At 54.6% G+C, this 57,671-nt stretch carries 46 protein-coding genes, 1 tRNA gene and 1 riboswitch (1 of these 48 running past the window's edge); of the genes, 26 read left to right on the top strand and 21 right to left on the bottom strand.

All coding sequences use genetic code 11. The annotated features are described in order from the left end of the window. The 15 genes from Q1Q75_RS10665 to Q1Q75_RS10595 all read left to right on the top strand — a co-directional run. Positions 1–896, top strand: the 3' portion of a protein-coding gene (locus Q1Q75_RS10665) for a hypothetical protein (protein ID WP_300670193.1). Its footprint begins 430 nt before the window's first position; the window shows 896 of its 1,326 coding nt (coding positions 431–1,326); its start codon lies off the left edge, out of view; the stop codon is at positions 894–896. 121 nt (positions 897–1,017) lie between these two features. Then, positions 1,018–2,307, top strand: a complete 1,290-nt coding sequence (locus Q1Q75_RS10660) for an ATP-binding protein (protein WP_300670192.1) — start codon at positions 1,018–1,020, stop codon at positions 2,305–2,307. After that, positions 2,304–2,900, top strand: coding sequence for a hypothetical protein (locus Q1Q75_RS10655; RefSeq protein WP_300670190.1), 597 nt, complete (start codon positions 2,304–2,306; stop codon positions 2,898–2,900). The genes Q1Q75_RS10660 and Q1Q75_RS10655 overlap by 4 nt, the downstream gene beginning before the upstream one ends. Next, positions 2,897–4,693 (top strand): DUF262 domain-containing protein, encoded by a 1,797-nt coding sequence (locus tag Q1Q75_RS10650; RefSeq protein ID WP_300670188.1) that lies wholly within the window; start codon positions 2,897–2,899, stop codon positions 4,691–4,693. Before Q1Q75_RS10655 ends, Q1Q75_RS10650 begins: the two co-directional genes overlap by 4 nt. Next, a complete protein-coding gene (pglZ, locus tag Q1Q75_RS10645; RefSeq protein ID WP_300670186.1) occupies positions 4,690–7,083 on the top strand; it encodes a BREX-1 system phosphatase PglZ type B in 2,394 nt (797 codons plus the stop codon). The genes Q1Q75_RS10650 and pglZ overlap by 4 nt, the downstream gene beginning before the upstream one ends. Further along, the gene (brxL, locus tag Q1Q75_RS10640; protein ID WP_300670184.1) at positions 7,083–9,128 is read left to right on the top strand and encodes a BREX system Lon protease-like protein BrxL; all 2,046 of its coding nucleotides are present in this window, start codon (positions 7,083–7,085) and stop codon (positions 9,126–9,128) included. Before pglZ ends, brxL begins: the two co-directional genes overlap by 1 nt. 164 nt (positions 9,129–9,292) lie before the next feature. After that, a complete protein-coding gene (gene rhuM / locus Q1Q75_RS10635) occupies positions 9,293–9,763 on the top strand; it encodes a RhuM family protein (protein WP_300670182.1) in 471 nt (156 codons plus the stop codon). A 170-nt stretch (positions 9,764–9,933) separates the two neighbouring features. After that, on the top strand, positions 9,934–10,542 hold the full coding sequence (gene rhuM / locus Q1Q75_RS10630) for a RhuM family protein (RefSeq protein WP_300670180.1): 609 nt from the start codon (positions 9,934–9,936) through the stop codon (positions 10,540–10,542). Positions 10,543–10,725: 183 nt separating this feature from the next. Continuing rightward, positions 10,726–11,895: a Fic family protein gene (locus Q1Q75_RS10625; protein ID WP_300670178.1), complete on the top strand. Its 1,170-nt coding sequence runs from the start codon at positions 10,726–10,728 to the stop codon at positions 11,893–11,895. A 1,477-nt stretch (positions 11,896–13,372) separates the two neighbouring features. Continuing rightward, entirely contained in the window at positions 13,373–13,978 is a 606-nt protein-coding gene (gene fic, locus Q1Q75_RS10620; protein ID WP_300670176.1) for a protein adenylyltransferase Fic, read from the top strand. 729 nt (positions 13,979–14,707) lie between these two features. Next, positions 14,708–14,878 carry a hypothetical protein gene (locus tag Q1Q75_RS10615; RefSeq protein ID WP_300670174.1) on the top strand — a complete coding sequence of 57 codons (171 nt, stop codon included), beginning with the start codon at positions 14,708–14,710 and terminating at the stop codon, positions 14,876–14,878. 602 nt (positions 14,879–15,480) lie between these two features. Further along, positions 15,481–15,747 (top strand): hypothetical protein, encoded by a 267-nt coding sequence (locus tag Q1Q75_RS10610; protein WP_300670172.1) that lies wholly within the window; start codon positions 15,481–15,483, stop codon positions 15,745–15,747. Next, entirely contained in the window at positions 15,722–16,051 is a 330-nt protein-coding gene (locus Q1Q75_RS10605) for a hypothetical protein (RefSeq protein WP_300670170.1), read from the top strand. Before Q1Q75_RS10610 ends, Q1Q75_RS10605 begins: the two co-directional genes overlap by 26 nt. A gap of 262 nt (positions 16,052–16,313) precedes the next feature. After that, a complete protein-coding gene (locus tag Q1Q75_RS10600) occupies positions 16,314–16,904 on the top strand; it encodes a plasmid pRiA4b ORF-3 family protein (protein ID WP_300670168.1) in 591 nt (196 codons plus the stop codon). Next, the gene (locus tag Q1Q75_RS10595) at positions 16,901–17,236 is read left to right on the top strand and encodes a hypothetical protein (RefSeq protein ID WP_300670166.1); all 336 of its coding nucleotides are present in this window, start codon (positions 16,901–16,903) and stop codon (positions 17,234–17,236) included. The genes Q1Q75_RS10600 and Q1Q75_RS10595 overlap by 4 nt, the downstream gene beginning before the upstream one ends. A 275-nt stretch (positions 17,237–17,511) precedes the next feature. Here Q1Q75_RS10595 and Q1Q75_RS10590 read toward each other — a convergent pair whose 3' ends face one another. Further along, complete coding sequence (locus Q1Q75_RS10590) at positions 17,512–18,267, bottom strand: class I SAM-dependent methyltransferase (RefSeq protein WP_300670164.1); 756 nt, start codon at positions 18,265–18,267, stop codon at positions 17,512–17,514. Positions 18,268–18,917: 650 nt separating this feature from the next. Between Q1Q75_RS10590 and Q1Q75_RS10585 the strand changes: the two genes are divergently transcribed. Beyond that, on the top strand, positions 18,918–19,748 hold the full coding sequence (locus Q1Q75_RS10585) for an alpha/beta hydrolase (RefSeq protein ID WP_300670162.1): 831 nt from the start codon (positions 18,918–18,920) through the stop codon (positions 19,746–19,748). A gap of 30 nt (positions 19,749–19,778) precedes the next feature. Here the strand turns inward: Q1Q75_RS10585 and rnhA are convergent, their stop codons facing one another. Further along, positions 19,779–20,492, bottom strand: coding sequence for a ribonuclease HI (gene rnhA / locus Q1Q75_RS10580; protein ID WP_300670160.1), 714 nt, complete (start codon positions 20,490–20,492; stop codon positions 19,779–19,781). A 313-nt stretch (positions 20,493–20,805) separates the two neighbouring features. Between rnhA and Q1Q75_RS10575 the strand changes: the two genes are divergently transcribed. Next, positions 20,806–20,881, top strand: a tRNA-Thr gene (locus Q1Q75_RS10575). 263 nt (positions 20,882–21,144) lie between these two features. Then, positions 21,145–22,620, top strand: coding sequence for a rhomboid family intramembrane serine protease (locus Q1Q75_RS10570; RefSeq protein ID WP_300670158.1), 1,476 nt, complete (start codon positions 21,145–21,147; stop codon positions 22,618–22,620). On the opposite strand, the gene Q1Q75_RS10565 is transcribed toward Q1Q75_RS10570, so the two are convergent. After that, entirely contained in the window at positions 22,613–24,049 is a 1,437-nt protein-coding gene (locus Q1Q75_RS10565; protein WP_300670157.1) for a tol-pal system YbgF family protein, read from the bottom strand. The genes Q1Q75_RS10570 and Q1Q75_RS10565 overlap by 8 nt on opposite strands. 278 nt (positions 24,050–24,327) lie before the next feature. Then, positions 24,328–24,984 carry a 3,4-dihydroxy-2-butanone-4-phosphate synthase gene (gene ribB / locus Q1Q75_RS10560; protein WP_300670155.1) on the bottom strand — a complete coding sequence of 219 codons (657 nt, stop codon included), beginning with the start codon at positions 24,982–24,984 and terminating at the stop codon, positions 24,328–24,330. A gap of 207 nt (positions 24,985–25,191) precedes the next feature. After that, positions 25,192–25,345: riboswitch (FMN riboswitch) on the bottom strand. A 143-nt stretch (positions 25,346–25,488) separates the two neighbouring features. Here ribB and Q1Q75_RS10555 point away from each other — a divergent pair. The 5 genes from Q1Q75_RS10555 (at position 25,489) to Q1Q75_RS10535 (ending at position 28,891) form a co-directional block, all read left to right on the top strand. Then, on the top strand, positions 25,489–26,001 hold the full coding sequence (locus Q1Q75_RS10555) for an RNA polymerase sigma factor (RefSeq protein ID WP_300670153.1): 513 nt from the start codon (positions 25,489–25,491) through the stop codon (positions 25,999–26,001). After that, complete coding sequence (locus Q1Q75_RS10550) at positions 25,964–26,512, top strand: glycogen-binding domain-containing protein (protein ID WP_300670151.1); 549 nt, start codon at positions 25,964–25,966, stop codon at positions 26,510–26,512. Before Q1Q75_RS10555 ends, Q1Q75_RS10550 begins: the two co-directional genes overlap by 38 nt. Then, complete coding sequence (locus Q1Q75_RS10545; protein ID WP_300670149.1) at positions 26,512–26,850, top strand: hypothetical protein; 339 nt, start codon at positions 26,512–26,514, stop codon at positions 26,848–26,850. The genes Q1Q75_RS10550 and Q1Q75_RS10545 overlap by 1 nt, the downstream gene beginning before the upstream one ends. Next, complete coding sequence (locus tag Q1Q75_RS10540; protein WP_300670147.1) at positions 26,847–27,722, top strand: hypothetical protein; 876 nt, start codon at positions 26,847–26,849, stop codon at positions 27,720–27,722. The genes Q1Q75_RS10545 and Q1Q75_RS10540 overlap by 4 nt, the downstream gene beginning before the upstream one ends. A gap of 497 nt (positions 27,723–28,219) precedes the next feature. Continuing rightward, on the top strand, positions 28,220–28,891 hold the full coding sequence (locus Q1Q75_RS10535) for a hypothetical protein (protein ID WP_300670145.1): 672 nt from the start codon (positions 28,220–28,222) through the stop codon (positions 28,889–28,891). A gap of 37 nt (positions 28,892–28,928) precedes the next feature. Here the strand turns inward: Q1Q75_RS10535 and Q1Q75_RS10530 are convergent, their stop codons facing one another. The 16 genes from Q1Q75_RS10530 to Q1Q75_RS10455 all read right to left on the bottom strand — a co-directional run bounded on the left by Q1Q75_RS10530 (position 28,929) and on the right by Q1Q75_RS10455 (position 51,911). Further along, on the bottom strand, positions 28,929–29,888 hold the full coding sequence (locus Q1Q75_RS10530) for a hypothetical protein (RefSeq protein ID WP_300670143.1): 960 nt from the start codon (positions 29,886–29,888) through the stop codon (positions 28,929–28,931). After that, positions 29,881–30,855: a PP2C family protein-serine/threonine phosphatase gene (locus Q1Q75_RS10525; protein ID WP_300670141.1), complete on the bottom strand. Its 975-nt coding sequence runs from the start codon at positions 30,853–30,855 to the stop codon at positions 29,881–29,883. Before Q1Q75_RS10525 ends, Q1Q75_RS10530 begins: the two co-directional genes overlap by 8 nt. Next, positions 30,855–31,688 carry an MBL fold metallo-hydrolase gene (locus Q1Q75_RS10520; RefSeq protein WP_300670139.1) on the bottom strand — a complete coding sequence of 278 codons (834 nt, stop codon included), beginning with the start codon at positions 31,686–31,688 and terminating at the stop codon, positions 30,855–30,857. Before Q1Q75_RS10520 ends, Q1Q75_RS10525 begins: the two co-directional genes overlap by 1 nt. 76 nt (positions 31,689–31,764) lie before the next feature. Further along, entirely contained in the window at positions 31,765–33,795 is a 2,031-nt protein-coding gene (locus Q1Q75_RS10515) for a DUF3131 domain-containing protein (RefSeq protein WP_300670137.1), read from the bottom strand. Next, positions 33,792–35,318, bottom strand: a complete 1,527-nt coding sequence (locus Q1Q75_RS10510) for a DUF3131 domain-containing protein (RefSeq protein WP_300670135.1) — start codon at positions 35,316–35,318, stop codon at positions 33,792–33,794. The genes Q1Q75_RS10515 and Q1Q75_RS10510 overlap by 4 nt, the downstream gene beginning before the upstream one ends. A 12-nt stretch (positions 35,319–35,330) precedes the next feature. Next, positions 35,331–36,824: a DUF3131 domain-containing protein gene (locus Q1Q75_RS10505; protein WP_300670134.1), complete on the bottom strand. Its 1,494-nt coding sequence runs from the start codon at positions 36,822–36,824 to the stop codon at positions 35,331–35,333. Then, positions 36,821–38,281, bottom strand: a complete 1,461-nt coding sequence (locus Q1Q75_RS10500) for a DUF3131 domain-containing protein (protein WP_300670133.1) — start codon at positions 38,279–38,281, stop codon at positions 36,821–36,823. Before Q1Q75_RS10500 ends, Q1Q75_RS10505 begins: the two co-directional genes overlap by 4 nt. Then, positions 38,278–40,092 (bottom strand): glycosyltransferase, encoded by a 1,815-nt coding sequence (locus Q1Q75_RS10495; protein ID WP_300670132.1) that lies wholly within the window; start codon positions 40,090–40,092, stop codon positions 38,278–38,280. The genes Q1Q75_RS10500 and Q1Q75_RS10495 overlap by 4 nt, the downstream gene beginning before the upstream one ends. Continuing rightward, on the bottom strand, positions 40,089–41,834 hold the full coding sequence (locus tag Q1Q75_RS10490) for a glycoside hydrolase family 9 protein (protein WP_300670131.1): 1,746 nt from the start codon (positions 41,832–41,834) through the stop codon (positions 40,089–40,091). The genes Q1Q75_RS10495 and Q1Q75_RS10490 overlap by 4 nt, the downstream gene beginning before the upstream one ends. A 2-nt stretch (positions 41,835–41,836) precedes the next feature. Next, positions 41,837–44,116 carry a glycoside hydrolase family 2 TIM barrel-domain containing protein gene (locus Q1Q75_RS10485; protein WP_300670130.1) on the bottom strand — a complete coding sequence of 760 codons (2,280 nt, stop codon included), beginning with the start codon at positions 44,114–44,116 and terminating at the stop codon, positions 41,837–41,839. Further along, entirely contained in the window at positions 44,113–45,798 is a 1,686-nt protein-coding gene (locus tag Q1Q75_RS10480; protein ID WP_300670129.1) for a DUF4301 family protein, read from the bottom strand. Before Q1Q75_RS10480 ends, Q1Q75_RS10485 begins: the two co-directional genes overlap by 4 nt. Before the next feature lie 18 nt (positions 45,799–45,816). Then, positions 45,817–46,248 (bottom strand): ATP-binding protein, encoded by a 432-nt coding sequence (locus Q1Q75_RS10475; protein ID WP_300670128.1) that lies wholly within the window; start codon positions 46,246–46,248, stop codon positions 45,817–45,819. A gap of 21 nt (positions 46,249–46,269) precedes the next feature. Continuing rightward, entirely contained in the window at positions 46,270–46,608 is a 339-nt protein-coding gene (locus tag Q1Q75_RS10470; protein WP_300670127.1) for an STAS domain-containing protein, read from the bottom strand. 42 nt (positions 46,609–46,650) lie between these two features. Then, positions 46,651–49,200 carry a glycogen/starch/alpha-glucan phosphorylase gene (locus tag Q1Q75_RS10465; protein ID WP_300670126.1) on the bottom strand — a complete coding sequence of 850 codons (2,550 nt, stop codon included), beginning with the start codon at positions 49,198–49,200 and terminating at the stop codon, positions 46,651–46,653. 698 nt (positions 49,201–49,898) lie between these two features. Next, the gene (gene arsB / locus Q1Q75_RS10460; protein ID WP_366945195.1) at positions 49,899–51,074 is read right to left on the bottom strand and encodes an ACR3 family arsenite efflux transporter; all 1,176 of its coding nucleotides are present in this window, start codon (positions 51,072–51,074) and stop codon (positions 49,899–49,901) included. Between the two features lie 393 nt (positions 51,075–51,467). Beyond that, positions 51,468–51,911 carry an arsenate reductase ArsC gene (locus tag Q1Q75_RS10455; RefSeq protein WP_300670122.1) on the bottom strand — a complete coding sequence of 148 codons (444 nt, stop codon included), beginning with the start codon at positions 51,909–51,911 and terminating at the stop codon, positions 51,468–51,470. Between the two features lie 491 nt (positions 51,912–52,402). Between Q1Q75_RS10455 and Q1Q75_RS10450 the strand changes: the two genes are divergently transcribed. Next, positions 52,403–54,409, top strand: a complete 2,007-nt coding sequence (locus Q1Q75_RS10450) for a methyl-accepting chemotaxis protein (RefSeq protein ID WP_300670120.1) — start codon at positions 52,403–52,405, stop codon at positions 54,407–54,409. A gap of 163 nt (positions 54,410–54,572) precedes the next feature. Next, complete coding sequence (locus Q1Q75_RS10445) at positions 54,573–55,418, top strand: DMT family transporter (RefSeq protein WP_300670118.1); 846 nt, start codon at positions 54,573–54,575, stop codon at positions 55,416–55,418. A gap of 20 nt (positions 55,419–55,438) precedes the next feature. Here the strand turns inward: Q1Q75_RS10445 and Q1Q75_RS10440 are convergent, their stop codons facing one another. Beyond that, a complete protein-coding gene (locus Q1Q75_RS10440; RefSeq protein ID WP_300670116.1) occupies positions 55,439–56,368 on the bottom strand; it encodes a sigma-54 dependent transcriptional regulator in 930 nt (309 codons plus the stop codon). A gap of 481 nt (positions 56,369–56,849) precedes the next feature. On the opposite strand from Q1Q75_RS10440, the gene Q1Q75_RS10435 reads away from it, so the two are divergent. After that, positions 56,850–57,671, top strand: an 822-nt coding sequence (locus tag Q1Q75_RS10435; protein WP_300670115.1) for an MCP four helix bundle domain-containing protein, incomplete at its 3' end; no start/stop codon positions are given.

Here is a 57,671-nt window from a genome sequence, read left to right as displayed (position 1 = left end):
TAAGTGTCGTGACTTCTCAGTATTATCTGCAGGAGATTTCGTCGTCCCTTGAGAGCATCGAAAGCAAGATCGATGACCTCGTGGTGAAGCTGGAGAGCAGGCAGATTGGAGAGATCAAGGGCGCCATTGAAACCATTGATGAAATTTACCACGCGAATGTTCGCCATATCGAAGAAACAGGCGGTGTCTCTTGGCAATCACCTGAAAAAACAGAATTCTGGACTCGTATGGGTCATGCAGAGTCTAACCTGAGATCCAACATTCACGCCCTTGAACATGAAATATATCCGGACTTGAGGACGATATCAGACAAGGTGCGTAGCGGTGAAAAGCGAACCAAAGAGTCCTTTAATGAACACCTCCAACTACTTGACGAGGTAAAGGAATTTCAGGGTTCGAGCACTGTTCGGTATTATCTCCTTGCTCTCCGGGGCATGATGCGGTGGTATCAGGTTGTCCTCTCCTTTGATGCCCAAAAACATGTGGTTGCCCAAAATGGTCGATATGAGCAGATGGTGAAGTTTGTCAAGGAACGAAGCCACTATATGGATCAGATCCTATGGGAATATCATTTCATTTTAGAACGCCCCCAGGGGAGCTCCTGGAAAGATAATATGAAGACGGGTGCGGCTGTTCTTGGTGCGACACTTATCCCTGGTGGGATATTCACCACGGCGGGCGTTGGGGCAGGCGTTCATTACAAGCGCTTGAAGAGTTTTGAAAAGGGTAAGGAGAAGGCTCAAGAAGGACTGCAGGCGGAGGAGTCTCCCTTGTTTGAAACTGTTCACTGTTTTGGGGAAATGACGTCATCATTCTCTTCGCCCCAGGAGTTTTATTTGACCATTGATGATGATCAGAAGATGTCATTGATGATTGAAGAAGCTGAGGCCGCTTGATGATGTTCGTTTTATGTAAAAATAAGGTTTCTCATATTATCGATTTGGAAGCAGGGGGGAGGTACATCCTTCCTGTTTCTCGCCGTGTGTCCATTTGGACAGGACCCAAAGGAGAATAACGATGCTCAAACGGTTGGAAATGACCAATGTCGGCCCGGCCCCTTCCATGGAGCTGGAGTTGGCTCCACGCCTCAATCTCCTGACCGGAGACAACGGCTTGGGCAAGAGTTTTCTTTTCGATATTACGTGGTGGGCGTTGACGCGAAAATGGCCGGTGGAAGTGAACGCCAACCTGACGGCTGGGAAAAAAGGCCTTCCCAGCGCGCCCGGTGAGGCCACCATTCGATTCAGCTTCACCGGCAAGGTGAAAGAGGAGCAGTACGAAAGCTCATACACCCGCAAGGATCAGGCATGGACTGGCAGACCCGGCAGACCGGTAAACCCGGAGCTAGTCCTATACGCCATGGCTGACGGGAGTTTTGCCGTTTGGGACCCGGCCCGCAACTACTGGAGAACGCAAAATGGCGTGGATGTCCAGGAGCGCCGCCCGGCCTATGTGTTTAACCCCTCCGAGATCTGGGATGGGCTGAAAGGCGAGGATGGGAAACCTCTTTGCAACGGCCTGGTTCAGGATTGGGCTGGCTGGCAGAAAGAGAATGGAGAGGCATTTCATAGTTTGAAATCTGTCCTTGAAACACTTTCGCCCTCAGAGGCTGAACCCATTACCCCAGGAAAGCTCACACGCATCAGCCTTGATGATGCCCGTGATATTCCCACCCTTGCCATGCCTTACGGCCAGGATGTCCCTGTGCTGCATGCTTCATCCGGCATGCGGCGCATCATTGCTTTGGCCTATGTGTTGGTGTGGGCCTGGGAAGAGCATCGGAAAGCCAGCGAGCTTTTGACCGATTTCACGACGCATCAGGTGATCTTTTTGGTCGATGAAATCGAATCGCATCTTCACCCCAAATGGCAGCTTAAGATCATTCGATCTTTGCTTGAAGTGATGAAAAGCCTTGCTCCTACGGCAGAGGTACAGCTTCTCGTCTCGACGCATTCGCCCTTGGTTCTTGCCTCGGTGGAGTCCTATTTTGATGAGAACAAAGACGCCTGGTTTGATTTGGATTATGACCCGAAAGCAGAAACCGGGGTCACATTAAACAGGCGTCCTTTTGAGCCCCAAGGCGATGCGTCCAACTGGCTGACCGGTGATGCCTTCGATTTGCCCAGCGCCCGTAACCCGGAATATGCACAATTGATGGAGGAGGCCGCAGAACTTCTTGACGATTCGAACGCGACCGAAGAGCGTGTGGTAGAGATGCATCAACGGCTCAGTGCCGCGCTGAATCCCAAAGACAGTTTTCTGTTTCGCTGGCGGGGTATCTGTTCGAAGAGGGGGTTGCTTTCATGATTCCTGTCGCCGCTCAATTGGAACCGGCACTATTTGACGACGAGGTTCGCAAGCCTGGTAGAGCATGGCTTAAAAAAAATGGGATCCCCTTGGATAAAGCTCCTCCAGAGCCCTCGAAGTTGCCCACATATTGGCGGAATACACAGAAAGAGCTTTGGACGTCCTACGAAGGTGTGTGCGCCTATATATGTGTCTATTTTTATTGGTCCCTTGGAGCTCACTCCACAGATCATTTTATTGCCAAGTCAAGCCATGCGGGCCAGGCGTATGAGTGGCCCAATTTCAGGCTGAGCTGCATGGGCGCCAATCGGAAAAAAAACAAGTTCGATGATATACTTGATCCCTTTGAAATAGATCCCGATACTTTTGTATTGAATTTCGCTTCTGGAAAGATCAAACCGAACCCAACCTTTTCTCAAGAGGTTCAGGCAAAAGCTCAGGCGACCATCGATAGGTTGAAGTTAAACGATCCCGATATGAGACGAATGCGATCTGAACATTATGACGAATACCTGCGTGGTGTCCCAGAGTGGAAGTTGCAAAAGGATTCACCGTTTGTTTGGTATGAGGCTAAAAGGCAGGGCCTGCTATGATAAAATCCGTGAACAATTACCCGGTTTCTCAGCTGTTTGATACCGATTCAAGTGTGGTCTATGCCATTCCTCGCTATCAGCGTGAGTACACGTGGACAAAGCATCAATGGGAAAATCTGTTTGACGATATTATGGAGAATAACCTCGGATATTTTCTGGGCTCCATCATCTGTATCAATCAGACTACGGATGCATTATCTGTCCAAAAACTGGAGCTTGTGGACGGTCAGCAGAGATTGACCACCCTATCTTTGCTTTTCGCCGCAGTCTATCATGCTCTCAAAACTCGTGAAGTCCATCTGGACGACGACCAGCGGGTTGAATTGATTAACCTTAAACGCAAAATGGTCCTTAAAAAGGTGGACGATCAGATTCGGGTGGTTCCTCAAATTCAGAACCATAATCTTGATGATTACAGGGCGGTACTCTCGGAAATGGATGTCCTCAAAGGTTGCGATGTTCCTGCCTATGCCGGAAATCGAAAGATTTTTCGAGCCTATCGTTATTTCCAGGGAAGAATAGAAGAGCTTGTTAACACTGATGACAATCCGCTTGGGCGCATCATGGACTTTTTGGAGCAGGTCAGTCATGCATGCCTTGTCAAAATTGAGGTGGCGAGTCACGCAGATGCTTATACTTTATTTGAGTCTTTGAATGACCGCGGTATGCCGCTAACAGCAATTGACCTAATTAAGAATAAATTGCTGGCTCGTTTAGAAACCACAGAGCCGGGAAAAGTGGATTATTACTTTGATCGCTGGAATCGACTTCTTGGGCATTTAGGGGATGACTATGCCATTCAAGAGCGCTTTTTTCGTCAGTACTATAACGCCTTTAGGGATGAGCTAAAGAGCGTTCATAAGGTACCTGTAGCAACACGTTCCAACCTGATCCAGATTTATGAAAAACTGATAAATCATGATGCAAAAGAGTGCCTTGACAAAATTAGTGCTGCGGGGTGCTTGTATGCGCTTATTCTTTCTCGCAATCAGGATGAGGCCCTGAACGGCCTTGAGAAACCACTCAAGGACCTGGAGAGGATTCAAGGCGCTCCATCGTATTTGCTGCTTCTGAATTTGTTGGTCCGTAGAGATGTCCTTGCGTTAGAAAACAATCACCTTGCGGAAATTGTATCGCTTTTGGTTCGTTTTTTTGTTCGTCGTAATCTGACGGATACCCCTCCGACACGAGATTTGACGCGTCTATTTATGGCTATGATTGAAACATTGTCGGGGTTGTCCGGTGGTGATCTCGTGAATACCATTCGTGAACAATTAAGTGCCATTTCAGCATCTGATACTATTTTTGCGGATAAGTTGAGTGGCCCTATTTATGATGAAAGTTCGGGTGTTACACGATTTGTGCTCTGTTCTTTGGCGGAGCAATCAATGACAAAAGAGAGCTGGGTTGATCTTTGGAAATTTGATAACAAGAAGTTTGTCTGGACAATTGAACACATTTTCCCCCAGGGCGCTAATATTCCTTTGCCCTGGGTGGATATGATTGCGTCTGGAGACGAGGCAAAAGCCAGGGAGGTTCAGCAGACCCATGTTCACAAATTGGGAAACCTTACCATCTCCGGTTTTAACAGTTCATTGGGCAACAAAAGTTTTAAAGAAAAGAAGAATCGGACCGACCGAGAAGGCAGGCCCGTGGGTTACCAGAATGGACTAAAACTAAATGAAGACCTCGTGTCTGCAGAATCGTGGAGTGTGGACCATATTGATTCGCGAACGACAAAGATGGTTGAACAGGCGATGGCATTATTTGACTTAAATGGAGGCGATGCATGAATGTGATGGAACACCTTCATAAATCTTTACGCGATGCCGCCTTGTACAACCCAGAGGTCCAGGTGGCTCCCTTCTGTATTCTCTGGCCGGATCCGGATCGCCAATGGGAAAGGGTGATTTCCCGCCTTCAGATAGAGATCCCAGAACTCTACGTTCTTGGTGACTATGCCCCGGATAATAACAGAGGCCCCGCCATTTGGCTGCGATGCGTGTTGGCGAAAACCTTTTTGCTGGAAAAGGGTGCGTTTGACCCCGCAGGGGTGAAAGAATCCAAAGCCACTTATGCACGTGCGGATGGCATCCCGATTTTTTATCTCCCCGGGGTTGGGCGACAGGATTTAAGGGCCGTGGAGAGTTGCCCATATGAGCTGAAACCCCTGGCTGAACTTCAGTATCGCGGGGTGATCTGGTCCCAGCATAACGCCAAGGACTGGACCCTGTTTGCTTATCTAAAATCGAATCAGGGGGGGCTGGGACTGGATGTGGCCCAGGACCAGGGATCCAAAGAGGCCATTGGCATGGCCTTTTCCCATGTGTTGAACGAAGAGACGGAAAGGCTCAAGGGCAAGCGTCTCGATAAAAAATATTTTTTGACCCTTCTTACCGGTGGTGACCCGGTGCGTGACATCCTTCAGTGGCTGGATCAGGGAGAAGCCTTTCAAGCCGGACTTGACGAAGTGCAGTGGCATGCCTTTGTGGAGGTGTGCCGCTCCGAGTTTCAATTCAACCCAGCGAAGGATGGATTGCTTGCCGGTGGGGAAAAATTGGCCAGGGGTCAAGGCCCTTGGCAGCTCGCCTGGAAGCGGTTTTGTGAGGCGCCCAAGGGTTACCCGGCTATTCCCCAGCTCATAAGACGATGTGAGATGCCTCCTTTGGAGCTCTTCTCCGATGAGAGCACCCACGGCAGTTGGCCCCAGTGGAATGAGGAGAGGGAGCAGAACCTCACGAAAGACCTCTTGGGCCTTGCAAAATATCCCGATCATGAAGCGCGCAAAAAGATCCGGGAATTTGAGAAGGCTCACAGTGCAAGACGTCACCTGGTATGGGCCGGGCTCGGAGAGGCGGGGCTTGCCTGCGCCTTGGAGCATCTGGCGGTATTGGCGCATGTGACGGAGATCTCCCTTGCTGCGGGGGGGCTTGACGATATCGCTCGAGGCTATGAAACCACAGGGTGGCAGGCCGATGATGCCGTGATGCAGGCCCTCTCCTGTGTGGGGAGTGAGTCACAGGGCGAGGCTATTTTTGCTGCCATTGAGGCGGTCTACAAACCATGGTTGGAGGCGTCAGCCTCTTGTCTTCAGAAAATGGTTGCGGACAGTGTCTATCCGGGAGGCGATTGCTTCGCGGCATTCCAAGGCGTTTATGAAGAAGGGGAATGTCTCCTTTTTGTGGATGGTCTTCGCTTTGATACGGCCAAAAGGCTCGGGGAACAGCTTGAGGTGAGGGGGCTCGGCGTTACAGAACGCTCAAAATGGGTGCCTCTTCCCAGCGTGACGGCCACAGGAAAGCCCGCTGCCTTCCCGGTGCGTGATAAAATTAAGGGGCTGGCCGGAAATTCCGAATTTGAACCGTCGGTTGCTGAGACCGGACAGTCCCTTAAGGGCGGGTACCATCTGAAGAAACTGATGAGCGAAAACGGGTGGCGTATTTTAGAGCGAATGGAGACGGGGGATGGCCATGGGAACGCCTGGTGTGAGGTGGGGGACATCGATCACGAAGGCCACCACCGAGGATGGAAGCTTGCCATGCATCTGGACACTCTTTTGGGTGAGATACGTGATCGGATTCAAGCACTTCTTGGCGCGGGCTGGAAACGTGTGAGGGTGGTGACCGATCACGGATGGTTGCTTCTTCCCGGCGGTCTTCCCAAAATTGACTTGCCCGCACCCTTGGCCGACCATAAATGGGGCCGGTGTGCTGTGCTGAAGCCCGGTGCCGTTTCCGATGAGAGGCTTTTCCCCTGGTACTGGAACCCGGAGCAAGATGTGGCGCTGGCCAGGGGTATCTGCTGCTATAAAAAAGGCGAAGAGTACACCCATGGGGGGCTGAGCCTTCAGGAGTGTCTTACCCTTGAATTGACCGTCACAAAGGGGAAAAACCAATTACCTTCGGCGCATGTGGAGGTGACCGATGTGGTATGGAAGGGCTTGCGTTGTACGGTTGCCGTTGAAGGGGATTTTTCTGGGGGTCGTTTGGATATCCGGCGATCGGCAGGTGATGAGAAGACCACCCTGGTGATGAGTGTGAAGCCCCTCAAAGAGAGCGGCAAAGCGTCTGTGGTGGTGGAAAATGAAGATTTGGAAGGAGAGGCTGTCATGATCGTTTTGATTGATGAAAACGGCTCACCCATGGCCCAGCTTTCCACGATCATCGGTGGAGGAGAGGCATAATGCAACTGGATCATCTGGATAAAAAAGCGGCGTTGGCCCTTGACGGATATCTGGTTCGAAAGGATCTGGTTCGGACGTTTAGCAGGCAGTTTCCTGTTCCCACGTATGTGGTGGAGTTTCTGCTTGGCAGGTATTGTGCCAGCATCGATCAGGAGGAAATTGACGAAGGCATTGAGATTGTGGAACGCCAACTCAAGTCCCGGACCGTCAAGGCAGGAGATGAAGAGCTTTTCAAACACAGGGCTAAAAATGACGGAAACGTCAAGATTATCGACCTCATCTCGGCACGGCTGGATGCTAAGAGTGACTCCTACCTTGCAACGCTTCCTAGCCTTCGCCTAAACGACGTGCGTATCACCTCGAGTATGGTGAACGAGCATGATCGGATGCTGACAGGCGGATTTTATGCAGAGATAACCTTGAACTATGACGCGGCTATTTCCCAGGAAAATAAAGGCAGACCCTTCGGGGTGGAGGGCCTTCGGGAGATTCAGCTTTCCAAGCGCGACGTACTGGGCACCCTTGCCGATGCCCGAAGTCATTTTTCAACCCAGGAGTGGGTTGCCTTTCTTCTGCGTTCTATTGGTATTGAGCCGGAAGGCTTGTCAGAACGTCAGAAAAATGCCCTTCTGCTTCGCTTGGTTCCTTTTGTGGAACGCAATTACAACTTGGTGGAACTTGGGCCCCGAGGCACGGGGAAGAGTCACCTTTTTCAACAGGTCTCTCCTTACGCCCATCTCATCTCTGGCGGTAAGGCCACGGTGGCGAAAATGTTCGTCAACAACGCCAACGGCCAGCGAGGTCTTGTCTGTCAGTACGATGTGGTTTGTTTTGATGAGGTCTCTGGTATCTCCTTCGACAATAAAGATGGCGTAAACATCATGAAGGGCTACATGGAGTCAGGTGAGTTCAGCCGTGGCAAGGAGAGTATCCGGGCTGACGGGAGCATTGTTCTTGTGGGGAACTTTGACGTGGATGTGGAGCATCAGCAGCGCATCGGTCATCTTCTTGGTCCCATGCCGCCTGAGATGAGGGATGATACCGCGTTCATGGACCGGCTTCACGGTTTCCTACCTGGCTGGGATATTCCAAAAATCAGCAAGGAGGTACTGACCAATCATTTCGGCCTGGTCAGTGATTTTCTCTCTGAATGCTGGAGCCAGCTTCGCAACCAGACTCGGGTGGGTGCTTTACAGCACAAGGTGTTTTTTGGCGGAGCATTGTCGGGGCGTGATACCAACGCGGTGAACAAAACGGTGAGTGGGCTTTTAAAGCTCCTTTATCCCCAAGGCGGTGACACCATCCCGGAAGAGGACCTTGAATGGGCCGTTCGAATTGCTCTGGAGGCGAGAAGACGCGTCAAGGAACAACAGAAACGTATCGGTGCGGCCGAGTTTCGCAACACCCACTTCAGTTATGTCATGGGTACCGAAGGGGTCGAAAAATTTGTCTCCACCCCGGAACTTCAAAGCGACAACGCCATTGGGGCCGATCCCCTTGAGCCGGGGCAGGTCTGGACCATCACCCCTGGAAATGGAGAAGAGCATCCCGGGCTCTATCGAATCGAAATCAACGAAGGCCCTGGCTCCGGTGTCAAAATACTCAACAAACCCGTACCTCCCGCCTTCAGAGAGAGCATGGGATGTGCTGAGCAGAATCTTTATGCCCGGGCCTTACAATTGGTGGGCGACAGAGACCCCAGGCAGCATGAGTTTACCGTTCAACTGCGGGGGTTCGATGCATCCAAGTCCGGGGCCAAGCTCGGAGTCGCATCTTTGGTGGCCCTTTGTACGGCACTTTTGAAGAAAAACGTTCGTGGCGGGCTGATTATCGTTGGTGAAATCAATCTGGGAGGCTCCATTGAGTCGATTCATAATCCGGTGACTATGGCAGAAATCGCCGTTGAAAAAGGGGCTTCAGCTTTGTTGATGCCGGTGTCGTGCCGACGGCAGCTTTTTGATCTGTCAGATGAGATGGCAACAAAAATTGATGTTCAGTTTTATTCTGATGCCAGGGATGCCCTGTTAAAGTCGATTGTGGATTAGGGGGCGGGATTGGACAAATCCAATAGCGTTTGCAGATAAGCATCAAAAGCGTTTGTCGATCATATTTTGGAAAAAACGGGCCACAAAATGTTCTGATAGAACATGCTATATCGGTACGTTGTTTTGATTTCGATGGGAAATGGTAAATTGGGAGCATGGCGCAGATGGGTGACACCAAGAAACCGTTGATCCGCAACAGCACGGCGGAGTTTCTGATTTTTACCGGGCAAGCGGGTGAGCAGAGCATCGAAGCCAGGTACGAGGATGAGACCATCTGGCTGACGCAGAAGTTGATGGCTGAACTTTTTGGTGTGGATGTCCGAACGGTGAGTGAACACCTGAAGAACATCTTTAACAGCTTTGAGTTGCAAGAGGATTCAGTTGTCCGGAAATTCCGGAATACTGCCTCCGATGGAAAAAGCTACCTGACGCAATTCTACAACCTCGATGCCATTATTTCCCTGGGCTACCGGGTCAATTCCGTTCGAGCTACTCAATTCCGCCAGTGGGCCACCCAGGCGTTGCGTGAGTTTGCCATCAAGGGCTATGTGCTGGATCGAGAGCGCATGGAACCTAAAAGTTGCACTCACCGCTTTGTGTCATGGCCAAAATGCCACTATTACGAGTGTTTATGATGCGTTCTGCCGGTCATCAAAATTACGGCAGTCGAAAATGCGGAATTGGCTCACCCTTCGGGAACGCCCTTTGGCCGGATCTGCTGCGTTACCAGACAATTGCGGTAAAATACTACAGCGGCATGTCCGGCGCCTTGCATATCCGGCCAAAGGACGCTTGCAACTTTTAGGTGGAAAATGGAACCTTCCTTGGTGAGGATTATTTTGAACGCCTTCTGGAAGAGATTCGTGAAATCCGGCTCAGCGAGCGCCGCTTTTACCAGAAGATCACCGATATTTATGCCACGAGCCTGGATTACAACAAGGACGCCCCAACCACCCAAGCCTTTTTTTCAAAGGTCCAGAACAAGCTGCACTTTGCCATTCATGGACACACGGCCGCTGAACTTATCATGCACCGAGCCGACAGCACCCAAACCAATATGGGGCTGACATCCTGGGATAAAGCGCCTGATGGGAAAATTGTGAAAACCGATGTGTCCATTGCCAGGAATTATCTGGGTAAAGATGAGATTGAGTCACTGGGCCGTATCGTCAACGCCTATCTGGATTTGGCTGAAGACCGTGCAAAAAGAAAAATTCCCATGACCATGGAGGATTGGGCGAAGCGGCTGGACATGTTTTTGGAGTTTGATGACCTTGAGGTGCTCAAAGACCATGGGAAGGTGAGTGCCGCGCTGGCAAAGGCCCATGCAGAAAGCGAATTTGAAACGTATCGTATTATTCAGGATAGACTCTTTGAGAGCGATTTTGATAAGATCATGAAAGAGATAGAGTAGAAAGGCGACGCCCTTGATGGGTAAGCTTGTGGGGCATCGGGGGATCCGGGGCTAAACCTGTACTCTTGACACGTATGATAAACTGGCCTTGACAGTTCGCTCGGGGCGCGGCCATCCTGCAATGCATCACCGGAATCGGTTGGCAGGCTGAGTGATGCCTTGTCCCAGTATCTGGCTTAAGGCATGAGCTTCGCGAATGCATTGAACGAAGAACAAAGAAGCAGTAACCGAGGGCACATGGCAGTTCATTATCATTTAGGAAAATTTCCACCTGACAATATTGATTGGTCCCAGCTGATACCCTTGCTGGGGCCAACAGCTGCTGCTGTAGCCCGATATGACGGGTTGCTTTCGGCGATTCCCAATGCGTCCGTGTTGCTTAGCCCCTTGACGACTCAGGAGGCTGTTCTCTCATCACGCATCGAGGGGACACAGGCCACCATGGGAGAAGTGCTGGAGTTTGAGGCTGAGGGAGAAAAAAAGTTTTCCCCTGAGAAGAGAGACGATATTCAGGAGGTCCTGAATTATCGAAAGGCCATGCGTCATGCCATGGAACTCCTTCAAAAATATCCACTTTCCCAGAGAGTTATTCTGGAAACCCATAAGGTTCTTATGGATAGTGTGCGTGGCCATGGGAAGTCTCCGGGGGCTTACAGACGTGTTCCCAACTGGATCGGCACCCCAGGGTGTACGCAGGAGACAGCCCGTTATGTTCCTATCTCTGCGGATAAACTGCCCGATGCCATGGGGCAGTTTGAGAAGTATATCCATGATGAAGGTGCAGCCGATAAGCTGATACAGCTGGCGATCCTTCACGCTGAGTTTGAAGCGCTTCATCCCTTTCTGGATGGAAATGGCCGACTGGGCCGGATGTTGATCCCTCTGTTTTTGTGGCAGGCCGGGTTGATTCAACAACCCATGTTTTATATGAGCGCTTATCTGGAGGCCAACCGAGATTATTATTATGACACCTTGCTTGCCATTTCAAAGGAGGGGGCCTGGACAGAGTGGTGTTTCTTCTTTTTGAAAGGGCTTCAAGCTCAAGCAACTGAAAACGGGCAAAAGGCAACTCAAATCCTGGAACTCTACAACCGGATGAAGATTGAGTTGGTCGAGTTGACCCATTCTCAGTATGGTATTCATGCTTTGGATTGGATTTTTGAGCGGCCGATCTTCAAAAGTTCAGACTTCATCTCATCAGCGGGGATACCAAAGGCAACGGCTAAGCGAATATTGCCGACACTGCGTGACGCAGGTGTGATTCAAATTGTTGAAGGGGCAAGGGGGCAAAGGTCTGCTGTAATGAGCTTTCCTTCGCTACTCAACATCGCTGAAGGGCGTGAGGTCTTTTGAGGCTCATGAAATAACCACAAGTGATTTTGTGGCTCATGGAATAGGGTTTTGTGCGCCACAAATAGTTTTATGGCTTATTGATGAGCTACAAACAGAGGATGGACAATAAAAGAATATGACGGTACTTTTGACGGTATCTGCCAAAAATTGAATTGTTTAAACCCTTTATTGACAGGCCTTTTGGACTGCAATTCAATGGACGCCGCCTGATTCTAAGTTGTTGCGGTTAACGCCAAGAGTATGTGCATTACGACGTAGAATGCTTGTCTGAGGAAATCGAAGCGGTCCCTTTTGAAATCTGTTTGATTTTTGCTTTCCGAATCCTTATTTCAGGATACAAGGCTAAGATAAAATAAAGCCGAATCTTATTTTAGCTTGGAGAGTTCATGAGAAACCGTAATTCAAAAGAATATACGATTTTTATTATAGAGTGTTGTGACGAAAAAATTAGGTGCTCGAAAGACATAAAATGTCATTTTCGGTTTTCTGTTCGATTTTCTCCCCCATCTACAACAGCGAGTTACAGGAAGATTCAGTTATTCGAAATTTTCGAATAACTGCCGCTGACGGCAAAAATTACAATACCAAGCCCTGTGCCAGGGGTATCCGTTTATGAGTTTTCCTGGCCGTTGCGGTTGATCCATGGTGCGCAAGCACACCCTACCTCACATCCCCCACGCCGTCATCTGCGGTGGCAGTGCCGATAATGACGTCAGAGATGGTCAAGTGGCTCAACTCAGATCTTGAAATCCATCCGATTTCTGGTAAGCGCATTTTGCCTGTCTCCTGATTTTCTCTGAAGAAAGAAAAACAAGGTGGGCCACAGATGTCACAGATAGCCCGGATATTTCATGAGAAAACAATCAGAACCAAGGAACAATTCATAATTACAGTTCTTTGCAGTCATATTTTTAGTCGTTTCAAAAATGCAAAATGTAATCCACGGTATTCTGTCTAATTTTTTCACCCTTCGGGCGAGCCGGGTGCACTCATCTGCCGCGTTATCAGAGCTTTGAGGTAAACCACTACATCTGCAGCTCTGATGCCTTGCATATGAGCACACCCAACTCGTGAAATATCCGGGATAGGCACAGATGGGGGGAGCAAAAGCGGGGGGCATGGAGGTCAGGAAGTATGGTTATATACTTTGTCCAATGTCAAGACGCGACCCCTTCCCTATAATTATGATTCTCTTGAGCCATTGGAAACCAAAGAAAAATTTTGGTACCATGCTCCAAGTTACCGCTGATTCCATCTGTGGGGGCGTTGAAGGTAGACATGCATTATTCAGAAAGGTTAAAAGACAAAATGATCCGTAGAATGACCGGAGTGAATGCCGTTTCGGCCACCGAACTATCGCGTGACATCGATGTTGCCCAAAGTACACGTCCAGAATAGCTCAGAACTGTTTGAATTAATAAAATAAGTAGAGAGAATATATTGATGCCATCGTGGCGGACATTGAAGGAGGTGCTGAATGATCCTTGAAAACAAATTAAACATTACCGATCAGATTGAACTGGCCAAAGTCGAAGAAAAAATCAGCAAGCAAAAAGCCAAGCAATTGTTTGACTCCGGTGATATTGCCAAGGTCGACGTTGGAACATTCACGGGGCTTTCGTTTATTCATGCCTACCTGTTTGAAGATATTTATCACTTTGCCGGCAAAATCCGCGAGGTCAATATATCCAAAGGTGATTTCCGTTTCGCGCCAATGATGTACCTCGCCCCCTCCATAAAGCATATCGACGCCATGCCCCAGGGCAACTTTGATGAAATCATCGAAAAATATGTGGAGATGAACATCGCCCACCCCTTCCGAGAGGGCAACGGCCGCGCCACCCGGATCTGGCTCGACCTCATCCTTAAAGAAGAACTCAAGCAGGTGATCGATTGGAACCTGGTCGATAAAGAGGAATACCTCTCGGCCATGCAGCGCAGCGTCGTGAAAGACGTTGAAATTAAAGTGCTGCTTAAACAAGCCCTGACAGATCAAATCCACGACCGCACCCTGTTTATGAAAGGCATTGATGTCAGCTATTTCTACGAAGGCTATAGCGAATTCAAAACAGAGGATCTGTAGTCATGGGGATCGGGGTCGCTCTTGACATGGGCGCAGGTGGATTCCTCGGGTCAAATTACATCCGCAAAGGAATGCTGGATAAAGAAATTATTTTAAGTGAAGGGGCAACTCATCATCAAGAGTATGGACTCCTTTAAATGTTTGCGACCATTTCACGACAAAGTTTGCGACAGGTTTATGACAATTTTTAGCGACAAGACTATTTCTGATATGGTTTTCAAGAGGCACCCCCAGCCCGGATATTTCACGGGTCGAGTGCACCCATATTCAAGGCATCAGAGCTGCAGATGTAGTGGTTTACCTCAAAGCTCTGATAACGCAGAAGATGGGTGCACTCGGATCGCCCGAAGGGTGAGAAAAGCGAGTCGAGAATGGTGAATTACATTTTGCATTTTTGAAATGTCTATATCTTTCTCGGCAACCAGCTGTAATAACATATTATCTTCTTGCCCCGGTCGTTTTCTCATGAAATATTCGGGCCAGGTGTTCAAGCAGGAATCGAACCCCCGCCCCATTTTACGTGTCGGGAAAACATAGAGGGTTCGAATTCTGGGATTCAGAGGGTTGAATGAATGGTTGAATGACACATGACCTCAAACAAAAAATTGATCGACCTTGGGGCGGATGATATCGCCGATACCCTGCTGGAGCTTGCTGTTCATTAAAAGAACAGACCCGGAAGGCACATGGTCGCAAGCGAAGCTTCGGGTCAAAATATGAGGTGAAGACATGAACGAACGATTGTATCTCTCGAAAATACAAATGCTTGATATCGAACCGGTGATCTGGCGGCGTTTTGTGGTACCCGCCAGCATTACACTGGACCGGTTGCACGACGTCATTCAGGGACCGGGGTCGCGTCTTGACATTGGACAAATCCCATACACTCTTCTGTCGTGAGTATAATCAATCTGGAATCACTCTTAGCATCCGGCATAAACCGTTTTAGAATCACCTTTTCCCGCTTTTTAGAATTCATCAAAATGCCTCTGGCATGTGCATCGAGTGCCGTTCAAAGACGTTGCTGTAAATAGTGGGTGTCTATATTCAAATCAGGGGAACCCCGTTTTTAGACGCTTATAAATGAGCATCAAAAGAGCTTGTCGCTCATATTTTGGGAAATGTGCGCGACAAAAAAAATTGTTGCTAAAAAATGAGCCACAAAATGTTCCGCGATAGCGTGATGTGTCGGTAAGCCCTCTTTCTCTATGGGAAACCTTGAATTGGGGACGTGGTACTGATGGGGGATAACAAGACGTCCTTGATTCGGCGATTCCATTAAATAATCCATTGATATCCATAGTTTTATCCTGTATTCAAGTTGCTTTAACCCCGTTTCCTTCGCGCAGCAGTCTCTGCCCACATTTCGTGCCGACCGGAATCGAATCCCTCGTAAGGTGTTTCTGACCAGGTGATACTCCCCGGCGGATGCGCCCAAGATTGACCCCGGAAATCAAAGCGATTCTGGTGGATGCAAGCGTAACATTCGAGGGAGAGCCCACATGATTGTATTTAATCCTAAATTCACCATTACAAACCGTATGACATCGGCCATCACGCAGATTGAACGGGCACGTGGTTTTCTGGAAGCTGCTCGATTATCGGATGACTGGGTGCGGGATATGGGAAACAAAGCCCTGATCAAAGAAGCACACCATACAACCCATATTGAAGGCACCCGGTTGACCTTTGATCAGGCCGAACGCTTGTGGAATGGTGAGGCTGTCCCAGAAGCAGACCCAGATGATGCCAGGGAACTGTTCAATTGACATGACCGGCTGGCTTGGCTACTTCATGACCGGCCTTGAAACCCAGATGATAGAGGTCAAGGAACGCGGTGAGCAGGTTATTCGCCGGGATGTTCTGGTACAGAAATACAGCTTAAATGAACGTCAAGGGAAAGCACTTGGCTTTTTGATGGAGAATAAGAAATTGACCATTCAGGATTTTGAGGGGCTTTGCCTTGATGTGAATCGCCGCAGTCTGCAGCGTGACCTCAAAGGTATGCTGGACAAGGAACTTGTAAAATCTGAAGGAGCTACGAATCAGCTTGTCTATGTTCTTAGGGCTTGAGCTTGTGACAAAACTTACGACAAACTCACGACAATACTTGTGACATTGGATAAAAAAAAGGTAACTATTCAGCTCAAAAAAAAACCTCCGGCGGCAAGGTGTGCCACCTTAATACCTGTTTGTTAAACTTTCTTGTCGCGCCGTATCCCTTGGGCGAAGGTGGATCAAAAGTTTAGCCCGCGGCAGGGCCGCCGGAGATATAAGCTGAATGGTTACCTCGATTCCCGTTAACGAAGCTTCGGGTCGAACTATGAGGTGAAACATGATGGATAGATTGTATCTCCTGAAAATACAAATGCTTGATATAGAACCGGCAATCTGGCGGCGTTTTGTGGTACCCGCCAGCATCACACTGGACCGATTGCACGATGTTATTCAGATTGTCATGGGCTGGACAGACAGCCATCTTCATGGATTCAGGATCGGTAAAAAACACTACACCGAGTATCCCGAATGTAAAGACGATGGGCTGGAGTGTGGGAAATACCGACTTGTCGATCTGATCAAGCAGAAGGGGCGGACCTTTGTGTATGATTACGATTTCGGGGACAACTGGGAACATGAACTTGTGATCGAAGACAGTCGTTATGTTGATCCTGAACTGAGGACGGAGCTGGCCTGTCTTGAGGGCGAACGAGCCTGTCCGCCTGAAGATGTGGGTGGCGTCCCCGGTTACGTTGAATTCTGCAACGCCCTGAAGGACCCGGCCCATGAAGAGCATGAATGCTTTATGGAGTGGTCCGGTGGCGATTACGACAGTGAATGTTTTGATGCCGATGCCGTTAACTGGGAGCTTATGAAATACCTTCGCTGGTCCCGGAACAGGTATCAAAATTGGGGAGAAGGTGAATGAATATGGCTAAAAACAAGGGCCAACAGAAGGCCGGGAAAAAAGAGAGGTCTATGGTTCGATCTTCGGCGGCTGAATATCTGATTTTTGTTGCGGCTGGTGGCAACTCAGAAACCAGCGTTGAGATGCGATATGAAGACGAAAATATCTGGCTGACTCAGAAGATGATGGCAGCCCTTTATGATGTATCTGTACCCGCTATCAATCAGCATCTGAAACGCATTTTTGGCGATAATGAGCTACTGGAAGATTCAGTTGTTAAGAAATACTTAATAACTGCCGTTGACGGTAAAACCTACAATACCAAGCCCTGTGTCAGGGGTATCCGTTTATGAGTTTTCTTGGCCGTTGCGGTTGATCCATGGTGCGCAAGCACACCCTACCTCACATTCCCCACGCCGTCGGCAACGCGTCACATAAGGGTGCCCTTCGCCTATCGGTAGGTGCCATGTCCCCATGACCTGTTTTTCTTATCTGTGCCCATCTGCGTTAATCTGTGGCCAAATTTTTTATGTCTTCTCTCCCCCCCCCAGTTGGCGGGCTGCTTTTGGTGATCCGGGGAGACATGAGCCGTGAGGCCCTGCCGTCTGCCTTTGACCTTCTCTTCCTACTATCCTCCAACTTCCGTCTTTGTCCAGGCGGCGAGGGTGTTGCTGTAAAACATCCGGATCACCTCGGGTTCGCCTCCCAGTACGCCACGTATTTCCTCTAAAAAAACTTTGGGATCATAGCCCTTGCGGAAGGTGGTGTTGTGGCCGGTTTTGATCAGGTAGCCGTCGGCGTGTCTGCCGATAATCTGATACTTGTTCTCCACGGGCCAGACGCCCTGAACGGTGAGGTAGGCCCTTCCTCCTGATTTGAGACAGCGCTCGATGTCGCGGTAAACCTCATGACGTTCCTCAGGGGGCAGGATATTGAGGACATAGCTGGCGATGACGACGTCATATGTCTGTTCCAGCACCTGTTTATCGGGGTAAAAATTGGGATCATAGTCGGCCACCTCCCGGGCTCCTGCGGCCAGGAGATCCCTTCGGGCCACGTGTTCTCGCCCCGCTCCCAGGTGCAAGACCGTGCGGCCCTTCACCCGGCCCTCGCTGCAGAGCAGGCGAAGGGATTGGGAGGATTGTCGGGTGTGGTCGAGGGCCGTCAGCTTGGAGGCGGTGATCATGGGGGAGAGCGTGTGCGCTGCAATCTCTTCCATGTCTGACGCCAGGGCCTGCTCCAGCCGTGCCAGGGGCACAGACCAGCGGCCTGTGGCTGGGGAAAATATGCATTTTCGGGCCTTGGATGCATGGACAGTGTAAGAGCCATCCCGTTCGGGGACAATATTCCATCCCGCCTTGATCATTCGCGCTGAAAGTTTCATGGCCTGTCGCTGATCCTCACCGTGTCATTTTGAAAAATTGTCACTTTTTTGGCCTGGTTCAAAACAGGGTTACATTTTTGAAGGTGGAGTGAAGGCACCACGGGACCCTCCTGGGCGCGCCGTGCTCCGTCGCGGCTTTTTTTGCCGGGGGTTTGCCCCGGCCAGAGTTACCCTGAAATGCTTATTATTAAACCAGGCCCTTTTTTTCATACCACAGCAACTCATTAAAGGCCAAAAAACAACAGGGAATATCAGGGTCGGAGGAGAACTGTAAACGGTGAATGATGGCTTTTGGGGAACGATTCAGCTCAAAGAACATGTCGACGGCACAGACAACTCAAGCATATTTTGCCTGTCTCCTGATTTTCTTTGAAAAAAGAAAATCAAGGCGGGCCACAGATGTCACAGATAGGCACAGATGGGGTAGGGAAAAAGCAAAAGCGGGGGTTCACGAAATTTACATAGAGGGTCATCGGGGAGTATGCAGGCTATGAAGGATGGTTTTGTGCAATGTCAAGACGAGCCACCCTCGTACGGGCGAGTGTTGCTGGCAGGAGCCGTTTGACATTTTGAACAAAAGGCGTAGGTAAGGATGAGGCCCGAGGGCTTCAGGCCTGTGAATGCCATTCTTAACTCAAGGAGTTCATCTTATGCCGTCTGATTCAGTGGAAACAATGATACCGTCCAGCACCCCGAAAGTGGATATATTTGTGGTGAGTAACCCGGTGAAAGCCCCGCGGGCCGTCGTGGTTATCGTTCATGGGCTGGCCGAACACCTCGGTCGGTATGATGGGGTGGCCCAGGAGCTGAATGCGTCAGGCTTCAGTGTCTATCGCTTTGACAACCAGGGGCATGGGCGATCAGGCGGGGAACGGGGTTATCTGGATGATTTTCACGCATTCATCGATGACGCAGATCGCCTTGTGGAAAAGGCGAGGGCGGAAAATCCCGGCCTCCCCGTGTTTATGCTGGGGCACAGCATGGGCGGATTTATTACAGGGGCTTATGGGGTGAAATACCCGGGTAAGCTGGCCGGGCAGATCCTCTCCGGCGCTGCCGTTACGGTTTTGCCTCTCTTTGAAGCGTTTAAGGACATCGATTTTCAAAATGAGCCCCGCGTTAAGGTTCCCAATGCCCTTTCTGCCGTCATCTGTCGGGATAAGGCCGTGGTGGATGCCTATGACAACGATCCCCTGGTTCTCAAAGAGACCTGCCAGAAGCTTCTGGGTGAGGTTTTTATCAACGGGGCGACCTGGCTGATGGAAAAATTACCGGCGTATGCCTACCCCTGCCTGATTTTGCATGGGGGGGATGATCAGATCGTGACCCCCGAGGCGTCCCGGTTCATGCATGCCACCATCGCTTCAGAGGACAAGACCCTGAAGGTCTACCCGGCGTTTTACCATGAAATTCTCAATGAGTTCGGTCGGGAAGAGGTCGTGGCCGATATCACCCAATGGATCGAAGCTCGAATCGGCTAGCTCCGTGTTATCGGCCATGCTCAAGGGGGCTTACAGGGACCTGACATACCCCACATCAAGATCGAGGTTTTTGCCGCTTCGGGCGGTGGTATTGGCGAGGGTGTCGCAGCGTTCGTTTTCCGGGTGGCCGGCATGGCCTTTCACCCATTGAAAGCGGACGGAGAGGGTGGCGCAGAGGTCGAGGAGTTTGGCCCAGAGGTCGGTATTGACGGCGGGCTTGCCATCCGATTTGATCCATCCTTTTTTGCGCCAGCCTTCGGCCCAGCCTTTGGAGATGCCGTTGACCACGTAAGAGGAGTCGGTGGTGACGACCAGGGGCCGTTTGGTGGGACCAATGTGTTCCAAGGCTTTTATGCAGCCCATCAGCTCCATGCGGTTGTTGGTGGTGTAGCCATAGCCTCCCTGGAGTTCGGTCCGCTCTTTGCCGTCTACGATGACCACGCCGTATCCGCCGGGTCCAGGGTTGCCTATGGCACCGCCGTCACTGAAGATCTGGAGTAATTTTCCGTCGGGTTTGGGGCGGGGGGCAGGCTTTGTCGTGGGGGCTTCTTTGACTTTGCATCGCTTTCGGACCACCTGATTGTAAGTGGGATTTTTGCGCCAGGTTTCGGCCTCTTCCCGGGTGGTGAAGCTTTTGTATTTGGCCCCTTCAAATCCCGAGACCTGGGATTGAGCGTCGGGCCAGTTGGTGTAAATGCCGGGCACACGGCCTATTGCGACGGCATAAAATTTCGATGATGCCACGTGTTCGTCCTTTCGTCGCAATGATTCGAGCGACGGTGGGTTTTTTTAGAATTCAATGACCGGTGTGGCCTTTGTGTGTGGCAGGGATATCTGCCGAGGAAGAAGGTTGCTCCGAAAAGAGCGCACCTTCTTTATTATCCCCCTTGCGCTCAGAAGTCCAGACATATGCTGCGTGTTTTTCGGAAGGGGTCGGTGAATCAAGGGAGGACGTTCCCATGGGGGTGAACCCGGGGCTGCTGTTCACAGGTTTTTTTTACGGGGATGGAATTTTCTTGACGTCTTCCCTGGTTTTCGCCTATTTTGTCCACGTCGAGCCAATGTAGCTCAGTTGGCAGAGCAGCTCACTCGTAATGAGCAGGCCCGCAGTTCGAATCTGCGCATTGGCTCCACAATCTGCATATCCCAAGCCCGGTGTTTCCTTTAAATGGATCATCGGGCTTTTTTTGTGGTGAAAAGGCCGGGTTGGATGGCTTCGGTTGACAGGCCAGACACGGAACGATATCACATTGTAAGCTTTTCCATCTGATTTTGGAAAATAATTCGCCCCGGACGGTCCAAGGGGGCGATGCCGTGCCGGCTGAAAATTTTACGCGCCCTGCGGCCTCATTGTTTGGGTACCTGTACCCACTTGCGTTGTTTCTGGAGGCGTTTCATGCTGATTGTCCCTCTCACCGGAAAGCTGCATCTCAAGAACTTGCCTGTGATTACCCTCGCCTTGATTCTTCTGAATTGCGCTATTTTTTTTTCAACCAACGATGCCGAAAATGAAGCCTTTTCCCAGGCGATGGATTATTATGAAGAATCAGGCCTTTATATAACGGAAGTGGCCGCATATCGAGACTACCTGGGGGCCTTTGACGGGGCCGGGGCCGTGTGTGAAGACGCCGTAGACCCTGAAACCCGGGCTTTCTCCGAGTGCTATCGCCTGATGGTCGCTGATGAGGGATTTCAGCGGGAGTTGAAGGCCGATCGGGTTCTCTCCCCCGGCATGGATGCCTATACGCAGTGGCGTCTGGATCGCGATATCTTTGAATCGGACCTGAACAAGATGATGTCCCGGCGGTGGGGGCTGATCCCTGCCAGGCCGAAAGCCGTCTCTTTTCTGAGTTATATGTTTCTTCACGGCAGTCTTTCTCACCTGGTGGGCAATATGATTTTTCTCTGGCTGGTGGGGTGTGCCCTCGAGCTGGGGATTGGCAGGTTGGCCTATGGTATCGGCTATGGGCTTACCGGCATCTGCGCTGCTTTGCTTTACATTGGGGTTTACTCTACCAGTGGTTCGCCGCTGGTGGGGGCCTCTGGCGCTATTGCCGGTCTGATGGGGGCTTTTTCGCTTCTCTTTGGGCGTCGAAAGATTCGGGTGTTCTATTCGCTGGGGTTTTATTTTAACACGGTGTGGGTGCATGCCTGGCTTCTTCTGCCCGTGTGGGTGGCCAGTGAGGTGGCCCAGCTGGTGTGGGGTGAGGCCGCGCATGTGGCATATATGGCTCATATCGGGGGGCTTCTCTCCGGCGGACTCGGCGCTCTTTTTTTGACGCGGGTGCTCGGGCAGGGGGTTCGGGAGGTTCTTCAAACGCCCCCGGAGGAGGATCGGATTACGCCCTTGATGGATGAGGCCCTGGAGTGCATGACCCGGTTGGATGTGGGGGGGGCGAAAAAGGCGTGGGAGGCGGTGCTCCGTGAAGAGCCCGGCCACGCGAGCGCCTTGAAGCAGCTTTATGCCCTTGCCCGCAATACCCCCCAGGATCCCGCCTACCATCAGGTCACGGTTCAGGTGCTCACCGGTTTGATTCACCATGGCGGAGACCCGGAGACGGCGCTCACCACCTATGACGATTATGTGAGCCGTGCCCAGCAGGTGAAGCTGCCCCCTTCCCTTTACCTTGATCTTGCCGGGGTTTTCAGGACGCGAGGCCGTGAGTCCGAGTCCGAGCGCTTTCTTCTGATGCTTACGCAAAAGGCACCCCACCTGAAAGGGCTGCCGGATGCCCTGATCCGCCACGCGTCCCATTGCCGCCGAAAAGGGCGGGAGGCCGACTGGCGACGGATTTTAGGGGTTGTCCAGGCGTCTTTCCCGGATTCTCCCGAAGCGGATCTCGTGCAGCGGACCCTTCGGGACGCTAGATGACGGAGAGGTAATTTTTGACCTGGGGGATGATCTCATGCTCAGGAAATTGCTTCAGCAGACCCTGGAGGAGTTTTGTCGCCTTTTCATGCTGATGGAGCCGGTCGTTTAAGATGCGCGCCGCACGAAACCAGATGGTAGGGATCATGGGATCCTGGGGGTGATGTTTTACTGCCCTTTGGAGGATGGCGATGGCTTTTTCAGGTGAGCGCTTATCGCTGGTCCACAAGCCAACATGGTAGAGCGTGTGGGCCGAGGGGATAAATTCAGGGTCTGCCTCAACACAGGCGGTATAGGCAGACAGCGCCTCCTCTTTTTTGTCTCGGGTGATGAGTCCCTTCAGGTGGGCATGCCCGTGTGCCACCATCTCTTCTGCAGGACCCAGCATCTGAAGAAGGGCAAAGTATTTGTCCGAGAGTGCGGGTGTCGGCAGATTCTTTTCCCCTTTTTTCATGTCCCTGAGATATGTGAGCGCCTCTTCGAGTTGGCCTTCCTTCAAGAGAAAGGTGACCTGCTTGAGATGTGGGTCCTCGGGCTGGGGAGGCTGTGCTGGGCCTGTGGCTGGCCGAGCTGCCGAGAAGTGCTCTATTTCCACATCATAGCCAATTTTTTCATGGTACTGGAGGGTGACATAGCCCATGAGATGATACGAGACCAGGGTATAGTACCCGCTGATGACGCAGGTCAGAAAGCCCAGGACATGGGGGGAAAAAAGGGGGACCATGCGGTTCACGACAAGGGTGGGTGCGCCCCAGAGGATGATCAGAAGCCCAAACATGCCCAGGTAGCCTTTTCCGATGCGAAAGGCGAGGCGGATAAAGGCGTTGGGATTGAGGGCACGGAACACCCGGTTGGAGGTGACCAGAAGAATGACCATGGCCGGCAGGCAGAGGATGAGCAGAAAGAGGACGCCATAGGCGAGGGTTTGTCCCAGGTATTTCAGGGCAAGGCTGTAGGGCAGGGCCAGGAGAAACACCAGCAGGGTTTGTTTCATGACGATGATGACGCTGCTGCCTAAGGGCATGCCTCCCATGGGGGGCGGAGAGAGGTCTCCCCGGGTTGTGGTCACCAGGCTGAGATAGGCGTATCGAAGGATCAGGGCGTAACTGAGGAGCTCTATGATAATTCCGGGGATGCCTCGGGGATCGACGAAAAAATTCAGGCTGCCAAGGAGACCGAGAAAGCCAAGGATGGGCCAGGTCAGCGGGTAGAGGAAAAATTGGGGCAGCCGTTCCCAGTAAGGCACAATGGCATTTTTAGCTCCGACCCAGGTCATCGGTCGGTTGCATCTCGGGCAGAATTGGGTTTGGCGATCGACGGTGTTGCGGCGCTGGGTGCTTGTCTTGACGCAGGCGTTGCAGAAGTCTCCGCCGCAGGAGGGGCAGGCCCAGTGGGCCGGCTCATGGGGGTGATGGATGCAGTAGGTGGTCATGGCCTCTGGTGGTCCGGTTGGAGGCTCGGGGGCGGCCTCGAAAAAACAGTGCGGCCGTGGGAGAGGGCGTCACGGCGATTTCTGTCGATGCCTCTTTATTCGCCATACTAACTCGGGTATTTCAAGGAAACAGCCTGCAATGACATCTTATTGCTATGGCAAGATCGTTTTCTCATGAAATATCCGGGCTAAGATAAAGGGCCCTGCGGTGAGTGACAGCAGGACCCTTTTTATCTTACCCTGAGGCTATAACGTGATGCCCCGGCTTGTCAACGGGTTCAGGCGACCTGCTTGCCTTCAGTGGTTTGGCGATAATGGACGATGTCGGCCACCGTCAGAACCGTCATATCATGTTTTTTTCCGAAGGCCACGAGATCGGGAAGACGAGCCATGGTGCCGTCTTCTTTGGTCAGCTCACAAAGAACGCCGGTGGGCTTGAGCCCGGAGAGGCGGCAGAGGTCCACGGTGGCTTCGGTGTGACCGCCCCGTTCGAGGACCCCCCCCTTTTTTGCTTTCAAAGGAAAGACGTGACCCGGCCTGCAGAGATCGTCGGGGACGGCACCCTCGGCGATGGCGGTCTTGATGGTGGTGACGCGGTCTTTGGCAGAGACTCCGGTGGTGACACCTTTGGTGGCTTCAATGCTGATGGTGAAGGAGGTGCCGTACTGGCAGCTGTTGTTCGGAACCATCTGGGGAAGGTCCAGGGTGTACGTCATTTCGGGCGTGAGGCAGAGGCATACAATGCCGGAACACTCGCGGATCATGAGCGCCATCTGGGCGTCGGTGAGGGTTTCCGCAGCAAAGATGAGGTCACCTTCGTTTTCGCGGTCTTCGTCATCTGCGACCAGGACTCCCTGGCCATTTCGAAGGGCGGTCAAGGCTTTTTCTACGCGCTCAATAGGGGTACCGAACTGTTCAAGAAGATTCTGATTCATGGAAAGACCTCCAAGTCTTATTAACCCGACTCATGAGACAAGGATTCTGCGCATGCGCAAAAAGCAATGAAACGAGCCGAGGGTTTCCAGAATCAGGGCTAACGGAAGGGTGTGGGCGAAAGGACCATCCTTTGCCGACGCATTGAAAGGCATCACGAAGCGGTGACGTATGAGCGGTAAACGCACATGCGTGGTCCGCATGGGACAACCTATCCTCTTCCATCCGGACTGTAACCGTCGGCTCCAGAATTACACTGGATCTGCTGACCCCTGACCAGTGTGACACTGGACAGAGCGCTCGCGGGCTTGCCGTTGAAGGCTTACCGCCGGTGGGGAATCTCACCCCGCCCTGAGAATAAGGTGAGGCCATTACACTCTGGATTTTTCTCTTTGTCAATGGGTTTTGTGAGGCGTCTTGCGCTGTGTTTGCTGCTTTGATGACTTGTCAGCAGACCGGTAGAAAAAAAGTGTAACCATTCCAGGCCAAGGGCGTTTAAGAGACAGATGAAAACATTTACCCCCTTATATGAACGTTACCGTACCGGACTGTATCACTACCTGCTGAAGAGTTCGGGCAATCGAGAGTTGGCGGCCGACCTCGCCCAGGAGACCTTTGTCCGTTGCATGGGGGCTTACGCGGCAGCCGACGTCACGCCGACCCTCCTCTACCGGATTGCCCGCAATCTTTTTCTCGATGTGGTGAAAAAAGAGGCCCGGGTGCGATGGGAAGAGGAGGCGGAAGGGGTGACCCGGGCGGAACAGGAGAGCCGTCTGCTGATGGATGAGAAGATCCGTGGGGTCTTTAAGGCCTTGGCTGGGCTTGTGCCTGAGGAACGGGAGACCTTGCTTCTGGTGATTTCAGGCGACCTCTCCTATCGGGAGGTGGCGGCCATTACCGAAACGAGCGAGGCCAATGTGAAGGTTCGGGTTCACCGCGCCCGGCGTCATTTGCGGGAGATACTGGAAAAGGAGGCAGACGATGGGGTCGACGTTAATCAGCCAGTTCATCGACGATGAGTTGAAACTTGATGAAAAAGAGCGCTTTGTCAAAGGGGTTCGGCAGGACGGTGGGTTCTATGATGAGACCCTGGAACTCCTCGCCCAGGAGAGCCTTCTGCGTCAGATGGAGGGGGTGACCCCGGAGGTTGAACCTCTCCTGCCGCGTCGTCGGCGTGTCGCCTGGAGGCCTGTCGTAGCCCTGGCCGCCTCCCTGGTGATTCTGTTGCTCTCGGTGCTGGCCCTGGTTCCTGAGAATCCGCCTTCGGTGACGCATCGATTTTTGATTCATGCCCCGGAGGTGGACACGGTGGCCGTAATGGGTGATTTCACCTCCTGGTCTCCCCTGGCGCTGACGCGGGTCGGGGTTGCGGGATACTGGGAATTGACCCTGCATCTCTCCCCTGGGGTGCATCGCTACGCTTTTCTTATGAACGGTGACCTTCTCGCTCCCGATCCCACCGTGGTGGCTCGGGAGGGGGATGATTTCGGGGGGATGAATTCTATTTTGCGGATTAAGGAGGAAGCCTGATGCGAGCCATGATCCTTCTACTGGCTGTATTTATTGCGGGGTGCTCCAGCCATTGGGTGAAACAGGAGGAGAGCGGTGCCACCCTTTATCTTAAGGCGCGTGATGCCACCTCGGTGATGTTTTATTGCTCGCTGGATGGCTATACGCCACGGAGGGTGGATGAAAGCCGTAAAGGGGTCTGGCGGGTGGTGGTACCTGTGGACAGGGAATGCCGGTATTTTTACCGTGTGGATGGCCAGGTGGTGATCCCGCCAAGCCCTCGGAGAGAGTTTGACGATTTTGGTGGAGAAACCTGTGTATATTCCCCTGACAGGTGGGGACTGGGAGGTGAGAAATGAAACGAATGAACGTGTGTCTGGTTGCCGTGCTGCTCCTGCTGGGGGTGGCTTCGATGGGAATGGCCGAAGCTGAAAAGGAGACGGTGGGTGAACGGTCTCAGCATGAATATCAGTGGATGAGTCAACATGGTATGGACGAGACGCGGATTCAGGCCGTTGTCTCCGGGATGGAGGCTCAAGGGATCCAGGAGCCCGAGATGGACGCTTTTATCGGCACCCTGCGTGGCGCCCTCGAGGAAGGCTTACCCCCCGAACCTTTTATGCGGAAAGCCGAAGAAGGTCTGGCAAAGCGGGTTCAGGGCGAGGTGATGGTCAAGGCCATGGAACGCGTCCGTGAGCGATACCGGTATGCCCATGCCTGGTCGGATGAGCTTGTCCCGGATGAAGGGGCCACGGCTTCGGTGACGGAGATTGTGGCGGACGCCATGGCGGCCGGGATGGAAATCGGTGATCTGGACACCTTAAAGACGAGGCTGAGGGATCGAGACCGGGTCAAAGATCCGGCCCTTTGTGAAGAGTCCGCCTTGATGCTCAAGGAGATGGTTCAATTGCGGCTTCGGTCCCATACGGCTGCCGAGGCGGTGGGGGCGGCCCTTGACCAGGGGTATGACACCGCTGACATGGCTCGGTTTCGTCATATGGTGACCTCCCAGATGGGGCAAGGGGATGGCGAAGGGATGATGCATCGTTACACCTATTCCATCCGAAACGGGGCGACGGCCTCTGAACTGGGCTCCTCTGGAGGCCACGGCAACAGTTCCTCCGGGGGCCACAGTGGGAGCGGTAGCGACGGCGGAAGCAGTGGGAACAGCGGAAGTAGCGGAAGCAGTGGCGGAAACGGGAATGGTGGAAGCGGCAATGGGCGTCATTGACATGCGCACTCGATAAGGGCACGAAGCCATCAAGACAGGGGAAACCTTTAACCAGGTTTCCCCTGAGTTTTTGAAGGAGACCTGGTCACAGCACCTCGCCCTGGGGGAAGGGTGTGTCCTGTGTGCAAGGTTTTTGCTTTTGGGGCGGCTCTTTTTATCCCTGATAACTTGCCAACAAATTGAAATAAAGATACAATACGTAAATATATGACCTGTTGAATGGCTTGGGATTTGTTCGATTTTTTCAACGGGGCGTCACCTCACTTCAAGCGGCCACCTATTTTGATGCCTTGCATATGAGCGCACCCAACTCGTGAAATGTCCGGGCTATCGCGTTTCTCTCCTTTTCGGCCGATGTCTCCATTGATCGATTATTTTGATGATTTTCGCCGTCTGACGCAAGGTGTGACGGCCAGGGCTCGGTGTCGGGCCATGGCTTCATATGATCGGGATTCAGCAGACCTATCCCCTTGGAGGGGATGAATGGGAGGGCAGCGATGAATGATGAAATGCAGGAGACCTTAACGAAACTCATCGGTGGGAAGGCCGAAAGCCTGGTGCATCATGCCGATGCCTTTGTGGCTTTCTGGTCCGCCCTGGAAAAAGAGGATCAACCGGTGGCCCTGAAGGAACTCATGACCCACTACCGGCTTCCCGAGTTCAGAACGGGGGAGTCTATCTACGGGGGGGGGCTCTCCCAGCAGCGAATCCGTGAATTGACCGGGAAGGTGGGGGAGACGATTGATGCCGCCCTGGATTACATTATCTCCAACCGCATGGAACCGGACATGGCTGCGGGCGAGGTGCAACGACTTTTGGAAGAACGTGACGATAAGGACGAGCAGGTCTTTTGCCTGGCAGGGGTCCTGTCGTCCAATGTGGTCCCCTATGCTGTGGTCCCGGAATTTAAACTCCGGATGTCCAATGAGATGTACCAGGAGATGTTGAAGGGGGTTTCGGAAGGGATGTCCAAGATTCGAATTGCCTCCGGGGTGTCCAAAAATGCGGCTGATATGGCGGATCTGGTTCTCTCGGTGCTGGACCTGGAGATGGACAGGGAGAGAAAGGTGGCCCTGCTGGCCTATTTTATTGTGCTGCGGGAACGGACGGTGATGTCGGGCCGGGTGACTCGGGAGAATCGGGCCGCTGAAAAAGTGGAAACAGAGTAACGGGTGCTTCCATCCTGTGGCTTTCGGATGGAAGGGGTTACAGCACCCATGACCAGACCGCGGAGATGCTGCCGTCTTTGAACGTCCCGGTATCCGGGGAGGATGGATTCCAGGGGTAACGATTGCCTGAGTAATTGTTGTACTGAATGGACAGGGTCCCCGGATGCCAGTCGAAGAATCCGAATCCGTAGGTATAATCCGGGTCCCAGGGCTGTTGTTGATCGGGCTCGGGATAGTAGTTGCAGGTGAGGTTGACATACCACCAGGTGTGGATGGTGTATTTAAGGGAGAGAGAGAGGGTTTGTTTCCATTTTTTTTCCGTAAGAGAGGCCAGATCTGAGTAGTTGGGGGTGAGGGAGTAGTTCAGGCCTCCGGCCAGCCCTCCGGTGGAGTGGACGATGAAGAGCTCTTCAATGCTGCGGGGAATGGGAAATTTCCAACCCAGGGAGAAGGCACCGCCAGAAAAGTCGGTGACCTTCTCTTTTTTTTCGCGGTCCGGGTTGAGGCGGTTGCCTCCATAGTTGGCATACGTGAGGCTGAAGGTATAGGGGTGCCAGTCGTCATAGCCGAAGGTGTAGGAAAAATCCGGGTCCCAGGGGGCCTGGCAGTCCGGGCACCAGGGGTTGCTTTGATCAAAGTCCAGATAGCCGTTGAAAGTGACAGAGGCAAACCAGTAGCTCAAGGGGTTGTATTTGAAGGTGGCCCCCAGGGTAGATTTTCGAAAGCCCTCCCCACTCTGATCGCCGTCAATGCCTCTGGATTCCCGGATCGTGTCTTTCAAGGGGAAGGTGACGCCTATGTTGCCGCTCAGGCCTGAGAAGAGATTGCGCCACTCCGAGGGGTGTTCTTTTTCCATGAGGTCACGCAGGGGCATGGAAAATGAGGTGAGGGCCGCTTGATAGATCTCTTCCAGGGTCTCTGCCCGGCAGAGATTGGTTTTTAGAAGGGAAAGACAGAGCAGGAGACTCAGGGCGATAGAGAGGGGCGGTTTAAACAAATTCAACCCCCAGCATGGTGATGTCATCGGTTAAGGGCATGTGTTTTCCAAAGGCCATCATGTGCTCGTGGGCCGTGGTGAGGAGTTCTGCAATGGGAAGGTTTTTATTGGCTTCCAGAAAGTTTTGCAGGCGCACGTCCCCGTAAAATTCTCCCTCTTCATTTTTTGATTCGGTCATGCCGTCTGTGTAGAGGATGAGTTTGTCTCCAGATTGCAGTTCAAGCGTTTCTTCATCGAAGGGGAGCACCCCTCCCATGCCCACGATGGTGCCTCCTTCCCGCAGGAGAGTATAGTCTCTGTCGGGGTGAAGCAGGACCGGGGCTGGATGAGCGGCGTTGCTGTAGGTGAGATGTCCTGTTTTGAAATTGATGACGAGGTACACCGCCGTAAAATATTTATCAAAACGTTCCATCGGGTACTCTTCATCGAGGATTTGAAGGACCTCGGAAGGGGGGGTGATGCGATAACGGGGAGGGTCCTCCTGCTTTCGTTTCACCAGCATGCCGTTCTGGGCATTGAGCCGCTGGGAGACGGAGACGGTCACCAGGGCGGAGGGCACGCCATGGCCGCTGACATCGAGAATGTAAAGCCCCATATGGTCCTCATCGAGACGGAAGACGTTGAAGATGTCACCCCCAATGCTCTGGCAGGGAAAAAATTTCCAGGCAAATTTGAGCTGCTCCACATCGGGGGCCGCCTGCGGCAGAAGGCTGGCCTGGATACCCGCCGCGACCTTCAGATCACTCTCCAGCTCCTGCTGGGTGTCGTACATCTGCTGGTTTAAGGTGGCGAGTTCCCGTTGGGATTGGGAGAAATGGGCGAGGATGGTTTTCAGGACCCGGTTGTTTAAGTCATGGTCTTTTTTTTCGGTGCGGTAGCGCACCGCCGCCTTGAAGACATTGAAAGCCATGTCCCGTTTAAGTTTGAAACCTTTGAGCTCGGGCATTCCCAGTTCTTCGATATCCATCAGCTGTCTCCCTCTTCAGTGACAATACGGTCGATGCCTACTTTGTTTAACTCCAAGAGGCGGGCCCCGATGATACGCAGGTCTTTTCCCATGGGAATCACGCTCCCGTGCTGGGGCGCGGCCATGCCAGCCGGGGTCTCTAGAATTTTTTTAACCGCGTGGCGCAGGGCTTTTCCCGAGGGCATGATCATTTGGTGAAACTTCTGGATGTCCTTGATGGGACAGTACTCTTGTCCATGGGGGCACACGGCATGACCGATGCACTCTTTGCAGATCTCTTTTAACAGGATGAACAGATCCCATTGGGTGCCGTAGCTTCCGAACAGATCGCTGGTAAAGACGACTCCGCTCTGATCGTCGAAGGTGATGAAACTTCCGGCGCTGTGGGCATAAGGCGTCCGGACGAATTGCAGGGTCCGGCCCGATGAAAAAGTGAACCGGTCGTTGTATTTAGCGATGTCCACCAGGGTGGACGACGGGCCGTAGTGATGGATGAAAAAATTGTTTTCAAGGGTGGACATAATGCGCAGGTCATCGCGTTCGATGATGTCCTCATAATCGGAGACACTGCCGCAGAGGTCCGGGTCGTAGTGGTGGTAAATCAGCGCCCGGATATCCGAGGGGTTGGTGCCGGTTTTAAGAATTTTGGTCATCACCGTGGGAAAATCAGGCCGGCTTCCCCCGTCAATGACCACGGCCTCATCCCCATCCACAATGAGATAGGGGTTGCAGTGGAGACCGCTCTTTTTATCGTAGAAGCCCACCCAGTAGATATTTTCGGCAATTTTGATGGGGTTGTCGTAGTCGAGGTTCAAGTTGATTGTGTGGGGCATGGGTGACTCCTTAATGTAGATAATCCTTTTTCGTAAAAAAGGGGCGACGGAGACGAACAGCCCCGTCACCGGTCCATCAATCCGGTGAGAGAAGGAAGGGCACTCGGTTTCGCTTCAGGTACAGCATCGCTTCGAGAATGACGGCGTTGGTGTTGATATTTTTTGCAGGATTGACCTCGCCGTCCGGATAGACCCCTGCATAGAAGCCATCCTTTGGATGTCTCAGGCCGATGACGTGATGTCGCAGTGCCGTGGCGTAGGCATCATCATAGAGGACGCTCCAGGCCATCGCCGCCTTGGTGGAGACCGTCGCCAGCTCCGGCACCGGTTTTTCATCATGGGCGAGGCAGACCCAGGGAATTCCATTGTAAAAAAGGGAGTTGTAAACAAACCAGGGCTCTTTGTCGAAGGCGTCTTCGTTGACGGCGGTGATCTCTCCGCTTGTGAGCCAGTGTTGTTTTTGAATGCCGTAGAACGCCTCGGTGAGAGAGGAGAAGGTGTTGTTGATGGCGCCTATCTCCATTTTGGCCATGACGAAGGGATCGCTGGTCAGAAAGGCCCGGTCCCGGGTGTCAAAGAGCATGTCCAGGCCCAGGAGGGTCATTTTTTGAGTCTCGGCATAGTCCAGGGCCTGGCGGACATCGTGATCAAGAAGTGTAAACCCCATGGCCGCATATTGCTCGTAGCCCAGGCGTCCCTCCTGCCGGATGACCTCGGTTTGGCCGTTGTACAGGGCGTTGTTGAGCTCCCGGTACATGACGAGGCGGTCAAATGTCCAGCGTTGAATGACTCGCTCCACGGGCTCTTTCAGGTCAGGAAACCAGGCTTCGGTGATTTTGAGCCAGATGAGCAGGCGGCCGATGTCCAGGGCAGACCATCCACTGCCGTGGTGGGTCGGGCGACTCTTGAGGTCTGTCATCTCTCCGGTCTGGGTGTTGTATTGCCGGTTGGGGAGTTCGTCGTTGTAGAGCTCCATCACCTGAAAGGTTTCCAGGAGCCGAATGATTTTGGCCTGCCCTTCCTGGGGGGGGATGAGGTTGAGTTTTAAGGCGGCAACATAACCGGCCAGGGTGCTTCCCAGATCCCAGAGGGTGGCGTAGGGGTAGTCGTGGCTTCCGTTAATCATTCCGGTGTTGGTCTGGTAATTTTCATTGAAGTAGCCCCAGGCTGTGCGGGCGATGGCCTGCTCTTCGTCCGTCAGAGGGCCGGCCTGGCCTCTTGCCGCTCCGCGGATGACAGGGCCTGGCGGGGTGGGGCGGATTCTGTTGGCCACCCGCCCCTGGGTGGAAGGCGCGTCAGGGGGCGGCAGGGGCGCTTCTACGAGGGTGCCGGTTTCGGCTTGGGAGGGCAGGGCAGCGGTCCCCTCGGCAGGGGGTGGCAGGGGAGGTTGGATGTGCCGTCGGGGGATCGCGGTCTCTGGAGGCGGGATGGGCGCAGGGGGACTCTCCGTGCCATGGCGGGATGCGCGTTCTTCCACCGGCATGTCGGCTACCTGATCAGTCAGGGCCGGAGGGCGGGGGAAATATTGTCGTGAGACGTTGATTTGTGGCTCCACAGGTTTGACCTCGGGTATTTTAAGCCCCTGGACCGGGCTGTCGTAACGGGACAGGTGAAGCGTCTCCTCCATCTCCAGCACCCGCTGTTCCTTATTTTTTCCAGAGAAGGGCAGGGTGCCGGTAACGCCCGCTTTGAGCCGTGCGTTGACCTGCTCTGTGTAGAGGCGAAGGGCCGTGCGTTCGGCTTCCCAGGAGGTCTGCCCTTCCAGGAAATAACGGACCGCTGTGGACCAGCTTGTGTAGGCCATGGCGTTGTCGGCTTTTTCAAAGGCAATGGTGGCAAAGATATGGGCCAGCCCTGCTTTGCGAAGGGAGGCCTTGTTCCGGGATTTTTTAAGGAGGCGGTCTCCGGTTGCCATCCAGTTCTCTGCGGCATCGATCCATTTCTGCTCATTAAAGTGGGCCAATCCCTGCCTGTAGAGGGTGAAATCCCAGGGGGCCTCTGTGGTGCCCGGGCTGAGGGCAGGGCGCAGAAGGAAGAGGCAGAGGAAGAGGAGGGGAATCCACCGCCACTGTTTTGGGATCCAGGGATGTCGGGGGTGTGGGGTCACGGGACGCATCCTTTGCGTTCCAGGGGGAGGCATTTGCCTTCCTCTTTAAAGGGATCGGTGATCTGAAGATCGTAAAAAGGAATCGGTCGTTCGTCCTGGGGGTCTGGACAGGAGGATAGTTTGCCTTGAGATTTGTACAAGAGGGTCTCAAGAACCGCGGCGTTGGTGCCGGAGGTGATGAGCTTCATGTGCTCCCCTGTGTTCTCAAGGCGTCCTTCGTACCACCCTTTTTCCGGGTCATTGAGGCAGTGGACCAATTTCATGAGGCGGTCTGTGTACGGTGTCTTCCACAACCCCCACATGCCAAAGGCCGTGCGGGTGGAGACCAGGGCCTGGTCTTCATGATGCTGCCCGTTGTCGGAGATCACGTTCCAGGGGTACCCCGCCGCAAAGATGGAGTCGTAGACAAAATAGGGCGGCCCCTCCACCTGGTGGTCGGTTCGGGCGGTGAAGATGTGATCATTCATGTAGCGTGCCTCCTGAACCTCGTAAATCGCATCGGCGATGCGGGCCATGTCCGGCTCGCTGTGATAGCTGTCCCACCCGTTTCGCTGATCGGTTTTATCCCAATTGAACTCCAGGCCATCCAGCAGGTATCCCATGCTGAGCACCGGGGCGTAGGTGTTGGTTTCCCGGACATCCCGGCTGTCGTAAGGAAACCGGACGCCATAAAGGGTCGCCATCTCATACGGTTCGATTTTGGAGGCCTGGGTGGTGGAGAACCCCCAGAGCTGGTATCCCCGGGCGCTGTACTCCTCATAGCCGAGGCGCCCCTCTTGAAAGGTGTCAATTTTGTTGTGGACCTTCAATCCCCCGTAGAGGGTTCCGCAATTGTCTAAAATATCGCAGAAATTCCATCGGAGGACCGCTTTGTCGATGTACTCCGAAAAGATCGGGTACCGGCACTTGACGATGTAGAGCCAGGTGAGAAGCCGTCCGATGTCCATGGCGGACCAGCCGATCTCCCCCGGTTGGTTGGAGTAATCGACCATGGCACCGCTCTGGGTGTTGTAGACCTTGTTGGGCAGCCGATCGAAAAAAAGGGGCATGGTGTTTAAAAAATGGACGACGCTGCTCAGTCGCTCGTCAAACTCACACGGGGTGATAATGTCTAGCTCTCGGGCGGACACCATGGCCGCCAGATAATCGCCGGTGTGCCACATGGTGGTCGCCGGGTAGCGATCCACCGAGTTCACAAGCCCCGTCTTGGGGTTGTGATTGTTCTCAAAATAGTGCCAGGCGGTCTCGGCGGCTTTTTGCTCGTGTTCGTCCAGGGGCCCATGCCGCCCCTGCCTGAAAAGGGGCGAGTTGTGGGTGCTGGTCAGGCCATTGCTGACGCCTCGGACCAGCACCCCACAGCCCGTCAGAGCAAGGAGGGTGAGGCCAATAAGGAGGAGGCCGAGGAGGCGGTACCTCCGGTTGCGTTGAGACAAGGAGGCGGCCCGGATGCCAGAACCTGAAGGGGGCATCCCTCGGGATAGGTTGAGTCGTGGCTTGTCAACTGGGCTGATTCTCCGGCGCATGGTTCTCCGCTTTTAATGGGTCTCTTTTCGAAAGGCACCACAGGAGTCTCGGTGACCCGGGAAGCACTGATGGGTCCCGAGAAATTCGTTTTCCAGGGTCTGATCCCATTTGCTGGGCTGGTCTGAAAATTTAAGCAGCTTTCCTGCGGTTTTATACAGCAGGGTTTCGAGGATGATGCCGTTGTTGTTGGCCGTAAAGGTGTTGATGAGGCCCCCTGTTCCTTCGTATCTTCCTTCGTAAAAGCCCTTGTCTGGCTCGTAGAGTCCGGAGACCGCGTCGTAGAGAAGATCGGTATACGGGGTCTCCCAGAGGGTCCAGAGTCCAAAGGCCCCTTTAAGGGCAATGGCTGCGTATTGAGGCACATAGCTGCCATCTTCGGTGATGGTGTTCCAGGGGTATCCGTCCGTGTAGATGGTGTCGTAGACAAAGTAGGGAGGGCCGTCGAGCTGGTGCTCGGTGCGGGCGGTGAGGATGCCCGTGACGCGAAATCGTGAGACCTGAACCTGATAAATACGTTGAGCAAAGTCGGCGTTGACGCGGTCGGTGTGCCGCATGTCGTTGGAGTCGCGGTCTGAGACCAGATCCCAGTTGAGCTCAATCCCGTCCAGGACGTAGCTTTCGCACACCACGTAGTTGTGAGCCACCAGTTTTCTCGGATCCCGCGTATCGTAGGGGACATTGACATCAAAAATCAGGATAAAGGCATAGGGCTCGGGTTTCGAGGCCCGGGTGGTGTCGAATCCCCAAAGCTGGAATCCCTTGGCGGCGTACTCTTCATACCCGAGGCGTCCCTCCTGGACGTATTGGGTTTTCCCCTCGTTGACGACGGCCCCGTACATGGTACCGCAGTTGTCCAGGACCCGGCAGAAATTCCAACGGAGGATAAAGCTGTCGATGGCGTTTCCATGCTCGGGGAAGCGTTCTTTGATGATTTTGAGCCAGATGAGAAGGCGACCGAGGTCAAGGGCCGAATAGCCAATTTCACCGGGTTGGTTGGCATAGTTTACCTTTTGTGCGTTCTGGGTATTGTACGCCTTGTTGGGCAGCTCCCCTTGGAAAAAATCCATTTCGTTAAAGGTTTTTAAAATTTTGGTCAGGCGCATATTGAGCTCATTTTTATCGATGAGCCCCAACTCATAGGCGGCCACCAGGCCCCCTAAATACGAGCCGGTGTCCCACATGGTGGTGGATGGGTAGTCATTCACGGCATTGACCAGACCTGTCTCCGGGTTGTAGTTGTTCTCAAAATACTTCCAGGCCCTTCGGGCCAGGTCCATCTCCTCATCGGTGAGGGGGCCATTTCTTCCCGGGTGGCGGCCCGAATTTTCCACGGTGGCCGGGGTTGGTTTTTTGTCGATGGCCACGGTTTCGATGCGTTCGGGGTCTTTTTCGTCATAGGTCGGCACAAGCTGAAAATCATTGGGAGCGCAGGCGCAAAGTGACAAAAGAATCCCTCCCATCAAAAGGCATCTTATTTTCCTGTTCCATCCATTTTGTCTCTTCATCCGTTCTCTCCGTGCAAGGTCTGTGTGGCGGTTTTCAGGGGTTTGCCCGGCACGGTGTGGCCTGGCAAAGGCGAGCCCTCCGGAGAGGGGGGTGTCCGATTTGCAGAGGGTTCCATGGGCACTGAGGTCTGCGTGAAATCATCCATGTTAAGAAGTTTTCCAAACGCCCGGTGACACAGGCTCTCCAGGATGATGGCGTTGGTGTTGCAGGTGATGGCCGTGTTCGGAGCGCCGGTTTTTTCATAGCGCCCGGAATACCAGCCTTTCTGGGGGTCATGGAGTCCTTGAATGGCCTGCACGAGGCGTTGGGTATAGGCCGTGTTGTAAATGCTGTCCCACCCGAAGGCCGCTTTGGTGCTGAGGCTTTTGAAGTCTGAAGCGTCTTCCCCCTCTTCGGTGATGCAGTTCCAGATTTTTCCGTCTGTGAAGACGGTGTTGTAGACAAACCAGGGGGCCACATCGATGTTGTCCTCACTGACGGCCGTGAGGGTGCCGGTGGCCTCAAATCGTGCCTGCTGGGCTTTGTAGACGCGAAAGGCAAATTCCCGGGAGGTTTCATCCCAGCCGTACTCAAGGGCGTCTAAAATATAGGGCTCGCTGACCACGTAGTTGTGGGCATGGTAGATTTCCGGGCTTCGGCTGTCGTAGGGGACCTCGACCCCATAGACCGTCACGAAGGCGAGGTAATCCCGGTAGTCCAAGGCCTGACTGACATCGAGCCCCATCAGGGTAAAGGATTTTGCCGCATACTCTTCGTAGCCGATGCGTCCCTCTTGAAGGAGGAGGGTCTGGTTTGTCTCGTCACGGGCCGCGCCGTAGAGGCGCCCCTGTTGAAGGATGGCGCCGAAGTCCCATGTGGCTAAGACCTCACGAATGGCGGGGGTGTGTTCGGGATGGTTCCAGACCAGGTAGGTCATGGGGGTCAGGAGGCGCCCGATATCGATGGCGGACCAGCCAATGCCCTCCGGGGTGGGTTGGTTCTGGTAATTGACCATGGCCCCCGTGAGGGTGTTGTACGATTTGTTGGGCAGTTTGTTTTCAAACAGGGGCAGGCGCTTCAGGGTGGCCAGCAGGGTGGCGGTGTCGGTGTCAAAACGATCCCGGGAGATGAGGCCGAGTCGGTGGGCGGAGATCAGCGCCATAAGGTAGGAGGCGGTGTCCCACATGGTGGAGGCTGGGTAGCCGTCCACGGAGTTGACGAGACCGGTCTCCGGTTGGCGGTTGTTTTCAAAATAGGTCCAGGCGATGCGGGCCCATCCTTTTTCGGTGCCAGAAAGGGGGGCGGGCTTTGTGATGGACAGGGTGGCGGTCTCCTCCACGCCGGGGAGGGGCCGTCGCTCCAGGGTCGCTTGAAAGTCGGTCTGCTCAAGGACGATGACGGTGCCAAAGGCCGCGATGAGCCCTAAAAGGAAGACGATGTGGCTTCGAGCTTTTAAAAGTCCTTCCGCAAATCTCATGTCGATGTCTCCGTTTCTTCAGGGGGCGGCGTCCAGAAGGCGGCTCGGACGATGCCGGCCATGGCCAGGATATTGTTCACGCCCCAGAAGGCGTTGGTCAGCAGCCCATTGACGTTGGTGAATCGACCCAGCCCGGCCATGATGCCCGCGTAGACCAGGCCAGAGGCGGTGAGAACCATGACGAGAATCTGGGGGATGACAAGCTGGACAAAGGTCCCCTCCTGACGGGTTTTGGGCGTGACGGGGAAGGAAATTTTTTTCCCGCGGAGGACCGTGACCAGGGCCCGGAAGTTGATGGGGAAAAAGGCGAGGTAAAAGGATTGCCCCGACCAGGCCGACACCCCCCAGGTACCCACCATGGTGGCCAGGGTGTTGAGAAAGAGGAAGGGGAGGATGTGCTTGTAAAAATCCATGGAATAAGCGGCCACCGGGGCGATGCCGGTGAACAGATAGATGATGGGGGCCGAAAGAAAGACCACGTTCCAGATGCAGCCCAGGTAGGACCAGAAGGTCGCCCCGTACATCAGCCGCTGGGCAAGGCTCATGCCCCGTTTGAACAGCGGGTTGTCGTGAAGGGCCACATCAATGGTGCCGCCGGCATATTTGAACCGCTGCACCGCCCAGCTGACCAGATCCTGGGTGGAGAGCATTTTGGATTCGACCTGGGGGTGAAAGACCGATTTCCACTGCCGGTCGGGATCGGAATGGAGCACGATGGAGGTATACATGTCTTCGGATACATGGAATTTGTAGGGGGTCAGCTCGGTCTCTAAGGCAAGCTCCCTCTGCATGGCTTCGGTGAGGTCTGCCTTAAGGGTTTCGTCTTTTACCTCCCGGGTGATTTTGCTGATAAACCGGTCCATGGCACCTGAGTAGGTTTTGAGGGCGGCTTCCATCACCGCTTCACGGCGGTGAATGGAACCCGCCCCACAACAGAAGGAGGCGTTGGCCCAGTTTCGCCGTCGCTGGATGACATCATAAAACATCTGGGGGCTGTTGCAGAAGGGGTCCTCCCCCACCTGAATCGGCCCGACGATTTTTTCGATGCCCCGTCCGAGAAGATAGCCCGGTTTGCCCAGGGGCTTTTGCAGCACCTGGGGCAGGGGGGTGCCCGGCGGAATCTCGAAAAACCATTGGGGGGTCTGGACCCAGGCCACATCCGGGTCTCTGAAGTAGCCCAGGGTTCGTTTCAGCAGGGTGGGAAAGGGACGCGTGTCGGCATCGCAGATGACAATGAAGTCTCCAAAGGTCTGTTCCATGGCGTTTTGGAGGTTCCCGGCTTTGAACCCGGTGTTGTGGGTGCGGGAGATGTAGTGGACGCCTTCTTCCTCAGCCACCTGGCGCATCTCTTCTCGCCTGCCGTCGTCTAAAACGTGAATGGTGAAGTCTAAAGGGTGAGGGTAGTCCATGGCCTTGGCGTCCCGAATGCTGAGCCTGACCAGCTCCGGTTCCTCATCATAGGTGGGAAAGAAGAGATCCACGTGAAGGGGCCTTTTTTCAAAGGCACCGGGGTTGCCCACACAATCGGTAATCCAGGCCGGTGGTTGCTGGGCAGGGGTGTCCCGCACCGCCCAGAGGTTGATGACAAAAAGAATCAGCCCGACATAGGCGAAGGTTTCCGCCAGGACCAGGGGCAGGGCGAACCAGAGGGCGTCGTAATTGAGGGAGGAGGTCCATCGCCACACCACATACCAGAGCCCGACCCCCATGCTCAGGGTGGCCAGAAATTGCCAGAGCAGCTCCCGGGGGATGGAGTAGGCAATGGGCTCTGGAGGCCGGAGGGATTCATATTTTTCGAAGTAGGCGGTCATGGCACTCTCCCGGGCGAGGTGGCAGTCAGATGAACAATGAGCCCGATCAGGGACGCGTTGTAGTCGATGGCGTACTCGTTGGTGGCGTAGGACCGTGGGTCATCAACATAGCTTCGCAGGCCTTTGCCTTTGGGGGCGATGCCGTCCTCGGCGCTGGCGTTGGCCCCCCCCACGAGCAGGCCGGGGATACTTTTTCCTAAGGCTCGGGCAAAGAGGTGGTTGCTATGGCGGACCGAGTGCTCGCCCAGGCCGGTGACGAAACTGATCCCGAAGGGGTTGATGCCCAGCAGAAAGTTGAGCTGTGCGCTGGCAGCGGAGAGGTACACGGGATTGCCGGTCTGTTCATAGGCCAGGGCCAGGGTAATCCCCTCTTCAGCGATCATTTTGTTGGAGCCCCAGATCAGCCGGGGGTTGGCGGTGAACCAGGGGCATTTTTTGACATGGAGAATGAGGGTGTCGGCCCGTAGAATGAGCTTTTTTTTCAGGCGAGCGGTGAGCCTGGTCGCCTTTTTTTGATGGTGGAGGAGATTGGCCATCCCCAGGGCGGACGGGTCTTTCCATTCATATAGCCCCCAGGGGAGCATGGGGAGGATGCGCTCCACTTCCTTGAGAAAGGGCGTCTCCCGGGTGGTGATGAAGAGCTCGGCCGCGGCCCAGAATCGGTCGTCCAGATCGGTGGTCAAGGTGGCCTCTCGATCCACAGGAGAGTAGAGGTAGGGGCCGGACCCACTGTCGTCTCCGGGCTGATGGTCGATGAGCATCTCCGGGTTGGCAACGAGAAATTCCCAGGCCTTTCGGGCCGCGGAAAGGCACTGGCGGCTAAAGACCGGGTCCGATGCCTTGTACACGCGGGCGGCCATGGCAAAGGCGGCGGCGGCCTTGGCCGTCTCAGGTGAGGAGATGCCATAGAGGTACCGTGTCTGGGAATCTTCGTCCGGTGAGATGGGCGACGGCCAGGAGCTGCCGGAGAGTTTTCGGTAGAGGGCGCCGTCGGATCGCTGCATGCGCAGCATCCAGAGGAGGCCGACCCGGGTCTCTGTCAGGAGATCGCAGGTGGGGCTGGCGCGGTCGTGATGCGGCAGGGAGAGAGAGAGAGCTTTTAACGGCGTCGGGGCTTTTTCCCAGGCAGCGAGAAGCCGCCCTGCGGTGATGGCCGTGGTGGCGACGTATTTTCCGAAGTCTCCGGCATCGTGCCACCCTCCGCGGGCATCGACCCGTGTCCCCATGGGGGCGAAGGGATCCTCACGGGCGACCAGGGCATCCTGGAGGTGGCAGGGTCCGTGGCGGAGCCCGGTGAGGGGGTCCTCCAGCGCCACGCCGCAGCGCTGCAGGGTGTAGGATCGCAGCAGGAGGGTCAGGGCGTCGGTATAAATTTCATGTCCGATATGGAAATCCAATGAGCGGATGCCTTGCCATGTGATGTGGTACCGCCCCTCTTTTTTTAACGCGGAAAAGTCCAGTATCCGCAATGGGGTCGCTCTGTTTTTCTCCCGGTAGGGCCGTCCGGGGGTTATCTTGAGCATCGGTGTCTGGGTTTCGGAATCCACCAGGATGGCTTTGGCTTCTTTGGGGCCTGACGGGTCACCGGTGAACAGGGCCCGTTTGGGCAGGTGGGGAAGGTAGCCCACCTGGTTCACCAGGATACGGGGGGGGGCTGGTTTCGGGTGCATGGCTTTGGCCCAGGTGCCGACAGGCCAGGCAATCAGGGCAAGGAGAATAAGGCGCGTCAGGATTCGGATCACGGTCACTCTCCTTTTTGTACGCGGAAGTCGAGACGGTTCAGGGCGAGCACCTTTCCACCGGGGGCAAGGATGGCGGCGTCAATGCAATAGTCTCCTTCCGGGAGCCCCGAACGGGAGATGTCGGTGATTTCGCGGGCACTGCTGGCTTCAATGTCCAGGGGACGCCGGCTTTCAACCAGTCGGCTCTGCCCGTTGCGAAGGGCCACGATCAATGTGGCGCCCTGAATGTCTTTGGGCAGGTCGTTGATGATCCAGATATTGGCCGAGACGGTCTCTCCGGGGGGCCAGATGTCTTTTTTCATCTCAATGCCGGGCAGAAGGGGTTGATACGCTTTTTTGAGCGCGTCGTAGCCGGGTTTTGGGTTTCGGAGGTAATCGACGACCCCCCAGTTCATCGAGGGCCAGCCTTCCACAAACATAAACTGGAAGATTCCCGTGACCGGAGCAAAGCGTTGTCGCCGGTAGGATTCTACGGCCAGTTGGATCAGCTTTGCCTGATAGGTCTGGGTGTTGTGGATCAAGGTATTTAACGTCTCCCCCTGGGCCACACCAGCGATCTCAAAGGTCTCTTTTTTTTGAAAGTTATGGTACCGCCAGCGTTCCCAGGCGTCCGCTGTCTTGGGCCAGAGGGCGTCCGGGGGCAGGAAGTGCTCCAGCGTGTCTCGTACCGGCAGGGCCTGGGCACCGAATTCAGAGATGACCGGCAGGGTCGTGGGGGTGGCATAGTCGTGCCAATGGCCTGAATACCATCCCAGCCAGGGGTGCTCGCCGGTGGCGGAGTGTTTCTGGACGTGGCGGAAGGGGTCGGCCTCTTTCAAGGTCTGCAGGAGGGCCTCATCTAAGCTGCGATTCTGGTCTGGGGTGTAATCGGGGTATTTCCATTTCATCCAGTGGGCGTCCCAGGGGGGCTCGTTGTGGCCGCACCAGGTGATGATGCTCGGATGATTATAAAGAGAAGAGACCATCTCCCGTGCCTGCTTGATCGCTTCGCGTTTAAACTCAGGGGCATCGGTATAGCCCCACTGCAGGGGAAAGTCCTGCCAGACCAGCAGGCCCATCTCATCACAGAGGTGGTAGAAGGCTTTGGGTTCCACGTGGGCATGCACGCGGATGGCATTGATGTGAGCCTTTTTCATCAGCGACAGGTCGAAGCTGAGACGCTGACGGTCCATCTCTGAGAGCCATTGGGAGGCGATGTAGTTGGTCCCGCGAAGAAATATTTTTTTGCCATTGATGCGCCATATTTTGGTGACAGGATCCTGGGTGATCTCCCGGAATCCGAAGATCTCCGAGCGTTGGTCCAGGAGGGTTTTTCCCTTTCTAACCGTGACGGTCAGACGGTAGAGGGCCGGGGGGCCCAGCTCCCAGGGCCACCAGAGATGGGCATTGGGGACCTCAAGGGGGAGTGTGGTCTCGGTGGCCGAGTGCCCGGTCATCGTGAACTGGATTGTTTTTTCGGCTGTTTGTCCCGGACCGTGTGGGGCATTGACGGGGGCGAGGCGGGCCTCGATGCGGATCTCTTTTTTAGAGGCATCGCCAGGTGACACCTGAACGGCGACCTGGGCCGTGGCCCCGTTTTTTGTGAGTCGGGGGGTGACGGCAAGTCGGGTGATGGCCAATTCCCGGGTGAAACGCAGAGAGACCGGGGCCCAGATACCTCCGCTGTTTTTTTCCTGGCCCCGGGGAGACCAGGCTCCGCCGGGGCGGGTGTCGTGGTGATTCAGGACCCCTTTGATGAGGCGTTTGCGCAGACTCCAGGCCTTGCCGTACTCCTCATGGGGGCTGTTGACTCGGACGGCGATGAGGTTTGAGCCCTCTTTCAGGTGCTTTGTGACCGGAAAGGCAAAGGGGGCGAAGTACCCCTCATGGTGCCCCACCCAGTGTCCGTTGACCCAGACATCGCAGGCGTAGTCCACCCCCTCAAAGTGAAGGCGTGCCAGGGTTCCGTCAGGGGGGCCAAGGGCAACGGTTTTTCGGAACCAGACCACTCCGGACTGGTCCAGGCCGCGGAGGTACCAGTTGGCCGGGAGGGTCATCTGAGGCCAGTCGGCGTCGCTTACCTCCGGGGAATACAAGTTTTCAGGTGCCAGTGTCCCGCTTTGATATCGCCAATTTCCGGCAAGGGACCATTCATCCGGTCCTTCGGCCTTCGGGGTAAAAAGGGGGAACGTGGGATGCGTGGCGCAGCCCAGCAGCCCCAGGAGGGCTCCCAGGAGGATCAGGAATCTGAGCCAGGGGCGACGGTGGGGCAATCCGTCCGTCTGCCTGTGTTCTGTTTTCATGGGGGGGCCTCCCCGAGGCGCATGTTTTCCCCTGGCAGGGGAAAGGGGCCGAGACCCTGTGTGGGTGAGGGGGAGGCCTCCCAGGAACGTGGGGGTGTTTCTGACTCGGCATCGGAGAGATGCTCGGCTCTCAGCAGATCGGTGATGGTCTTCACCGGGGTGAAGGTCTCCGGCGGGACCTCCACGAACAAGGTGTTCCAGTCCGACATGCCTCCGTTCCAGAGGCCCGGAAGCTCTAAGGCCTTTAGGGCTCTGCCTGCCTTGGATTTGCCGGTGATAAAGACCGCTTTGGGATCCACAAATTGCATCAGGTCAAAGGGGTTTCCCTCAAAATCACGGAGTCCCAACACCAGATCCACCGGGTTGAAGTGGTTGGCCGCATTCATTTGCCGTTGTTGGTGGGCAGACGTCGGATCCACCGCGGAACTCTCGACGATCTGAAGGGAGAGCCCGTGCCCAGGCGTGGTGACCCAGAAGGGGCCGCCTCCGACTTCGCCTTGATTGCGGACCATGCCACAGACCCGCAAAGGGCGGTTCAGGCGGCCCATGATCCACTCCCGTCGGCGCTGTTGAGAGGCCTCTCGGATATCGGGCGGGGGGATGATATGGAGCTGATTTTCACCGAACCCGATGGCTTCATCGATTTCGGCGGAGGAGGCCTTGGGGGCGGAGAGGAGGCGTAGGCGCTTGAAGGTCTCGGATTGAAGGGAGATCAGAAGGCCGGCCAGGGCCTTTTTGTATCGGGTGGCGAAGGGTTTGAGGCGGTCGGGGACGACGTTGTCGATGTTTTTGACGAAGACGATGTCCCCTTTCAGGCGGTTCAGGTTTTCTATGAGGGCACCGTGGCCTCCGGGACGAAAGAGAAGGCCGCCATCGTCGTTGCGGAAGGGGCGACCTTCAAGGTCAATGGCCAGGGTGTCGGTGTTGCTTTTCTGGGTGGAGAAGTGAAGCTCGAAATGTGTGTTAAGGGCCGCCTCATATCCCCTCCGGACATGGTTGAACAGGGCCTCGAATCGGGCCAGGTGTTCGGAGGCAACCGTGAAATGAAGTCGGCAGATACCGCCGTTGCCGCAGGCATACTGTGCCGCCTCGATCAGATGCTCCTCAAAGGCGGTGCGGGGGCCTTCAGGGTAGCGGTGGAAGAGCACCAGTCCTTTGGGGAGGCGGGCATAATCGAGCCCCACGGGATGAAGCAGGTACCGCAGGATTCGAAGGTAGTGCTCCCGGTTCTGGAGGCGGGTGATCGGGATCTCTTCATGACCCGAACAGGCGGTGAGCGCCTCATAAAAGGCGAATCGATTCAGGTTGTTTATCACCGTGAGGAGGGAACGGTGGGCCGTCCCCCCTTCGGCTGCTTTTTTTTTGATCCAATCCGGTTCCACAAAGGCATCGGTGTGCTCAATCTGAATGAGGTCCCTGAACATGCGGGTGGCGGCACCGGAGGCTGGAACGAATTTGGTGATTTCACGCCGGGGCGCTTCCCTGTCATATCCCTTGAGGCAGGTTTGCATCCGGTCGGGGGCAAGGCGGATGATCCCGTCGTTTAAGGTGCAGGGGCGGTCCACCTCAATATAGGGAACCCCTTGCCGCAGAATCTCGAGTTGTTGGATGGCCTGGGCTTCGGTGATCCCCTTCTCGGAGAGTTTTTTTTGGTCATTGTCTGTCAGGGCATATGTATTCATGGCTTTTTCACGTGGGGGTCAGGGTTTATTTGTGAAGATTTTAGTCATTTTAAGGATGTTTTGGCCGTTGCCTGAGGTGTAGTCCACCTGGTCCATGACCTGCTGGATGATAAAAAGCCCCATGCCTCCCTCCGGGAGGTTTTCCAGGTCATCGGGGTCGAAGTCCAGAGAGGGGGTATGAGAGGCCATCATACGGATGCCGATGTCACAGACCTCAAAGGTAATGCGGTCGATGCCGAGGTTGAGCTTGACCTCCACAGGGTTGCCGCTGCTGTTTTTGTAAGCGTGTTCGATGGTGTTGTTGATGGCCTCCACCACGCAGGCTTCAATCTGATAGACTTCCACATCCGAGAGGGGAATCTGGGAGCAGATTTTGTTGATAGACAGACCGATGAGAGCCACATCCCTGAGGTTGCTGTCGATGGAAAAGGTAATTTTTTTTGATTCCATGGTGGGCTCCTGTGGGATGCGTCAGGTGGACATGGCCTGGATCGCTTCACGTTCGGTCTCGTAAATTCGGAAGACACGGTCCATCCGGGTGAGCTTGAACATGCTCAGCACCGTTTCATCCGCCTCCGCGATGACCAGTTCACCTTCACGGCCCACGTGTTTCAGGCAGGAGACAATGGCTCCCAGGCCGCTGCTGTCGATGAAGTTGATGCCCCCGACATTGAACACGATGTGTTTGTTGCCGTCGTCGATGTGGCGGGCAATTTCGGCTCGGAAGTCCACGGCAACCTTGGCGTCCATTCTGCTCTCCAGTGAACGGATAATGAAGACCCCGCCCTCTTTTTTAGTTTCTAACCGCATGATGTCTCTCCCTGTGGTGTGAACGGTGGGTGCCCGCAAGGTTTACAGGCAAGGGGCTGCATGCCAGATCTCTTCCGCATACTCTCTGATCGTGCGGTCACTGGAGAATTTCCCCATATGGGCCACATTTAAAATGGCTTTTTCTGTCCAGCGAACCGGGTCGGCGTAACAGGCCTCGGCCTTTTCCTGAGCGGCGATGTAGCCTCTGAGGTCTGCCAGATGCAGATAGGGGTCGTATTCGCTGAGAAGGGTCTCGCAGACGGGGATAAACCGTGAGGGATCGTCCGGGCTGAAGCGACCGGAGCCGATGGCGTCGAGGAGACGGCGTATGGTGGGCGTGTTCTCCGCGATCTCCCAGGGCCTATAGGTGCGTGAGACGTTTATTTCGTGGACCTCTTCTGCCGTGAGGCCGAAGATGAAGATATTCTCCTGGCCCACCTCCTCCATGATTTCGATGTTGGCCCCGTCGAGGGTACCGATGGTCAGGGCGCCGTTCAGCGCAAACTTCATGTTGCCGGTCCCGGAGGCCTCTTTGCCCGCGGTGGAAATCTGAACGCTCAGGTCGGCGGCCGGAATGATTTTTTCAGCCAGAGAGACGCGGTAGTCCGGGATAAAGACGACTTTTATGTGATTGCCCACCCGGGGGTCGTTGTTGATGGTGTCTCCCACGCTGTTGATGAGTTTAATGATGCGTTTGGCGGCATCGTATCCGGGGGCGGCTTTGCCGGCAAAGATATAGGTACGCGGGATTTTGGGGGGGATGCCATCCTCCACCAGGGCGAGGTACTGGTGAATGATATGAAGCAGGCAAAGCAGCTGGCGTTTGTACTCATGGATACGCTTGGCATGAATGGTAAACAGGGAGTCCGGAGAGACGACGATGCGTGTCGTGTCCCAGATGATTTTGCTCAGGCGTTTCTTATTGGCCTGTTTGATGGCTTTGAATGTTTTTTGAAAGTCGGGGTTTCGGCTCAAGGGCACCAGGTCGGTGAGGTTCGTGATGTCGGTGACCCAGGGGCGCTTTAATTGGCTGTCGATGAGCTTTGCCAGGCCTGGGTTGGCCTTGAGCAGCCAGCGACGGGGCGTGACACCATTGGTTTTGTTGGAAAATCGATCCGGATAGAGAGCAAAAAAGTCGGGCAGGAGGTCTTTTTTGACAAGTTCAGAGTGCAGAGCCGCCACCCCGTTGACTGAGTGGCTGCCTACAATGGCCAGATGCGCCATGCGAACCTGCTTGGGGTGGCCCTCTTCGATGATGCTCATGGTCGCGGGCCGCTGTGTGTCGCCTGGCCATCGAGACTGAACGTCGGCAAGGAATCGGTGGTTGATTTCAAAGATGATCTGCATATGGCGGGGGAGGACGTGCTCCATGAGGGAGACGGGCCATTTTTCTAAGGCTTCAGGCAGGAGCGTGTGGTTGGTGTAGGCAAAGGTGGCGCAGGTGGTTTGCCAGGCCTGGTCCCATTCGAGGGCATGTTCATCCACCAGCAGGCGCATGAGCTCCGCCACGGCAAGGGCCGGGTGGGTGTCGTTGAGTTGAATGGCGACCTGGTCTGCAAAGGCGTCAAAATTTGTGTGGCTGCGTTTGTAGCGTGCCACGATATCGCGGATGGCACAGGCGACGAAAAAGTATTCCTGAATCAGCCGGAGCTCCCGGCCGGATTCCATGGCATCCGAGGGATAGAGCACTTTGGACACGGTCTCGGAGGTCATCTTCTGCTCCACCGCTTTCAGGTAATCACCGGTATTGAAGATGTCCATATCGAAATCGTCGGAGGATCGGGCCGCATAGAGACGCAGGGTGTTCACCGTTTTGCCTCCATACCCGGCGATGGGCATGTCGTGGGGGACTCCGATGAGGGTTTTCCAGTCCATCCACATCGGATTGTAGTGGCCGTCCCGGTCCTCGGCGTGCTGGATGTGACCGTATACGGGGATGATGCAGGCGGCCTCGGGGTGATGGATAAGCCAGGGGGTGCCGTCCACCAGCCAATTGTCGGGCTTCTCTTTCTGGTAGCCGTTGTCTATCTCTTGTTTGAAGAGGCCGAATTCGTAGTTGATGCCGTATCCATAGCCAGGCAGGCCCAGGGTGGCCATGGAGTCCAGGAAACAGGCGGCCAGACGGCCCAGTCCGCCATTTCCCAATGCGGCATCGTGCTCCTGCTCGCGGAGCTCCTCGAGGTCGGCTCCCATGTCCGTCAGGGTCTCGGAAAAGGCGTCAAACAACCCTAAGTTGTGCAGGTTGTTTCCCAGGGAACGCCCCATAAGAAATTCCAGAGAGAGGTAGTAAACACGCTTGGCCTTTCGCTGGGTGTATCGGTCTTCCGTTTCCATCATTTTATCAATGAGGTGGTTGCGCACCGCAAGGGCTGTGGCCTGATAGAGGCTTTGCGGCAGGGCCTTTTTAGGCGAGGCGCCCAGAGAGTATTTCAGGTGGCGGATAATGGCTCCGGCGTGTCGTGTTGGGGGGGGGCTTTGTGGCATGACAGCTTTCGTGTTCATCCAGACCTCCGCAAGGGTGATAGAGATAAAATCGTAACGCGAATGAAGGCGGCCCTTGGAAAAATCGGGATACCCACGGTGTGTATACATGGTGACGTCTATCTGATCTGAAGCAAGGCTTCAGATATGGGTGGAAAATGGTAAGGCGCGGCGAGGGGTGAGGCTCCGGTGGACATGGATGCCGATTTTGGGATGTTCTGGGGTAGAAAAAATGAATTTGTGTATAGGCTGTTCTTGTGGGGTAACTATCTATAATCATTATTATATGGCATGGAATGGGTGCGTTTGTCAAGGGGGAACTATCGGGGAAGGCCTCTTAAAAAGGGCGAGGGGGCGGCGGTGTCCTGCGGTTAAAGCCTATGGGCCTATCTTCTGAACCGAGGGACTTTCGGCAGAATTTCGTGGCCCATCGGGGATGCGTGCTTTTATATAGTGAACCGCATTTCCATGAGTGATGTGTGTTTTGCTCGTGTATTGATATAAAGTTCCATTTTATATGAATTTTTTTTTATAATAGTAGTAAATAAGTGACCCGTTAATCCGGAGTAACCCTTGGGGGATGCAGTAAAGTCATTCGTGCCTGAACGGTGATGCCCTGGGGGGGCGGAGAGATTAACGCCCTGGCCGGCCACGGGTTTCTCCAAAAGCAATGCCGCGGTCAACGGGTGATCCGAAGGGCTGGTCGGGCTTGCCTCCGATCTGAGTGAGGTGGTGGGGCGCTTTAAAATTTGACGGCGTCCTTTTGATGACGGGAATGCGGATGCTATCTGCCGGATCGTTGCCTTTCTTCATCCGTTAAACCAGTGCGTGGTCCGGGTGCAGACCTTGACCAGCAGGAGCATCAGGGGGACTTCAATGAGGACGCCCACCACGGTGGCCAGGGCCGCGCCGGAGGAGAGGCCGAAGAGCATGGTGGATGTAGCGATGGCCACCTCAAAGTGGTTGGAGGCACCGATCATGGCCACGGGGGCGGCGTCTCGGTACGGGAGTCCCAGTACCCGGGAGGCCCCATAGCCGAGAACAAAAATGAATATCGTCTGGAGGAAGAGGGGCACCGCGATCCAGAGGATGGTCAGGGGGCTTGCGAGGATGACCTCTCCCTTGAAACTGAAGAGAAGCACCAGGGTGGTGAGCAGGGCCGTGATGGTGACCGGGGTCAGGAGGTGGAGGAATTGCTCTTCAAACCAGCGCTGGCCTTTGGCTTTGATGATCCATCTCCGGGAGAGGTAACCCGCCACCAGGGGAAGGGCCACGTACACGGCGATGGAGAGCAGCAGGGCTTCCCAGGGGACGGGCAGGCGTCCCACGCCGAGAAGAAATCCCCCGAGCACCCCGTAGAGGAGAAGCATGGTCAGGGAGTTGATGGCCACCATGACCAGGGTGAGGCCGTCGTTGCCCCGGGCCAGGTATCCCCACACCAGCACCATGGCCGTGCAGGGGGCGATGCCCAGGAGAATGCAGCCTGCCAGATAACTCCGCCACAGAGGCACCTCCAGCATTTTGATTCCATCCGCCAGCACCACGGTCCCTGCGCCGTGGGTGGCCCCCACGGGCAGGTTGAGGCCAAAGGGCATTTTGACCAGGTCCATGGCCTCGGGGCCGATGAATCCTTTGAAGAGAACCCCCAGAAAAAGCAGGGCGATGCCATACATGGTGAAGGGCTTGATGAGCCAGTTCAGCACCAGGGTGAGGGTGACTGGTTTGCCGCTCTTGCCCGCTTTCACGACTTCGGTGAAGTCGATCTTGACCATGATGGGATACATCATGAAAAAGAGACAGACGGCGATGGGAATGGAGACCACCGGGGCACCGTTCACCTTGATGCTGATTCCGTCCAGGGTTCTGGCCAGATTCGGGGCGATTTTACCAAGCAGGATCCCGCCTGCGATACAGAGCCCCACCCAGAGGGAGAGGTACCGCTCAAACGGATTTTTTATCCTTCGATCGCCACTTTCAGATGTCATCTCGTTCATCTCTTCATCCTTGATTTTTTAGAGAGCCATAAATAGCTTTCAAGGTGTTTTTGCCTAACCCGGCTCGCCCGAAGGGTGAGAAAATCAGACAGAATACCGTGGATTACATTTTGCATTTTTGAAACGACTAAAAATATGACTGCGAAGAACTGTCATTACGGATTATTCCTTGGCCCTGATTGTTTTCTCATGAAATATCCGGGCTAAGTGGCTCCGCCACCCTGGCTGCCGTCGGCAGCCAAGTTAAAGATGCTGGCGCCGGTCCTACGGGAGCCAAACGTTTGCCTGATCTAAAAGAATGGGTTTTATAAACCGGTTTATATCTACAATCGGTGTCGCGGCATCTCCGGCCACTGGCGATGCCGGAGGCTCGTTTTTTGAGCACTATGTTTGCGGGTCGGCCAGGGCTTCGGGCAGGGTCTCCACAAAGGCGCGGATCTCATCGCGCACTTTTCGGTAGCAGTTTAGTTTTTCCTCCGTTCCGGTGACCGCAAGGGCCATGTGGGGCGGATCGTCAAACCCCACGTGAATCACTTTTGCCCCCGTGGGAAACAGCGGGCAGGTTTCGTGGGCGTGCCCGCAGACCGTGACCACGATATCTAAGTCCTTGTGGAAAAATGCGGAAATGTTCTGGGAGGTGTGGTCGGAGATATCCACGCCGGCTTCGGCCATGACGGTCACGGCGTGGGGGTTCAATCCGTGGGTTTCGATACCGGCGGAGTAAGCGTTGATGATGTCGCCTTTCAGGTGGCGGGTCCAGCCTTCCGCCATCTGGCTTCGGCAGGAGTTGCCGGTGCAGAGAAAAAGAAGGTTCAGTTTATCGGACATTGCGGGGTTCTCCTGTGGTGCAGGTGAGAGTTGCGTTTGATTTTTTCAGTCTTTGTGCAAGGGCCATTTCGACCCGGCAGCGTTTTGTCTGCGGGTCCGTGTGTAAGGCCGGGGTTCTCCCGGTAAGACTGCCTTTGTTCCTGTACAGGGTGTCTGTGCGGGGCTTGTGAGCGGCCTCCCCGTCGGGCTGCATCGAAGAAATAAAAGGGGCATGAACCATCTGCCTATTGTACCGTAATGCTGCTTTTATCGGCAACTTTTTTTCTTTGCGTTGCACCGGTACGGGTCGGCAGAGGTGCTGTATATGGATAATTCAACTCCTTGGTTTGAGAAATATAGTAAAGAAAATTTAATTCTGAGCGAAAACAAGAGATGTAATGAAAGCGTGATTTTCTATCAGGAGGACGAGTTAATTGTGAGCGCGGTCACAACGGCGTGGCAGCCAAAATAGGGCCCATTTTTGAGGTTGCCCAAGAAGAAAGGTTATAAATATGAAGTTTTCTATCAAACAGAGATTGGTGATTGCCTTTACCTGTGTTGCCGTTGTTCCCATCGCGATTATTATGGGGGTCGTGGCCTTTGAGCTGAAAAAGATCTCCCTCAGCAATTTTTTGAACGCCACGACCAGCGAACTTGCCCAAGTGGATAATGCCATGAACCTCTTCATGGACGGCATGATCAGTCATGTGAATCAGCTTGCTTCTGACCCGTTGTTGAAAGGGGTGGAAGACAAGGTGACCTCTTATGTGCAGACAACGGAAAAGACGCTGTCGACTCCCTTGAAAGACGGGGGCGTGAACGCCGAGCTTTATCGCCTCTTTAAACGGGTGCATGACTCCAGTGCCTCCTATTGTGAGGTGTACATGGGCACGGAAGCGGGGGGCTGGCTGACCTCCATGCCGAGTAAGAAATCGGCGGGATATGACCCACGTACCCGGTCCTGGTACCGTCAGGCCACGTCTGCCGGAAAGCTGGCGATCACCCCGGCCTATTTTTCGAGTGGAACAGGGCTGACGGTTGTCGGTCTGGTGGCTCCGGTGATGGCGGCACCCGGCACCCAGGCTGGGGTCGTGGGGGTTGATGTTTCCCTGGCACGCCTTACGGACATGGTTCAGGGCATTAAAATCGGCAAGCGCGGGTATGCCGTTCTGGTTCAGGGGGATGGGACGATTCTGGCCAACCCCCATGACCCGAAGATGAACTTTAAGAAGATGGCCGCCCTGGATGACCCGGCGTTTGCCGCCCTGGACAAAATCACTTCAGGGTATGTGGCGGTCAAGATGGCGGGCACTGACTGCTTTGCCGATGTCTACACCTCCCCCACCCTGGGCTGGAAACTCATCGGCGTGATTGAGAAAGAGGAGGTCATGACGACCACCCATCGGGTGACCCTGATGATCCTTTTCATCGGTGGCGTGCTCTTTTTTCTGACTGTGGGCGCCGCCCTTTGGATTGCCCGTGCCGTCACACAGCCGATTATCCATACCTCCGAGATGCTCAGGGACATCGCTGAAGGGGAAGGCGATCTCACGCGGCGTCTTGAGATCAAGACAGGAGACGAGTTGGGAATCCTTGCCACCTGGTTTAACGCCTTTATCGAGAAGATTCACGGAGTGATTCAGACCCTTTCAGAAAACGCCGAAGCGGTGAAGGATTCGGGTGTCGAGCTCTCAAGGCTTGCGGTGACGATGTCGGACGGTGCCGCCGAGATGAACGGTCGGGCGGGCAATGTGGCCGCATCGGCAGAGGAGATGAACGCCGTGATGACAAGCGTGGCGGCCTCCACAGAACAGGCCTCGACCAACGTGAATAGGGTGGCCGCCGCCACCGAGGAGATGCGCGCCACCATCTCTGAAATTGCCGGTAACTCTGAGAAGGCCCGTGGCGTTACCATGGAGATGGTGAATCAGGCCCGCGAGGTGCGCGTCGTCATGGATGCCTTAGGGGCCGCAGCGGGTGAAATCGGCAAGGTCACTGAAGCCATCACCGAGATCTCGGAGCAGACCAACCTCCTTGCTTTGAATGCGACCATTGAGGCGGCCCGGGCCGGTGAAGCAGGTAAGGGGTTTGCCGTGGTGGCCGGAGAGATCAAGGCCCTGGCCGGTCAGACCGCCGACGCCACCGGAGAGATTCGAAAACGTATCGACGGCGTCCAGTCCTCCTCCTCCCTGTCTGTGGAAGGCATCGGCCGAATGTCCACCGTCATCGATGAGGTGAACGAACTCGTGGGAGCCATCGCGGCGGCCGTGGAAGAGCAGTCCGCGTCCACCTCCGAAATAGCTGAAAACCTTGCCCAGGCCTCCAGCGGCCTTGCGGACGTTAATAACCAGGTGGTTCAATGTTCCGGGGTCTCAGGAGAGATCGCAGAAGAGATGGCGGACGTCAATCAGTCCGCGACCCGTTTCTCCGAGGGCAGCACCACGGTCCATCATCGATCCGAAGAGCTTTCCGGCCTTGCCGTTGGCCTGAACGAGGTGGTTGGCCAGTTTAAAATCTGATCGGTACCGATTCAGCCTTGCCTTCGGTGCCAGGACTTCAGCCTGGGCACCGGAGGCTATATTTTTTCATTTTTTGTCTCGTTAGTTTACCGGGCGTCTTTGGGTTGGAAGGATAGCCGGGTCTGTTCTTTTATCGTCAACTCTGCAGTATTGGAAAACCGGTATGTCCCTTCCTGTCATGATGGTCGTTCTTCTCGCCGCCCTGCTTCACGCCACCTGGAATTTCCTGGTAAAAAACACCGAGGACAAATACCTCAGCATGAGCGCCGTGGTCCTCGGGCACACGCCCTTTGCCCTCATAGCCCTTTTCGTTTCACCCCTTCCCCGGTTTGAGGCCTGGCCCTATCTGGTGGTGGGTGCCATGCTCCACGTGGGGTACCAGCTTTTTTTGCTGGCCTCTTATCGCATCGGCGACCTGAGTCAGGTCTATCCCCTGGCACGTGGGGTGGCCCCCATGATCGTGGCCGGGGTGTCGGTGCTGTTTCTGGGGGTGGATCTCTCCAGGCTCGAGATGGCAGCCGTTCTGATTATCGGCAGCGGGATAATGAGCCTGGCTCTGGTCAGGCGCCGTGACGGGCTGCGTAACGGTCAGGCGGCATTTCTCTCCATTGTCACGGGGTGTTTTATTGCCTCTTATTCCCTGGTGGACGGCCTGGGAGCCCGGGAGGCAGGAACCTCCCTCGGGTTTTACGGTTGCCTCTCCGTTCTGAACGCCATTGGTTTTGCTGCTGTGATGCGCGTTCTCCGGCCCGGAACGCTGAGGCGGGTGGTGTGCCGGGAGTGGCGCTTTGCCCTGAAAGGGGGCGGGGCCTCATTTTCAGCTTACGCCATGGTGACCTGGGCCTTTACCCTGGCCCCCATCGCCATGGTGGCGGCGGTACGAGAGACCAGTATCATCTTTGCCCTGGTGTTAGGGGTTGTGGTCTTGAAAGAACGGCTGGACCTTATGAAAGTGGTCTCCACCCTGTTGACCTTGCTCGGGGTCGGGATCCTGCGTGTGGGGCGATAGGGTGGGGGCGGTGTGTGTCTTCACGCGATGCCGCAGGCCTTCATTTTTCTGAACAGGGTCTTTCGAGATATCCCAAGCTCTTGGGCCGTCATCGCTTTGTGCCAGCGGTTGTTCTCCAGGGCTTCCAGGAGGATCTTTTTTTCGTAGCGCAGCAGGGCGTCCTGAAGGGTGGGCCGCGCCTCTTCTCTTTCGCCCGGGGGTTGTGTCACCTTCTCTGCGCTTTGGGGCTCTATGGTCAGGAAATCGAGGCTCTTTAGCGATTGATAGCGGCGCAGGGCATTTTGGAGCTCTCGGATATTTCCTGGCCAGGGGTGATGTTTAATCCGGTCCACCTCTTGTGGGGTCAGTACAGAGATCCCTTTTCCTTCGTTGAAGGTCTTTAAAAAGTGATCCGCGATGAGGAGAACATCATCTTCCCGGTTTCTCAAGGGGGGCAGGGTGATAGGGATGACGTGGATTCGGTAATAAAAGTCGCTGCGCATCCGGCCTTCGTTCATCATTTTTTTTAAATTCTTGTTGGAGGCGGCGATGATTCGGAGGTCTGGTTTTTTCAATTCGGTGCCCCCAAGGGGGGTGTAGCCTCCGCCGTCGATGGCGCGCAGCAGCTTGACCTGCAGGGGCAGGCCGATATCCCCGATTTCATCCAGGAAGAGAGTGCCGCCGTCGGCCAAGTCTAAAAATCCCTTCTTGTCCCGGGCCGCTCCGGTAAAGGCGTTCTTTTTGTATCCGAAGAATTCGCTTTCGATGAGGGTCTCAGGGATGGCGCTGCAGTTGACGGGGACAAAGAGTCCGCCTTGCCTTTTGCTGCCTCGGTGAATGGCCTCGGCCACCCGTTCTTTTCCGGTGCCGGACTCCCCTGAAATGATCACACAATCATCGCAGAGGGCCGATCTCTCAATCAGGTCATAGACGTCCTGCATGGCCGGGCTGTTGCCGATGAGGTCGCCCACCTGGGACCGGGTTCGATTGATGGACTTCAGGCGTAGAGGCAGTCTCGGTTTCTGTTTTTCAAAGGGCGCACCGTGAGGTGGGCTGAGTCAGGGACCCAAATGGGTGGTATCGGACCACAGGATCTCCCCCCATCACACCGGTGCCCCTGAAGGATTTGTTTTGATGGAAACAATGGGGAATCTGAGCGCAAGCCGTTTTCAAGGTGGCATACCTTGCCGACGGAGGCTTTTTTGGGGTCTGAATAGTTACCTTTTATCTTTATTTTTTTTGTATAGATTGGCCTGGTGTGGCGAGAGGTAAAAAAACAAGTAAAGAAGATGCTTATTTAGGCCGAAAATAGTGTGGTTAGAGCTTTGCCTTAATTTTTGGTGGGGCGAGTTTTTTTACATGGCTTTATATTCATAGCAAATGAAGCGAATGACTGTTCAATTCAGAGGGCAGGCATGGGGGGTTGCATGAAAGAAATACAAGAGGAACTGTATGTTGAAAATCAGTGATATACCATTGAAGCAAAAGTTGGTCGGAAGTTTTCTGCTGGTCTCATTGGCCACAGTGGTCATCGGTTTTTTTGGACGCTATGCCGCATCGACCCTCGGAGATTCTCTTCAGAAGGCGACCGGAGAGAGCCTTCCAGCCATTGAAACTATGGCGGACATGCGAGACCTGGCGGGGCAGTTTGTTCTGGCACAACAGGGGCTGCTCAACGCGTATCTGAGTCAGGAAATCCTGCAGGACGAGTATGCCAAGCTCGATGTCGTTCGCTCCGAGTACGCCAAACGCATGAAGGCTTTTCAGGCGTTTCCCCGGTCCACGGCGGTGGATACGGCCTGGCAGGCGTACACCCGAGCCTTTGGCGATTGGCTCGGCGAAAACGATATATTTTTTGCGAAGCTTAAAGAGCTGGAGGCCACGGGGATTCTGAACCCTCTTCAGCTGCATGCCGACACCTTGAAGGCCAAGGGGGCCTTTGACGCGGCCATTACCCGTATGGGGGGGCGGATCTATTCATTGGAAGAGGCGGATGGCACCGACTGGGGCGTGATCGCTGTCTCCCTCTCCTCCTGGGGGACGCTCTACCCCCTCACCAACCCGGTGATTGAGGAAGAGCTGATGAGTATCGAGATGGAGGCTTCGTCTCTGGAACGATATCTTAAACAGATGGATTCGCTCATCGAACGAGGTTTTCGGTCCCAGGCTGGCGGGGTTTACCAGCAGGAGATGCTGCCCGTTCAGGCCAGTATATCCGAGGCTTTTTCACGAATCGGCGTGGAGGTGGATAAAGCGGTTGATATCAACCGTGAG

The sequence above is a fragment of the Desulfoluna sp. genome, from assembly GCF_030145185.1.
Taxonomy (GTDB): domain Bacteria; phylum Desulfobacterota; class Desulfobacteria; order Desulfobacterales; family Desulfolunaceae; genus Desulfoluna.
This window is presented reverse-complemented; position numbering and strand designations above follow the sequence as displayed.

What these genes read in the sequence shown, in the direction of transcription:
- Q1Q75_RS10615 (WP_300670174.1), top strand. Translation starts at nt 14,708, where the DNA reads ATGAACGAACGATTGTATCTCTCGAAAATACAAATGCTTGATATCGAA.
- arsB (WP_366945195.1), bottom strand. Translation starts at nt 51,074, where the DNA reads ATGACATCTGAAAGTGGCGATCGAAGGATAAAAAATCCGTTTGAGCGG.
- Q1Q75_RS10505 (WP_300670134.1), bottom strand. Translation starts at nt 36,824, where the DNA reads ATGAAGAGACAAAATGGATGGAACAGGAAAATAAGATGCCTTTTGATG.
- Q1Q75_RS10445 (WP_300670118.1), top strand. Translation starts at nt 54,573, where the DNA reads ATGTCCCTTCCTGTCATGATGGTCGTTCTTCTCGCCGCCCTGCTTCAC.
- Q1Q75_RS10540 (WP_300670147.1), top strand. Translation starts at nt 26,847, where the DNA reads ATGAAACGAATGAACGTGTGTCTGGTTGCCGTGCTGCTCCTGCTGGGG.
- Q1Q75_RS10510 (WP_300670135.1), bottom strand. Translation starts at nt 35,318, where the DNA reads ATGCGCCGGAGAATCAGCCCAGTTGACAAGCCACGACTCAACCTATCC.
- rhuM (WP_300670182.1), top strand. Translation starts at nt 9,293, where the DNA reads ATGGGTGACACCAAGAAACCGTTGATCCGCAACAGCACGGCGGAGTTT.
- pglZ (WP_300670186.1), top strand. Translation starts at nt 4,690, where the DNA reads ATGAATGTGATGGAACACCTTCATAAATCTTTACGCGATGCCGCCTTG.
- Q1Q75_RS10590 (WP_300670164.1), bottom strand. Translation starts at nt 18,267, where the DNA reads ATGAAACTTTCAGCGCGAATGATCAAGGCGGGATGGAATATTGTCCCC.
- ribB (WP_300670155.1), bottom strand. Translation starts at nt 24,984, where the DNA reads ATGAATCAGAATCTTCTTGAACAGTTCGGTACCCCTATTGAGCGCGTA.
- Q1Q75_RS10520 (WP_300670139.1), bottom strand. Translation starts at nt 31,688, where the DNA reads ATGCCCCACACAATCAACTTGAACCTCGACTACGACAACCCCATCAAA.
- Q1Q75_RS10600 (WP_300670168.1), top strand. Translation starts at nt 16,314, where the DNA reads ATGATGGATAGATTGTATCTCCTGAAAATACAAATGCTTGATATAGAA.
- Q1Q75_RS10535 (WP_300670145.1), top strand. Translation starts at nt 28,220, where the DNA reads ATGAATGATGAAATGCAGGAGACCTTAACGAAACTCATCGGTGGGAAG.
- Q1Q75_RS10585 (WP_300670162.1), top strand. Translation starts at nt 18,918, where the DNA reads ATGCCGTCTGATTCAGTGGAAACAATGATACCGTCCAGCACCCCGAAA.
- Q1Q75_RS10555 (WP_300670153.1), top strand. Translation starts at nt 25,489, where the DNA reads ATGAAAACATTTACCCCCTTATATGAACGTTACCGTACCGGACTGTAT.
- Q1Q75_RS10625 (WP_300670178.1), top strand. Translation starts at nt 10,726, where the DNA reads ATGAGCTTCGCGAATGCATTGAACGAAGAACAAAGAAGCAGTAACCGA.
- Q1Q75_RS10525 (WP_300670141.1), bottom strand. Translation starts at nt 30,855, where the DNA reads ATGGATATCGAAGAACTGGGAATGCCCGAGCTCAAAGGTTTCAAACTT.
- Q1Q75_RS10570 (WP_300670158.1), top strand. Translation starts at nt 21,145, where the DNA reads ATGCTGATTGTCCCTCTCACCGGAAAGCTGCATCTCAAGAACTTGCCT.
- Q1Q75_RS10455 (WP_300670122.1), bottom strand. Translation starts at nt 51,911, where the DNA reads ATGTCCGATAAACTGAACCTTCTTTTTCTCTGCACCGGCAACTCCTGC.
- Q1Q75_RS10485 (WP_300670130.1), bottom strand. Translation starts at nt 44,116, where the DNA reads ATGAAAACAGAACACAGGCAGACGGACGGATTGCCCCACCGTCGCCCC.
- Q1Q75_RS10545 (WP_300670149.1), top strand. Translation starts at nt 26,512, where the DNA reads ATGCGAGCCATGATCCTTCTACTGGCTGTATTTATTGCGGGGTGCTCC.
- Q1Q75_RS10565 (WP_300670157.1), bottom strand. Translation starts at nt 24,049, where the DNA reads ATGACCACCTACTGCATCCATCACCCCCATGAGCCGGCCCACTGGGCC.
- Q1Q75_RS10480 (WP_300670129.1), bottom strand. Translation starts at nt 45,798, where the DNA reads ATGAATACATATGCCCTGACAGACAATGACCAAAAAAAACTCTCCGAG.
- Q1Q75_RS10660 (WP_300670192.1), top strand. Translation starts at nt 1,018, where the DNA reads ATGCTCAAACGGTTGGAAATGACCAATGTCGGCCCGGCCCCTTCCATG.
- Q1Q75_RS10605 (WP_300670170.1), top strand. Translation starts at nt 15,722, where the DNA reads ATGATGCCAGGGAACTGTTCAATTGACATGACCGGCTGGCTTGGCTAC.
- Q1Q75_RS10650 (WP_300670188.1), top strand. Translation starts at nt 2,897, where the DNA reads ATGATAAAATCCGTGAACAATTACCCGGTTTCTCAGCTGTTTGATACC.
- Q1Q75_RS10500 (WP_300670133.1), bottom strand. Translation starts at nt 38,281, where the DNA reads ATGAGATTTGCGGAAGGACTTTTAAAAGCTCGAAGCCACATCGTCTTC.
- Q1Q75_RS10550 (WP_300670151.1), top strand. Translation starts at nt 25,964, where the DNA reads ATGGGGTCGACGTTAATCAGCCAGTTCATCGACGATGAGTTGAAACTT.
- Q1Q75_RS10610 (WP_300670172.1), top strand. Translation starts at nt 15,481, where the DNA reads ATGATTGTATTTAATCCTAAATTCACCATTACAAACCGTATGACATCG.
- Q1Q75_RS10475 (WP_300670128.1), bottom strand. Translation starts at nt 46,248, where the DNA reads ATGGAATCAAAAAAAATTACCTTTTCCATCGACAGCAACCTCAGGGAT.
- Q1Q75_RS10465 (WP_300670126.1), bottom strand. Translation starts at nt 49,200, where the DNA reads ATGTATACACACCGTGGGTATCCCGATTTTTCCAAGGGCCGCCTTCAT.
- fic (WP_300670176.1), top strand. Translation starts at nt 13,373, where the DNA reads ATGATCCTTGAAAACAAATTAAACATTACCGATCAGATTGAACTGGCC.
- Q1Q75_RS10595 (WP_300670166.1), top strand. Translation starts at nt 16,901, where the DNA reads ATGAATATGGCTAAAAACAAGGGCCAACAGAAGGCCGGGAAAAAAGAG.
- Q1Q75_RS10655 (WP_300670190.1), top strand. Translation starts at nt 2,304, where the DNA reads ATGATTCCTGTCGCCGCTCAATTGGAACCGGCACTATTTGACGACGAG.
- Q1Q75_RS10450 (WP_300670120.1), top strand. Translation starts at nt 52,403, where the DNA reads ATGAAGTTTTCTATCAAACAGAGATTGGTGATTGCCTTTACCTGTGTT.
- Q1Q75_RS10495 (WP_300670132.1), bottom strand. Translation starts at nt 40,092, where the DNA reads ATGACCGCCTACTTCGAAAAATATGAATCCCTCCGGCCTCCAGAGCCC.
- Q1Q75_RS10470 (WP_300670127.1), bottom strand. Translation starts at nt 46,608, where the DNA reads ATGCGGTTAGAAACTAAAAAAGAGGGCGGGGTCTTCATTATCCGTTCA.
- brxL (WP_300670184.1), top strand. Translation starts at nt 7,083, where the DNA reads ATGCAACTGGATCATCTGGATAAAAAAGCGGCGTTGGCCCTTGACGGA.